This is a genomic window from Arthrobacter sp. UYP4 (assembly GCF_057291175.1).
This window is the reverse complement of record NZ_JBXAVU010000002.1, coordinates 572,748-629,885: the sequence shown is the minus strand read 5'-3', so window position 1 is coordinate 629,885 and position 57,138 is coordinate 572,748. Positions and strand designations below refer to the sequence as shown.

The window sequence follows — 57,138 nt, the reverse complement described above, 5'->3', positions numbered from 1 at the left end:
GAGCGCGGGCGTCGTCGTCGGACCCGGAACGCCGAGCTCGGCCAGTTCGGCGATGTGCGCCTGCACCTCGTCCTGCTCGCGTCCCGCATAGCCCGCATTGAGCAGCCGGGTCACCTCGACGTCCTGCAGGGTGCCGTCCGGCAGCTCGAAAGAGAGGGTGGTCATGGTGGTTCCTTCCGTCGGGGCGAACAAGCTTTTACATTCCGGAAACCGAAGTGGTCGCTAATCTACAACATGTATGCGTAATGTATACATCTATCGCCGGTGTGGCGGGCATCACCTCTAGTCTGGAGAATCTCGATGGCACACAGTCCTGGATCGGCAGGCGCAGGCGCGCCCGACGCCGGTACGTCCCCTCGTCCGCCCGGCCTCTACAAGGCCTTCGCCGCCAGCCTCACCGGCACCGCCCTGGAGTGGTACGACTTCGCCGTCTACTCGGCAGCGGCAGCAGTGGTCTTCCCGATCATCTTCTTCCCGGCCTCCGATCCGCTGACCGGAACCATCCTCGCGTTCTCCACATACGCCGTCGGCTACATCTCGCGGCCGGTGGGCGGGATCGTCTTCGGACGGCTCGGCGACAGGATCGGACGCAAGAAGATCCTGGTCATCACCCTCATGATCATCGGCATAGCGACGGTCCTGATCGGCGTCCTGCCGGGATATGCCAGCATCGGCATCGCAGCTCCGATCATCCTGGTGCTCCTCCGCTTCGCGCAGGGCGTCGGCGTCGGCGGCGAATGGGGCGGTGCGGTGCTGCTGTCCAGTGAGTACGGGGATCCGAAGAAGCGCGGCTTCTGGGCCTCCGCCGCCCAGGTCGGTCCGCCGGCCGGCAACCTGCTCGCCAATGGCGCCCTCGCACTCCTGACGGTGCTGCTCTCGGAGGAGCAGTTCCTCGACTTCGGCTGGCGCATCGCCTTCCTCGCGTCCGCACTCCTCGTCGGGTTCGGCCTGTGGATCCGGTTGAGGCTGGAGGACACCCCGATCTTCAAGGCCATCGAGGCGCACGGCGAACGGCCTGCCGCGCCCATCAAGGAGGTCTTCGCCAACGAACTCCGCCCACTGATCGCAGCGATCCTCTCCCGGGTGGGGCCGGACGTGCTCTACGCGCTGTTCACCGTGTTCACCCTTACCTACGGCATCCAGGTGCTCGGATTCGAACGCAACGAGGTGCTCACCGCGGTGCTCATCGGCTCGGGCTTCCAGCTCTTCCTAATCCCACTGGCCGGCGCGGTGTCCGACCGCATCAACCGGCGCGTGGTGTACGGGATCGCAGCCATCCTCGGGGCGCTGTGGACCTTCACGTTCTTCGCGCTGCTGGACGGCGACAACCAGCTGCTGCTCATCATCGGGATCGTCCTGGGTCTCGCCTGCCACTCGTTCATGTACGGTCCGCAGGCGGCATTCATCGTCGAGCAGTTCTCGCCCCGCCTCCGCGCGACGGGCAGCTCCCTCGCCTACACCTTCGCCGGCGTGATCGGCGGCGCCATCGCACCCCTGATGTTCACGGTGCTGCTGAGCAACTTCGACAGCTGGGTGCCGGTCGCCGTCTACGTCGCGGTCGCGGGGATCGTCACGCTGATCGGCCTGTCGCTCGGACGCAATCCGCACGCCACCGAGGACGACGAGTACCGCCTGCTGCTCGAGGGCTCGAAGGTCTGACGTGCGTACCGCTCCGCGCCGACGCGCGGAGCGGCGCACCCGGACAGTCCTAGGTGCGCAGCAGGATGTTGCGCGTCACGGCGAGGTGGTCGTGGATGGCGGCCTCGGCGTCCCCCTCCGCGAGGGCGTCGATGATGCGCTGGTGCTCGTCGCAGACCTGCCGGCGCCGGCCGTCCACCTTGATCAGAGCTTCGACGCCGACGAGGACCTGGCGGACCTGCAGCTTCCGGTAGGTCTGCGACATGAGCTCGTTCCCCACGGCGTCCACGAGGTGCTGATGGAACAGGGCGTCGAGCCGGATGAACTCCTTCACCGATGCGCCGGTGAGCGGTTCGGGAAGGGCGGCCTGCTGGCCGAGGATGTCCTGCATGCCTGCGACGGGTGGGGAGCCGGTCCCGATCGTCACCCGCGCGGCGTGACTCTCGAGGACGCCGCGGAGGTCCATCAGGTCCGAGATCTGTCGGGCCGTCACGATGGGGATGTAGGCTCCGCGCTGCGGGATGAGCTCGACGAGGCCATCGGCGACCAGGAGGAGGAATGCCTCCCGGACGGGGGTGCGCGAGACCCCGATCCGCTCCGCCAGCTCCTGCTCGTTCAGGAACCGGCCCTGCATCGATCCGTCCGTGAGGACGTTCTCCCGCAGGTACGAATACGCCCTGTCGCGACCCGAGACCGCTGCGCCGACTGTTCTTCCCATACATTAGGTATACAACGAAAAGGAGCTCCCCATGCGCGTAGCCGTCGCACAGATGACCAGTGGATCCGATCCGGTGGCGAACCTCGCACTCGTCGAGCAACTCGCCGGCGAGGCAGCGGAGGGCGGAGCCGACCTCGTGGTCTTCCCCGAAGCGACCATGTGCGCCTTCGGCAACGACCTCTCCGCCGTCGTCGAGCCCCTGGACGGGCCGTGGGCGTCGCAGGTCCGGACGATCGCCGAGCGCCTGAAGATCGTGGTGGTCGCCGGGATGTTCACGCCCGGCAGCGAGGGACGTGTCCGCAACACGCTGCTCGCCGTCGGGCCCGGCGTCGACACCAGCTACGACAAGGTGCACCTGTTCGACGCCTTCGGGTACCGGGAATCGGAGAGTGTGGAGCCGGGCACCCGGCCGGTGGTCTTCACGCTCGACGACGTCACGGTGGGCCTCGCGACCTGCTACGACATCCGCTTCCCCGCTCTGTTCACCGCGACGGCGGCGGAAGGCGCCCGGGTGAACATCGTGTGCGCCTCCTGGGGAGCCGGGGAGGGCAAGGTCGACCAGTGGTCGCTGCTGGCCCGGGCACGAGCCCTGGACAGCACCACCTTCGTGGTGGCGTGCGGCCAGGCCGACCCCGCCAGCAGCGGTGTGCCGCTGACCGGGACGGCCCCGACGGGAGTGGGGCACAGCGCCGTGGTCTCCCCGCTCGGCCGCGTCCTCGTGGAGTTCGGCCCCGAGCCGGCACTCGAGTTCGTCGACATCGACCCGGCGGAGGTCGACGACGCCCGCGGCAAGCTGCCCGTCCTCGCCAACGCGCGTCGCTTCTAGGTCCAGACCGCGCGGGGCGTCGCGGCGCCTGCCGACGGGCAGGCGCCGTCGTGCGCCCTAGGCGCCCGCCGACGTCGTCCCCGGGGCGTCGCCCGCCCGCCACACGAACTCCGGCACCGTCCCGTTGATCTCCCAGTCGCCGACGATGCGCGACTTGTAGATCACGGGGTTGTGCGACGAGATGGTGCGGGCGTTGCGCCAGTGCCGGTCGAGCTGGAGGCCCCTGCGGGTCGACGATGCGCCGAGAGCATTGAAGATCGTCGACGCGGCACGCTGGACCTGCTCGGTCACCACGATCTGCGCCTGCGAGGACGCGAATTCCACCGCTACTGCGGCGGCGTCCGCCTCGTCGCGCGAAAGGTCGAGGTGGGCCTCGTAGGCCTCCTGCACCAGCTCGGCCACCCGGAGTGCAGCAGCCTCCGACGCGAAGGCGAGCGCCGACACCTCACCGACCACCTGCTGCACCTGGATGTCCTCGCTGGGTCTCGTGCCGTTCCCGTGGCTGAAGGTGCGGGTCCTCCCGCGCACCTCCGCAGCGACGTCCCGGACGGCCGCGCGGGCGATTCCCGCGAGCGTCGCGACATGGATGAGCTGGTAGACCCCCGTGTCGTACGGCGGGTGGTCCGCCTCGACGAGAACGTCCTCGGCCGGCACGAGGACGTTCCGGAACACGGATGTGCCGCTCGCGGTCAGGCGCTGGCCGAACCCGTCCCAGTCGTCGACCACCTCGACGCCGGTCGCATCCCGCCGCACGAGGGCGATCACGTCCACGCCGTCGTCCGTGCGCGCACCCGTCTGGATCCAGTCGGCGTAGAGGCTGCCTGTCGTGTAGTACTTCGTGCCGTCCACGCGGTAGTCGTCGCCGTCGCGCGTGATGGTGGTGCTGACACCGCCGACGGCGACGGGTCCCGTCTCGGTCCACGCGTTGCCCAGCACCGCTCCTTCGGCGACGCGACGCAGCCAGACGGTGTCGTTCGCGTAGAGCCGGTCCTCGACGAACGCGATGTGGGACCGGAGGGCCTGCGCGAGATTGGACTCCGCGGCGGCGAGCTCGATGAGCAGCCGGAAGAACTGCGGGGCGCTGATGCCGCCACCGCCGAGCTCGACGGGTACGCGCAGCGCGGTGAAGCCGGCATCGGCGAGCTGGCGCACCTGGCGGTGCAGCAGGATCCGCTCGTCCTCGCGCTCGGCGGCGCCGGCGGCGATCTCCTCGAACAGCGGACGGAAACGTTGTGCGAGCCCTCCGTAGGTGACGGGTGCGGTGACGGTCTCGGCGGTCATCGGTCGGCTCCTGCCGGGTTGTGTGCGGACGGGGTGGCACCGGGGACGACGGCGGGCCGGCGCTCGGGCATGTCCGGCACGGCGTCGAGCAGCGCCCGCGTGTAGCCCGTGGTCGGAGCGGTGAAGATCGCCTCGGCACTGCCCGACTCGATCACGCGGCCGTCCTTGAGGACCAGGACGTCGTCGCTGACGTGGTGGATGACGCCGAGGTCGTGGCTGATGAACAGATAGCTCAGCCCGAGCTGCTCCTGGAGGTCCGCGAGGAGGTCGAGGACCTGCGCCTGGATCGAGACGTCGAGAGCTGAGACGGGCTCGTCGAGCAGCAGGACACGGGGCTGGAGCGCGAGGGCACGGGCGATCGCGACGCGCTGGCGCTGCCCGCCCGAGAGGGTGAGCGGCCGCCGCTCGAGAAGGTCGAGCGGCAGGCCCACCTGACCGAGGAGTTCCGCTGCACGGTCCCGCCGCTCGCCCGGCGCGCCGACGGAGCCGGCGTCCAGGGCGTCGGTGATGACCCGGCCGACGCTGAAACGGGGATCGAAGGAACTCAGCGGATCCTGGTTGACGAGCTGGATGTCGGGCCGGTGCGGACGGCGGAGATCCTCCGTGACGGCGGTCGGACCGCCGGTGCCGGTCGCGCCGCGTCGGCGGAAGCCGGAGCGGCCGCGGCCGGAACCACCGTGGTCGGCGGATTCCGCCTCCGTGAGCGCGGTCCTCGAGGTGCCGGTCCCGGCCCCGTATCGCTCGCCCTCGGACCGCCCGGCGGCGGGCGCCGCACCTCCTACCCAGGGCAGCCCCCCGAGGGTGACCGTCCCGGCGTCGGGCTCGGTGAGGCCGAGTGCGATGCGCGCCGTCGTCGACTTCCCCGATCCCGATTCGCCGACGATGCCGAGCGTCTTTCCTGCCGCGAGCGTGAAGGAGACGTCGTCGACCACCGTGCGGCGCGTGCCGTCCGGGGAGGCGTAGGTCTTCACGAGGTTGCGGGCCGCCAGCGCCGGCGCGTCCTCGGAGAAGGCCGAGAGCCGCGTGGGCCGCGAGGTCACGGAGACCCGCGGGACGGCCGAGAGCCGGGTGCCCTTGCCCGCCGCGGAGGGCACGGCGTCGATCAGCTGGCGCGTGTACTCGTGGCGCGGGTTACCGAGGACCTCGTCGGCCCGCCCGGATTCGACGATGCGCCCGTGCTGCATGACGGCGATCTCGTCGGCGAGGTGGCTGACGACGGCGAGGTCGTGCGAGATGAAGATGAGCCCGCGGCCCTGCTCCTTCAGGCCGGCCAGCAGCTCGAGGATCTGGGCCTGCACCGTGGCGTCGAGGGCCGTGGTGGGCTCGTCGGCGATCACGAGCTGCGGATCGAGCACAGTGGCCTGGGCGATCAGCGCACGCTGGCGGAGGCCGCCGGACAGTTCGCCGGAGCGCTGCCGTGCACGGACTTCGGGATCGGGGATCCCGGCGTCGCGCAGGGCGGCGTACACCCGCTCCTGCCGCTCCGCCCGGCCGCGGATACCGTGGGCGCGGAGGGCCTCGTCGATCTCCTGGCCGACGGTGCGCAGGGGGTCGAGGGACACGAGCGCGTCCTGCAGCACGTAGCCGATGTCCTTGCCGCGCAGTCTCCGCCACTGCCGTTCCGACAGGCGGGTCGCGTCGTTGCCGAGGACGTCGAGGCGGCCGGCGGACACCCGGGCGTTGGCGGCGTTGAGGCCCACGAGCGTGCGGGCCGTGACGGTCTTGCCGGAGCCGGATTCACCCACCAGGGCGAGCGCCTTGCCGGGTGCGAGGGCCAGCGAGACGTCGCGGACGACGTCGACGACGCCGCGCGGGGTGCTGAAGGAGACGTTGAGGTTGTCGATGGCGAGCAGGGGCTGCTGCACGGGGTTGGTTCCGGTGGTGTTCGTCATGGTCAGACCTCTGCTTCGAGTCGGCGCTGCAGGTGGTGGCCCACCACGGTGGTGGTCAGCGCGGCGAGGGTGATGAAGATGCCGGGGAAGGCCGCGATCCACCAGGCGACCTGGAGGTAGTTGCGTCCGTCGGCGAGCATGGCGCCCCACTCGGCGGCGGGCGGCTGGGCGCCGAGGCCGAGGAAACTCAGCGACGAGGCCCAGACGATGGCCTGGCCGATCCCGAGCGTCACGAGCACGAAGAGGGGCCGTGCGACGTTGGGGACGATCGTGTGCCAGAGGATGTGCGACTTCGAGCGGCCGAGCGCGAGGGCTGTTTCCACATACGGGGCCGCGACCACCTGCACGGTCTGGGTGCGGAGCATCCTTGCATAACCAGGGGCCGAACCGACCCCGACGGCGATGGCGGCGGTGACGACGCCGGTGCCGGACACCGCGATGACGATCAGGGCGAGGAGCAGGCCCGGGAAGGCGAACAGGATCTCGACGAAACGGCAGATCGCCGAGTCCAGCCACCTGCCGGACACACCGGCGGTGATGCCGAGGGCGCCGCCGAGGATCAGCCCGATGGCGGTGGCGGCGAGGCCGAGCAGCAGGGACTGGCCCGTGCCCGCGATCACGCGGGAGAAGACATCACGGCCGTTCTGGTCCGTGCCGAACAGATGGAGGCCATCGGGTGACTGGAAGGCGTTGGCGGGGTCGATCTCGAAGGGGTCCTGCCGCAGGAAGACCGACGGCGCGATGGCAGCGAGCACCAGGAAGGCGAGGAGCGCGGCGGCGATCCAGACGCCGATGGGCGTGTTGCGGACGAGGCGTCCGGCACGGGAGGGAGCAGGGGCCGGTGACGAGGGAGCTGCGCTGCCGCCCTCCGCCGTCGTGGTGGGGTCGAGGGTGAGGCTCATGCTGCTGATCCCTTCGGGTTCGTGCGGGGGTCGACCACGCGGTAGAGGACGTCCACCACGAGGTTCACGAGGATGTAGACCGCGGCGATGAGAAACACCACGGCGAGGGTGATGGGCAGGTCGCGGTTCACGATGGCGTCCACGAGGGACCGGCCGAGGCCCGGTCGGGCGAAGATGATCTCGGCGACGACGGCCGAGCTGACGAGCGAGCCGACGGCCCAGGCGGAGAGCGTGAGGCCGGGGAGGATCGCGTGGCGCAGGGCGTGGGTGATCCGGACGGCGGTGTCGCTGAGGCCGCGGGCACGGGCGCTCAGGACGAAGGGCTGGGCGAGGGCGTCCTCGAAGGAGGACCGCGTGACCTGGGCGATGAACCCGGCGAGCGGGACCGCCAGCGAGAGCGCCGGCAGGACGAGCGACCGGAAGCCGTCGTTGCCCGCGACCGGGAACCAGCCGAGGGTCACCGCGAAGACCACGGCCAGCATGATGCCCACCCAGAACTGAGGGAGGGAGGCGAAGAACACCTCGACAGCACGCCCGGCGCCGTCGAGCACACGCCCGCGGCCCACCGTCAGGAGGGTGAACGCCAGGGCGATCACCCAGGCGAACACGAGGGCGAGCCCGGCCAGCTGCAGGGTGGGCAGGATCTGTGGGCCGATGATCTCCAGGACGGGGACCTTGAAGATGTAGGACACCCCGAAATCGCCGGTGAGGAGGTTGCCGAGGTAGGAGAGGTACTGGACGAGGACGGGCTGGTCGAGCCCGTACTCTGCCCGCACGGCGGCGACCGTTTCTGGTGACGGCGAGGATCCCGCCCCGCCGAGGATCGCGGTGATCGGGTCACCGGGCGTGAGGCGGAGGACGAAGAACGTGAGGGTCACGGCCGCCCAGAGGACGAAGAGGCTGCCGGCCGCACGCTTCGCGATGACCTTGCCGGCGGTACCGGCCGTCGCCGTCGTGCGGGGTGCTGCGCTGAGGGAATCGAGGGAAGAGGTGCTCATTCTGAATCCACCGCCGTGACGTCGTAGAGGTAGGGGAGGGACAGGCTCGGTTCGAGGGTGAGATTGCCGTAGCGGTCGCTCCGCAGCGCCACCTGGCTGGCCTGGTTGTAGAGCGGCAGCTGGAGGGCGTTGTCGCTCACGATCTGCTGCGCCTCGTAGTAGAGGCGCTCACGCTCGGCGGGATCGTCCGTGGCCAGGGCGTCGTTGAGGATGCCGTCGAGCTCGGGGTTGCGGAAGCCCGAACCGTTCGGCACGAAGCCCGCCGATTCGGTGTACTCCGAGGAGAAGACGATCCGCAGCACGTCCGCGGTGTTGGTGTTCCAGTAGTCGGCGCGGAGGTCGTACGCGAAGTTGTTGCCGAGCTCGCTGACGGTCGCGCCGTCGCCGTTCTCGATCAGCACCTCGAAGCCGGCCTTCTTCGCCGTCGCCTGGATCTGCGTGACGAGCGCCTGGTGCGCGGTGGGCCACGCGCCGGGCGTGTAGGGGAAGTGCACGGTCAGGCGCTCGCCGTCCTTCACGCGGTAGCCCTCGTCGTCGCGCTCGGTCCAGCCCGCCTCATCGAGCAGGCGGGCCGCCTCGTCGGGGTCCGGGTCGTAGACGTGCTCGAAGTCGGGGGAGTAGAAGCCCGTGGTGGAGCTCAGCGGGCCGCCGGCCCGGGTCACGGTGCCGAAGTACACGCTGTTGATGCCCGCATCGACGTAGGCGCTGTGCAGGAAGGCCTTGCGGATGTCCACGTCGTCGAACGGTGCCCGGGTGGTGTTGAGGATCAGGTTGGTCGGGTTGCCGGGCCGGTCCTGCAGGATCAGTTCGACGTTCGGGTCCGCCTCGGCCTCGCCGAAGTGCACCGACGGCATGAGGTCGAGGGCGTCCACCTGGCCCGCCCGCAGGAGGCCGTAGCGGGTGGAGTCCTCGGGGACGATGCGCCACTCGATCTTCTCGATGTGCGCCGGCCCCTCGTGCTGCGCATACGGCGGAGCGGAGTTGTAGTCCTCGTTGCGCACCAGGCTGACCTTGGACTGCGGCACGTAGTCGACGATCTTGTATGGCCCGGTACCCACGGGTGCGTTGCAGTTCTCGGCCTGCGGCCGTTTGAGCGCCTCGGGCGATTCGATGCCGAGGAACGGCTGGGCGAGCACCTCGAGGAACGCGGCGTAGGGGCGGTTGAGGGTGACGACGGCGGTGGTCTCGTCCACGACCTCGGTGCCCACGTAGGGCTTGAGGTAGCCGCCGGCCGTGCCGGACTGCGTGTCGGGGTCGATCATGTGGTCGAGGTTGGCCTTGACCGCCTCCGCGGTGAGCTTGGTCCCGTCGGTGAACCAGACGTCGTCGCGCACCGTGAAGGTGTAGGTGAGGCCGTCGTCGGACACGGACCAGTCCGTGGCGAGCCACGGGTGGATGGCCCCTTCGCTGTCCTGGGACACGAGGGAGTCGAGGTAGTTCGCCGCGATGGACGCCTGCGGCATGTCCCCGTTGACGTGGGGGTCGAGGCAGGAGATGTCCTTGCCGGTGGCGAAGACGAAGGTGTCGTCCTCGCTCGCGGCTGCTGATCCTCCGCAGCCGCTCGTGGTGAGCACCAGGCCCGCCGCGACGGCGAGCAGGGCGAGGGTGCGGGGTGGACGGGGAGTGCTGGGGCTTGCTGTTCTCACGCGTGGCTCCTGAATCATCGCCCGATGGAGGGTGATACAGGTCAGCCAGCAGTCGCCCCGGGCGTGCCGGAGCACGGAAGGGCAGACCAACGAAAGCGTGTAGCTTCTCCATCGGTCCTGGCAGTAGCACCGTTCCCCGTTGCTACACGGGGAGGGTTGCTGCGGCGTCGTCGATCCAGGTCTCTCGGCCGCTCGGGATGGTTATGGCTACAGCTAAGCGCACCGGAGGGCGGGGGCGCCAGTGGTGCCCGTCATATTCGGTCACGCGGTGCTCCGGGACGGCTTCCCCCGACGCCCGACAGCTGCACCAGGAGTTCCACCTTGCGGCCGAGCGCGAAGCCGCTGAGGTCCGGCAGCCGCACCAGGTACTCGTCCTCGACCAGCAGGTTCAGGAGCCGGTAGGTGGTCGCCTTCGGCAGCCCGAGGTTGCGGCTCACCTCCAGCCCGGTGACCCCGGGTCCGCACCGCGCAACCTCCTCGAGCACAGCGAGGGCGCTCCGCACCGCTTTGGGCTGGCGGGCCCGCAGGCCGACGTCGTCGGGCCGGTCCGTGGTCATGGGGCATCGCCCGCGGCAGTGTTCCGACCACCTCCGAGCACGGCGTCCTGCGTGGGCACGTCGTAGAGCCCGAGGACGGGGTCGGCCGACCGGTGACGGCGGTGCCACAGGAACCAGAGCAGCGCGGTGGCCAGCAGGATGCAGAAGATCCAGCCGCTCGCACTCCGGCCCGCACCCGCGAGGGTGATCCGATAGGCGACGAGGGCACCCGCGAGTGCCACCGAAGTGATCCCGGCCGCGAGCGCCGGCCGGAGGGTCAGCTCGCCGATGCGCCGCAGGAAGACCGGCACTGCACAGCACGCCAGCAGATAGGCGGTGACGTAGGCGGTGGCTGCGGTGCCGAGGAGCTTGTTCATCGCCTCGCCCGTTCCGAGGCCGAGCAGGATCAGCGTCGCCGGAACGACCGTAACCACGGGCATGGCAGCCAGGACGGCATGGACGGGCGTCCGGAACCGGAGGTGGGCGTGCCCGAGCCAGGCGGGTAGGACATCCTCCCGGCCCATGGTCAGCAGCACCCGGGCCAGTGCGGTGGCGCACGCGAGCGTGCACGCGAAGAAGGACAGCGCGGCGCCGGCGTCGAGCAGGGGGACCAGCCACGGGAGGCCCGCAGCCCGCATCGCGGGACCGAAGACCTGCGACCCGTCGTCGTCCAGCGGGGGCACGGATTGCAGCAGGACCCGTTGGGCCAGGGCTGCCACGACGTACAGCACACCCCCGCCGGCGGCACTCCAGAGCAGCACTCGGGGAATGTTCCGCAGCGGCCTGCGCGTCTCGGCGCCCAGGACGGTGGCGCTCTCGAAGCCCACGAAGGCCATCAGGGCCAGGACGGCGCCCGTCGCCAGGCCGCTGAAGCCCGGGTCCGGCACGGCGGCCCGGACGTCGACGTCGGGCAGGGCCTCGCGTGGGACCGCGAGGAACACGAGGACGATCGGCACCACGAGGACCAGGAGCGCCGCTCCTTCGGCCATGAGCATGGCGAGGGAGGACAGGCGGAGACCCCGGATGAGCAGCCACGTGCAGGTCCCGCCGACCGTGAGGATGACGCCCGCCATCACCGGATCGGCGAATTGCGGCCGGCCGAACGACGCGATGAGGTCCGAGGCGTGCAGCGCGAAGCCGATCAGCGCGAACATCGCGACGCAGGCGTAACCGATGATCAGCGAGCAGCCCGTCGCGAGGGCGACCAGGGGTCGCCACGTGCCCGTGCTGCCCAGGGCCTGGGCCACGTAGCTGTACAGCGAGCCGGCAGCTCCCATGCGCCGCGCGTACTGGCCGAGCGTGTAGCCGATCAGCAGGACCAGGACCGTCGCGCAGAGGATCGACGTAACCGCGTGGCGGCCTGCGGCGGCGGTGACCATCGCGGGCATGGTCACGGCCGCGGCAACCGGTGCCATCGCGGAGACCGACTGCGCGAGGGCATCCACGGGGCCGAGGCTCCGCCGGGCCAGGCCGTGGAGCGGAGAGATGTCCGCCAGTCCCGTCACGCGAGGAGGGCTGGCGACGGCGTCCTGCAGTGGCTTCATGATCTGCCTTTCCCCCGCGAACAGTAGGTGCGCCGTGTTGCCCTGATGTTTCACGACGCCTGTATGACGCAGCAGGCGCGACGACGTCGCAGGTGGGGCTCCGGGCACGCCGTGCGGGAGTCTCATTTGGAACGACGGCAGCTTTTACCGGGCGATGATCGGGCGGAAACGGTCCGTTGGAAGCATCGCTGCATGGCTATCTCCCCCACAGGCACGGCGTCCGCATCCGCCGTCGGCCCCCAGCGCCTCACCGGCACCCTGGGCGCCGGATCCATCGTGTTCATGGTCGTCGCGGCGGCATCGCCGCTGACCGTCATCGGCGGCGCCGCGCCGCTCGGAATCCTGCTGGGCAACGGGCCGGGGTATCCCAGCATGTACGCCGTCGCAGGGCTCATCCTCCTCCTGTTCTCCGTGGGCCTGAGCGCGATGAGCCGGGTGGTACCGAGGCCCGGGGCGTTCTTCACCTACGTGGGCTACGGGCTCGGCAGGAAGCAGGGTCTGGGAGCTGCGTTCCTCGCCCTCCTCACCTACACGACCATCCAGGTCGCGGTGTACGGCTACCTCGGCTTCAGCCTGAACCTCGCACTGACCAACCTCGGACTGCCGGAGCTGCCGTGGTGGCTCTACGCGCTCGCCATGATCGCGTTCGTCGGCGTCCTCGGCTACCGGCACATCGAACTGAGCTCGAAGGTGCTCGGTGTCCTGCTGGTCGCCGAGATCGGCATCGTCCTGGTGCTCGCAGCGGTCGTCATGGCCACCGGCGGCGCGGAGGGCCTCTCCGCGGCTCCCTTCACGCCGGTCAACATCTTCTCGGGCGCTCCGGGCGTGGGCCTCATGATGGCGATCGCCGGATTCATCGGCTTCGAGGCCACCGCGATCTTCCGCGACGAGGCCAAGGACCCCGAGAAGACCATCCCGCGCGCCACCTATGCCGCCGTCCTCCTCATCGGCCTGTTCTACACGTTCGGTGGCTGGGCCCTGGTCATGGCCTGGGGTCCGTCCCAGGTGGTGCAGGCCGCAGCGGAGGATCCGGGAGCGATGATCGTGGTCACCGCCGCCAACTACCTCGGCAGCGCGGGCGCCATCGCCATCAACGTGCTACTCCTGACGAGCCTGTTCGCCTGCGTGCTGTCCTTCCACAACGTCATCACCCGCTACCAGCACTCGATGGCCGCCGCCGGCACCATGCCCCAGCTCCTGGCCGACGTGCACCCCCGCCACCTCTCGCCCCACAAGTCGTCGCTCGCGCAGACGATCACCGCCACCGTCCTCATCGTGGCGTTCGCCCTGCTGCGCATGGATCCCGTGCTGCAGGTCTTCACCTGGCTCTCGGGCATCGCCACCCTCGCGATCGTGGTGCTCATGGCCCAGACATGCCTGGCGGTCGTGGCCTACTTCGGCCGCCACTCCGAGCTCACCGGGGGTCCCTGGCGGACACGGATCGCGCCGGTCCTGGCCCTGGTCGGCCTCCTCGCCGCAGGCGCCGTGATCGTCGCGTACTTCCCGATGCTCGTGGGCGGCGGTTGGGGCCTGAGCCTGGCCCTGATGGCCACCATCCCGCTCACCATGGCGGCCGGCCTGCTGCGCGGCCGCTACCTCGAACGCCAGGACGGCGCCGCCTACGCACGCATCACGGACGCCATCGCCGGCTAGGACCGGACGACGGCGCGACCCGCCACGGCCACGGCGCAGCCCGCACACCACCGACCCTCCTGTTATCCCACCGTAAGGACCCGAAGACATGACAGTTGTAGATGACACCACCGCACCGGCTCCCGTCGCCACGGAGGCCCTCGGGCGCGTCGACGTCCTGGCCGGACTCGACGGCGCCGAGATCACGAGGGTCCAGGCCCTCGTCCACGCGGCGGGCGGTACCGACGCGGACACCCGCTTCGTCTACGTGGGACTCGTCGAACCCGCGAAGTCCGAGGTACTCGCCTACGAGGACGGCACCGGACCCCTGCCCGAGCGCATCGCCCGCGTGATGCTGCTCAACCTGGGCAGCGGAGAGGCACGCGACCTGCGTGTCTCCCTGACGTCCGACGTCGTCCTCCGGACCACGATCGTGGACGGATCGACCGGCCAGCTGCCGATCCTGGAAGCCGAGTTCGAGATCATCGACCCCATCCTGCAGGCCGACACAGCGTGGCGCGACGCCATCGAGGCCCGCGGACTCGACCCGATGAAGGTCATCTCGGCCCCGCTCTCACCCGGCTACTACGAGAACGAGGGGGAGAGCGGGCACCGGATCATCCGCTGCTTCGGCTTCTACCGCGAGAACGTGGAGGACAACATCTGGGCCCGCCCCATCGACGGCCTCTGCGCCTACGTCGACCCGATCGCCCGGACCGTGCTCGACGTCGTCGACTACAAGACGTTCGACCTGCCACCCGAGGTCGGCAACTTCCACCTGGCGGACTACCGCGGCCCCGAGCTCACCACCCTGAAGCCGATCGAGATCACGCAGCCCGAGGGCCCGTCCTTCAGCGTGGACGGCTCGAGGATCGAGTGGGCCAACTGGAAGCTCGGCGTGAGCTTCGATGCCCGCGAAGGGCTCATCCTGCGCCAGCTGAGCTTCCAGGACCAGGACGTGGACCGCCCGGTGATGTACCGCGGGTCGATCGCGGAGATGGTGGTCCCCTACGCCGATCCGTCGCCCACGCGCTACTGGCAGAACTACTTCGACACCGGGGAGTACCTGTTCGGCCGTTTCGCGAACGAACTGCAGCTGGGCTGCGACTGCCTCGGCGAGATCCACTACTTCGACGCGACCATCGCCGACGAGTCGGGGAGCCCCAAGACCATCAAGAACGCGATCTGCATGCACGAGGAGGACTACGGCACCCTCTGGAAGCACAACGACCTGTTCACCGGATCCTCCGACGTCCGCCGCCAGCGCCGGCTCGTCATCAGCTTCTTCACCACCGTGGGCAACTACGACTACGGCTTCTACTGGTACCTCTACCTCGACGGCACCATCGAGTGCGAGGCCAAGCTGACCGGGATCCTCTTCCCGTCCGCCTACCCCGGCGGCGACTATCCCTACGCCTCCGAGGTGGCCCCCGGGGTCGGTGCGCCGTACCACCAGCACCTGTTCTCCGCGCGTCTGGACATGACGGTCGACGGCGTGAACAACACTGTGGTGGAGGTCGACGCGCAGCGCCTCCCGATGGGACCCGGAAACCCGTACGGTAACGCCTTCACCAACAAGGCCACGCCCATCACGTCCGAGGCCGACGGCGGCCGCATCGCCGATGCGAGTGTCGGCCGGACCTGGCACATCACCAATCCCGGGAAGAAGAACCGGCTGGGGAAGCCCACCGGATACGTGCTCTACCCGGAGCAGACGCCCACGCTTCTCGCCGATCCAGCCGCAGGCATCACGTCCCGTGCCTCGTACACCACCAAGCACCTCTGGGTCTCCGCCTACGACCAGGAGGAGCGCTATCCGGCGGGGGACCTCGTGAACCAGAACCCGGGCGGGGACGGGCTGCCCCGGTACATGGCCGCGGACCGGAACCTCGAGAACACCGACGTCGTGCTGTGGCACACCTTCGGGCTCACCCACTTCCCGCGACCGGAGGACTGGCCCGTCATGCCCGTGGACTACGCCAAATTCACCCTGAAGCCGCACGGCTTCTTCGGCGGCAACCCGGTGCTCAACGTCCCGGCCGGCACCAGTGGTCACTGCGCCATGGGCACGGATGACGGTGGCGCCACCGGGTCCTGCCATTGACCCGGCTTGCCTGACCCGGCTTGCCTGATCCGATTCGCCTGATCCGGCTTGCCTGATCCCCATCTGCCGTCCCCGTCCGCCGTCCCCAGGAGCAGTCGGATGAACACCTCGCTCAGCGCGATCATGCTGCTGTCAGCAGCAGCGGGATTCGCTGTCTGCGTCAGGGGACTGGTTCCCCGGGGGCGGCGTCGGCTGGTCGGATCCATGGCTGGGCCGGTCGGCGGCAGGACCCCGGGACTCCGCGACGGATGGTCGCCCGGGGAACCTGCCGATGTCGGGCGTACCCCCGGAAGCGCCGTCGTCGGCATGGCCGTCATGCTCGTCGCCATGGCGGATATGGCCTTCGACGCCGTGTACCTGCTGCCCGGCGTCGTCTGGGGTGTGGTGCTGCTGCTGGCCGGGCCCCTCCTGCTGGTGGGCGGACGCAGCACGGCCGGGCCGGCGCCCTGCGGTTTCGGCATGCACCGCTCACTGTCCATGATCGCGATGGCTGCCCTGACGATCACCGGAGGGCACGCGGACGATGCAGGCCCCGGTGTCACCACCCATGCCGGGCACGCGCACGGTGGCCCGACCCTCCTGCCGGTCCTGCTGGCGGCGGGCGTCGCAGCCCTTCTCGCCTACACGGTGGTGCTGGTCGTGGCACACCGCCGTACACATCGGGACGATGCACGAAGGGGCTCAAGGTTCCTGCCGAGAGCAGGCGTGGAATCCTGCCTGGCAGCCGTCAGCGTTGCCGCGATGGCGGCGTCGATGGTCGCGTGAGCGCGTGAGCGGGTGAGCGGAGTTCGGCCTCGCTGACCGGCACTCGGACCGTCCTGGCTCGACAGCCGGATCGACGTGTGCGGTCGAAACTCGACCGGCGTGCTTCAATAACCGGGCCATCGCGGTCCCGTCGGTACCCGACCGAGGTGGCTTGACAGCCGGATCGACACGGCGGTCGAAACTCGACCGGCGTGTTTCAAGAGCCGGGCCATCGCGGTTCGGCCGGTACCCGACTGGGCGGGGGATCGTAGAACCGCACGTGCCGGCCCCCGCAAAGGTCAGGAGCAGGTTGGAGCCGCGGCTACAGGCCGTCGGCCGCGTGGAAGGTGCGCAGCGCCTCGACCACGAGCTTGTGGTCCTCCAGCTGCGGCAGGCCGGACACCGTCACGGTGGCCACAGGACCCACACCCCTGATGTATAGCGGGAAGGAACCGCCGTGGGCGGCGTGGGTCGACGTGTCGAACATCGGGTTGTCCTCGGCGCGGCCGCCGTTGCGCCGGGCACGCAGGCCGACGAGCAGGGACGGTACGAGGTAACGGGCGGCCGTGCGGCTCTTCGCATCGAGCCAGTAGTCGTTGTCTGGGGTGGCGCCGTCGAGCGCGGCCCGGAACAGGATGTGGTTCGGCTTGCAGATACTGACCGCGATCGGCAGGTTGCGGCCCACGCCCAGCTGGACGAGCAGCTGCCCGAGCGCCACGGCGTCGTCGTTCGTGAAGCGCGTGAACTGGAGCTCGGCGACCTCGGTCTCGATCTTCGCGATGAGTGCCTCGAGGGCTTCGGCAGGCTGGTCGTTCCCGCCGTCGGGATCGAACGGGCGGAGGACTGTCGAGGCAGCATCATTGCTCATTGGATAAATCTACGGGGCGGTGATGGTCGCACGGAAACTACTTCGACGATTTAGTCAGTTGCTCTTGACACACTCGAGCGGTCCTCGCGATCCGCCCTAGAGTTCTGGCACGCACGGGCCGGTGCCGAGGAGTGCGAGACCGGCGCGGTCACCCTCGCCGAACGAGATCGAGCCGACGTTCTTCTCGTACAGGAGCTCGTTGGGATCGTCGACGTGGTCGAGGCCGACGACGTGCGCGAGTTCGTGCATGATGGTCGCCTTCAGGTAGGCGCGGCCGCCCGGGTAGAGGAGGGTGTCGGCGGCATCGGGGGCGTCGAGCTGCACCTGTCCGCCCACGTACACGAGCGGGTGCCCCGGCGTCTGCGCGTAGTCGCTGCCACCGAGTCCGGCGACATCGCCCGCGAGACCCGGCACCTCGGCAGCGCTCGACCAGGTGACCAGCACCGGGACCCAGGTCTTCCCGTACAGCTCCGGCTGGTACAGGTCGCGCTTTTCCGACGGCGCCTCCGTGGTGATGCCGTCGTCGACGAACTGCAGTCCCGTCGCGGCGGAGACCTCGGCGACGGCCTCCTGGACCAGGCCCTCCGATCCCGCCGGTGCGTTGTCGGGCCGGACCACGTAGTGCACGGGCCGGCAGGGATCGTAGGCCACCCATTCCTGATCCTCCACAGGTGACTCGAGCAGTGTGTACGCCGTCGACGCCGGGGCGGGCGGCGGCATACCGAGCGGGACGTCGTTGGCCTCGACGCCGCGCGGCGGCACATCGGCGCCGGGCAGGTACGGGAGGGCGGCGGGCAGCACGAAGCGGTCGAACAACGACGGCGTCAGGTACAGGAACGCGACGAGTGCTAGCACACCGGCGGTCCCGAGCCGCAGCCGGACGGCTGATCTGCTCCGCCTGCGTCTCGTCCTCGCCGGCGCGGCACGCCAGGGCGGGGGAGCGGACGGGCGTCCGACGGCTTCGTCTAGCGCCCACTGCGGGACCCTTCCCGACGGCGACCGCCGCACGCCATCTGCCGTGGTTCGCCGCTCGTGGTACCACTCGCGATCAATCGCCCCCATGCGCCCTGCTCTTCCCCCTGCGGATGTTCCTCATTCATCCTGCTGCACGAGCGGAGGCGGGTTGCCCGGTTCGGGTGGTCCTTGGGCAATGCTGCGCGAAGGCTGATGTCGGGTGGGATTCAGGCGCAGCTACGGGCGGGATCAGGCCGGGAACGACGACGGCCCCGCCCGGTGCCGGGGAGCGGCAGCAGGCGGGGCCGGAAGGAGGTCGAGGGCTACGAGGTCTCGATGTCCTTGGTGTCGTAGTCGAAGCGGAACGTCACGGTGGTGTCCGAGAGCAGGTGCAGCTCGTGGTTCTCGCCGTCGCGCACGCCGAACCGGCCGTAGTTCTCGTCCCAGGAGCCGTTGACGAGGATCTTGAACTGGTAGTTGCCGGCAGGGAGCTGCAGGGACAGCTTCCAGGTGTTCTCCGTCGGCTCCCAGGCGAACTGCAGTTCACGGAGGTCCGTACTCCAGTGCCCGGCCTCACCGAACAGCGGGTCGAAGTCGCCGGAGAGGGCGACCGACTGCGGCTGGTCCTGCCACGCCTCGTCGGCGGGGGTGTCGGTCGGCGCGTGCTCGGGCGCGGTGTCGGTCACCTCGAGGGTCACCGGAACCTCCGGGGGAGTGGGATCCTCGGCGGCAGGGGACTCGACCAGCTTCGCCATCGACTCGTCCGGGTCGGAATCGTCGGCCGGCGCGGCCTGCGCCTCCTCGCCGAGCTGTTCGGGCGCCTGCGGCGCGTGCGAGGGTGCTACGGGAGCCCGGTCGGGCACGGGCGCGCCGCTGAGCATGGCGTTCGCGAACTGTTCAGCGTCGCTGAATACCTCGACGGCGCGGACGCCCTCGTCGGTCGCGGTCCAGCCGCTGCGGCCCTTGACGAGCCAGCCGGCCTTCACGAGCTTGGAGGTCGCGGTCGTCAACGCCTTGTAGCCGCGGGGTACGCCGCCGGCGAGGAGCTCGGCTTCCTTCTCGTCGAAGGGGACCTCGGCCACGGCCTGGGACATCAGCTCGCTGGGCGCGACGATCGTCCCTGACTTCTGGCGGTCGGCCAGCAGGGCGAGGGTGGTGCGGAGTCGGACGTTGGTGCTGTTCCGGGGGGCGATGGCGGTCTCCTTCGTGGACGTCGGACGGCGTTCGCCGTCCATCATGATCGAGCTATCAGGGACTTGGGAAGTATTCTCCGGGACACGGATTCCTACCCAGGCGGGGTTTCACGGTGCTAGGGCTGCGGACGACAGCACCCTGATTTTATCGGAGGGCACGCCGTTCCGGTGCCAGGCTTCGCCGCATGACGAAGCCGGAATGGGGGCGGATCAGCGGGCGGATCGGCGGTCACGACCGGAAGGGTGCTCGCGGTAGCAGCAGGTGCCGCGGCGGCACGCGCGGTGCACACGCAGCCGCGATCACAAACTTCTTCATGGCTGTCTCCCCATTTCACTGACGGCTGCCCGTCGTGGCCACCGCGCGAGGACGGTTCCCTGCAACAGTAGGAGAGGTGGAGGGAATCCATTCTGCAGCCGGGTACCCGTTTTTCCCCGCCCATTACCTGTTCATTGAGGATCTGCGCGGGAACGACTGGGGTGACGTCTCTCGCCGGACTTCTTCGGAACCACCTGCCGCGGTCCGACCCGGGTCCGTCATACGATCGGTGGGATGACCTTCTTGGCAGCCAGTTCGTCGAAGAGCTCGAGGAACCTGTCCTCGGTGTCGAGGCAGTCGGCGAACCCGTGCTGCCGGGCCTTGATGGTGGACGTGACGTTGTCGAACTCCGAGCGGAAGAGGAAGTCGCCGAAGGACCAGCCGGCCAGGTCCTCGTAGGGGGTCGGGACGAGGCCGTACTTCGTCACCATCCGCTGCCAGAGGTCCTGGTGCTGGGGCATCGCCTCGGCGAGCGGGACGGGCTGCGGCTCGGCATAGTCCATCCGGAAGTGGCGGGCGAACACCGGCCACAGGTGGCGCCACCGGATCTGGTCCCCGTTCGTGATGTTGTAGACCTCCCCGCCGGCGCGTGGTTCCGTGCCTGCCCAGACCGTGGCGCGGGCCAGCAGGGACGCGTCGGTCACCTGGTAGAGCGCATCGTAGGCGGCGTGCGTACCCGGGAAGCGCAACGGCTGGCCCAGCTCGCGGCAGATGCTCGCGTAGACGGCGATGACCATCAGGATGTTCATCGGATTGCCGACTGCGTACCCCACCACACCTTCCGGGCGCAGCATCGTGGCCTGGAACCCGTGCCTCGCCGCGGCCGCGCGGAGGATGTCCTCCTGGTCGTAGTAGAAGTTGGGCTGGATCAGCCGCGGATCGCGTTCCTTCGCGGGGGTGTTGAAGTACCCGAGATGCGCTCCGTATGCCTTCCCGCCCTGATAGAGGGTGACATGGCGAAGAGGCGCACCGGCGTCGTCGAGGCCCTGCAGGGCATGGGTCAGCAGGGCGGAGTTGACCTCGATCTGTTCCTCGGTCGTGGGCCGCTCGATGTAGGCGCCGAACACCAGGTGGGTGGTGTCGCGGGCGCCGTCCAGCCCGGTGCGGGCCGCTTCCCGGTCGAGCAGGTCCACGGGCAGGTGCTCCCAGCGCGCTCCGGTGACAGGCCGGCGGCTCAGCCCGCGGACCGGCGTCCCGCGACGAAGGTATTCGTCCGCCACATGCCGGCCGATGACCCCGCCCGCGCCGGCAACCAGGACGACCTGCGGCTCCTCGCCTGCCCCTGGAGGCGCTGCAGGGGTCGGTTCTCTGCCGTCATCGGTCACACTGGGCTCCTGGCGCGTCGGGGATCGGTGCCGAGGTCAGCGACTGCCTGAGCCCGGCCTTTGTGGTCGACGTCAACGATAGCCAGAGGCGGTCGTTCAGTGGAGCGTGCAGCGCCATCTGGAGGAGGAGTGCCATCCGCAGGAATGGTGGTGTATCGCACCCGTCGGGACGGGCCCTGCTCCCGATGGTCCATGCCTCCGTGGCGAGGAAGGACAGAGTGCGACGGCGGCTACTGCGCTCCGGCGATCGGGTGGAGGTCCGTCGCGTCGAGCATCAGAGACTCGATGCTCGCCGTCAGGGCGCCGTCCGCCTCGGAGGCCGCCTTCGCATCGATCCACCGCTGGTCTGCGCCGAACGCCGCCCAGTTCGCCTTCGGATCGCCCTCGTGGCGCAGCAGGTAGACCAGGACATCCGGGACCCCGACCGGCGTCCAGTAGCCGAGGCTCGTCATGTTGTGTTCGACGAAGAGGTCGATGGTGCTGTCCCGGAAACGTGCCATCAGGGCGTCCAGCTTGCCGGGGGTGGCGGTGTAGGTGCGCAGTTCGTAGGTCATGGTTCTCCTTGTGCTGGCGACGGCGGTTGTCGGTCCCAGCCTAGGCGTGCGGGCAGGGTCATCGTCCGCAGGTGTGCTGCTGTACCGGTCCGACCAGGCAGCCCCCGGGCGCCGACGCTCATCCTCTGACGGGGAGCCAGGCGGAGAGCTACGCGAAGAGCTCCGGACGCCGGCAGGTCATGTAGGTGTTGAGCTCCCGGGCGCGGAGCACCTCCGCGTGGTTGACCTCGGCGACCAGCAGTTCCTCCCCGTCGCCCGCGAGCCCGAGGAACGTCCCGTACGGGCTCGCGATGCTGCTCAGCCCGGTGAAGTCGGGCGCGGTGTGGTTGGCATAGGCGATGTAGACGCCGTTCTCGAGGGCGCGGGCGGGCACCAGCAGGGTCGAGATGCGCTCCGCGTTGTAGGTGTGCTCCGGTGCGCGGTTCCCGACGTCGCCCGTCGCCGGCACGGCCGTCGGGATGAGGAGCAGGTCCGCGCCCCGCTGCGCCGCACTGCGCGCGAACTCCGGGAACTCGATGTCGTAGCAGATGCCGAGTGCCACGGTCAGGCCCAGAAGCGGGACCAGTTCCGGAAGGTCGTTCCCCGGCAGGAAGACCGATTGCTCCTCCGGTCCGAACAGGTGCGACTTCCGGTACCGGGTCAGCTCCGTGCCCCGGCTGTCGAACAGCGAGGCGCTGATGTGCCGCCCGGTGGGCGTGGCCTCGACGGTGGATCCGACGAGCACGATGCCGTGGCGCCGGGCGATACCCCCGAGTTCGGCGCGGATGCCCTGCCCGTCCGAATCGGCCACGCGTGTGGGCGCATAGCCCGTGGCGAACAGCTCCGGGCTCACCAGGATGTCGGCGCCCTGCTCGGCGACGCGAGCCGCATACGTGTCGAGCCGGCGGAGGTTCTCGTCGACAGCGCCGACCACCCCCGCGGCCTGGAGTACCGCCAATCCGGCCATGCCTATCCCTCCCCGAACGGTTCTGCCACCGTCTTCCCGTGCTGACAGGGCCAACGTAAACCCGTTGACAGAGCCCATGCTAGGCCCAATCATTGACCCAAACCGAATGACATTCGATTAGCGGAGGCGGAAACGATGGATGCAGCAGACAGCGCGACAGCAGAAGCGTTGCAACGGAGATTGACGGAGATCTCGGCGCACGAGCAGGGCGATTCCTCGCGTGCCGCCCTCTCGGGTCGGGACCTCGGCCTGTTCACCCTGGTGACCCTCGGGATCACCGTGCTGGGTTTCCTGGTGCTGGCGCTGTGAGCGGGAACAAGCAGGGCAACGCCACCCCCGCCGTCGGCGAGACCAGCGGATCGCTCGGTTCACTGCCGCTGCTCCGCACCGAACGGATCTGGAACGGCGCCGACTTCACCGGCGTCAACATCAGCCTTGCCATCGCCACCTGGGCGTTCCTCGTCGGAGGCTCGACGGCGCTGCTCGTCGGCTTCCAGCAGGGCATCGCCGCCATGGTGATCGGCAACGCCATCGGGCTCGGGTTCATGATCCTCGCCAGCGTCGTCGCCAGCCAGCGCTACGGCGTCGAGCAGTACACCATCCTCCGGCCCGTCTTCGGGCTGGTCGGCGTGGGCATCCTCGTCTTCACCGTCATCCTGATCACCGAGATGGGCTGGTCGTCGCTGCTGGCGATCATGGTCGGCAGGGCGGTCACGCAGGTGTCCAATTCGACGTTCGGCACCGACTTCGGGCCGGAAAGCCTCATGGTGACGTTCTTCGCGCTCGTCGCGATCGCCGTCTCCTGGTGGATCCTCTCCCGCGGACCCGTCACCATCGGACGGTTCAACAAGTTCATCGCGCCGGGCCTGATCATCGTGACCGTCTTCCTGATGGTCTTCCTCGTGATCAACACCTCCTGGGACACGCTGCTCAGCGCCGCGCCGCTCGCCCCGTTCGAGGACGACCGCCTCAACTTCGCGCTCGCCGTCGAGTTCAATGCCGGTGTGGGCGTCTCCTGGTACCCGGTCATGGGGTCACTCGCCCGGCTGACGAAGACACCGCGGGCCGCCCTCTGGCCCTCGTACGGAGGGCTGCTCGGCGCCACCCTGATCGCACAGATCGTCGGAATGGCGGCCGCCCTGACCCTCGGGGACTCGGACCCGACCGTCTGGATGCTGCCGTTCGGCGGCCCGATCCTCGGCGCCTTCATCCTTCTGTTCATCGCCTTCGCCAATATCACCAGCACGTCCTCCATCGTCTACTCGACGGTGCTGGCGATCCGTCAGGCCAGCGGCAACCTGCTCTCGCGGATCCGGTGGGCCTGGCTCTGCGCGGGGTTCTTCGTGCTGCCGGCCATCCTCGCGTTCTTCCCGGGCTTCATGTACCTGCGGTTCATGACGTTCGTGACCCTCAGCGGGGCCTTCCTCGCCCCGATGTGCGGGGCGATCATCGCCGACTACTTCCTGCTGCGCCGCCAGCGCGTGGCACTCGAGGAGCTGTACCGGCACCGGGAGGAGAGCGCCTACCACTTCTCCGGTGGGATCAACTGGGCCGGACTCGGCGCCGTCGCTGCCGGGGCCGTCTTCTACCTCGTGATCTACAACCCGGTCACGCTCACCACCCAGCCCGTCTTCAGCTACATCACGGCATCGTTCCCCTCCGCCGTCGTCGGGGCGATCGTGTACTACGTGCTCGCCCGGGTGCTCTACGTCCGCCGCGGCGTCGGCGGCTATGCCCCGGCGGAGAAGGCCGGGAGGAACGTATGAGCCGCCCCGCACAGGCCGCGGTCCACCGCAGCGGTTCCCGGGACCTCGAACTGACCACGGTCGACGTCGCCGATCCCGGCCCGGGCACCGTCCTCGTCCGGATGGGCGCCTCGGGTGTCTGCGGATCCGACCGCCACGTGCTCGACGGCGACTGGACGCTGCCCTCACCCACGGTCATGGGCCATGAGGGCGCCGGTACCGTCGAGGCGATCGGCGACGGCGTCACCGACGTCGCGGTGGGGGACCACGTCATCCTGTCCTGGTTCTACCCCTGCCGGCGCTGCACCGCCTGCCTCTCCGGCAAGTCGTACGTATGCACGGGCAGCCGGTCCGAGGAATGCCTGCTGCCCGACGGCAGCACCCCGCTCTCGCTCGACGGCGACCGGGTGTTCCCGTACCTGACCGTCGGGTCGATGAGCGAGTACGCCGTCGTACCCGAGACCGGTGCCATCCGCATCCCCCGGGAGGTCCCGTTCGACGTCGCGAGCCTCATCGGCTGCTCGGTCGCGACGGGGTTCGGAGCCGTGGTGAACGACGCCGGCGTGGAGGCGGGCACGTCCGCCGTCGTCGTCGGCACCGGTGGTGTGGGGCTCTCGATCATCATGGCCCTGCGACTCGTCGGTGCAAATCCGATCATCGCGGTGGACCTGAGCGAGGAGAAGCTCGCCGTGGCAAGGGACTTCGGCGCCACCCACACGCTGACGCCGTCCGCGGGGCTCGCGGAGGAGATCCAGGGCCTGACCGGGGGAGGCGCGGCCTATGCCTTCGAGGCGATCGGGCGGGTCCAGACCATCGAGTCCCTTCCCTCCCTCATCGCGCCCGGCGGCAAGGCCGTCATCGTGGGTCTGCCGCCCGAGGACAGCCCGGTCTCCATCGACGCGTTGCTGCTCGCCGAGAGCGGCAAGTCGCTCATTGGCTCCAACTACGGGTCCACCGTGCCGGGTCGGGACTTCCCGCGGCTCGCGGAGCTGTACCTCGCCGGTCGATTGCCCGTCGACCGGCTCATCTCGCACCGGATCGGCCTCCAGGAGGTCAACGAGGCCTTCGACGCGATGCGCAGGGGGGAGCGAGCCCGTAGCGTGATCGTGTTCTAGTCATTTGATGGCGACGGCGACGGCGACGACGACGACGGCGATGGCGACGGCGACGGCGGGGGGCGGAGCCGTAGGCGGGCACAGTCGTCAGCGGGCCGGAGCCGTCTTCGGGCACAGTCGTCAGCGGATACAGCAGTGCGGCGATGCCGCCGAGTCAGGGGGAACATGGGGCGGCCACGCCAGGCGATCCTGTCGCCGGAGAAGATCTATCGGGCGGCTCTCGAGCTGGTCGACGAGTTCGGAGACTTCACGCTGCCGGGACTCGCGAAGCGGCTCTCGGTCAGTCCGTCGTCGATCTACCACCATGTGCAGGGACGGCCGGAGATCATCAACGGGATCCGGTCCGTCATCGGAGCCGACGCCCTGGCGGCCGGGGACTTCTTCACGGCCGGCCCCGCGTGGCAGGACCGGGCCGCGGCATGGGCCCGCAGTTACCGCAGCGCGCTGGGCCAGCACGCGAAGTGCATCCCGCTGCTCGTGGGTGAGGCGGCGACGGACCGGGCGACACTCGAGATCTACGAGCACCTCGCCGCACTGTTCGTCGAGCAGGGCTTCGCGGCCGACGACGTGGTGGTGGCGGTGACCGTGCTCGACAGTTTCATGCTGGGCTCTGCCCTCGACGTGGCGGCGCCCGAGTCGGCCTGGCTCGCGGATGCCGAGGCCCAGCCCGCGCTCCACGGAGCGTTTGCGCAGGCATCCCTGGCAGGACCGCGCGCCGACATCAGCTTCGAGGTGGGGGTGACGGCGATCGTCGCGTACCTGCAGACGCTGGCCCGGAATTGAGGGCGACGGCGATGCTCGCGCCGGCAGCTCGGAGATCCTGCGCAGCTGACAAGAACTTCTAGCGGCTCAGTGCAGCTTGGATCGTCGTAGCGTCCGCCTACCCTCTGGGTATGACGACGATCTCGAAGGGGTCCAGCCGGACGACGCCGTGTCCTCGATGCGGCCACGAGGCCTGGCCGATCGCCTACGGCATGGTCCCGCCCTCCGTGCAGGAGGAGAACCCGCGCGTGGTGTACGCGGGCTGCGTGATGAGCGAGGAATGGCGTCCCGATCCTGCAACCGGTGAGCCCCGGTACGGGACGCCCGAGTGGGAGTGCCAGAAGTCCGGGTGCCGTCACCGCTGGTGGTGAGGGAGCCTGCGGCGTAGATCGAGCGACGCCGGATCGGGCGACGCCGGAGCGATCTGGATCGCGTCACGCCGGATCGAGCAACCCGGATCGCGTCACGCCGTACCAGCGCCGCGTCTCGAGCGGCGCCGGATCGAGCGACCCGGATCGCGTCACGCCGGATCGAGCGACGCGTCTTGAGCGGCACCGGATCAGCGACGCAGATCGAGCGACGCGGGTCGCGTTACGCCCGGTCAGAGACGCGGGTCGCGTTACGGCGTGCCGTCCTCGCCGGCCCAGGCCCGGGCGTAGAACTCCGGGGACAGGGCGTCCAGCAGTTCACCGTAGGCGCCGGCCTCCATCGCCTGCGCCGAAGTCTCCGGGACCGACGGCGCGAAGGCGGACACACCCAGCCCGGCCTCACGGCCCTGCAGCGTCAGGCCCGCCGCCTCCAGGATCGTGGGGTACAGGTTCAGCTGGTCCACACGGGGGCGCAACGTGCTGTCGCCGTCCGCGCCCGGTATCCAGATCCGGTTGAAGATGGTGCGGTTGCTGTGGTTGTCGAGCTGCTCGTGGAAAGCGTCGCCTGCACTCATGTGCTTGAGGTGGTCGCCCATGATCACCACGGCGGTGTCGTCGAGGTAGCCCTTCTCCTCCATGTAGTCCACGAAGCCGGCCATGAGGGTCATCGAGCAGGAGAACACGGAGGTGACCTCGCTGTCCGTGTCCACGTCGCAGTAGTCGTAGACGTGCACCGGCTCGTGGGTGTCCAGCGTCAGCAGGGAGAGGTTGAAGGGCTGACCGGTCCGCTCCGCGTCCGCGTGCAGTTGATCGATCTCGTCCTTCGCGTGCTCCAGGAGTCGTTCGTCGCTCAGTCCCCAGTCGCTGCGGAAGTTCTTCACCGGTTCACCCGCGGCCCGCCAGTCGGCAAGGCCCTTCACCTCGGAGTAGCCGTGGCTGCCCAGGAACGTGTCCTTCGCGGCGAACGAGGAGTTGGCGCCGCCCAGGAAGACGTTGGTGTAGCCGTGGTCGCCCAGGACATCGCCCAGGCAGGTGATGCCGCCCAGGTAGGTGTCGACGTCGTCACCGTCCGTCGAGGAGGAGCTGCTGTCTCCTGCGGTGCCCAGGCCCTTCAACGGGACGCCGCACTGCGTCGAGGTGATGCCCGCCATGGTCCAGCCCCCACCCCGATACTGCTGGAGGTCGTCCACGCTCTGCCAACCGTCGGACGCCCTGGTCGCTTCCTTGAGGGAAGCGAAGGCGTCCTTCTCGAAGAGCTGGTCGTCCGCGAGGGTGGCTTCACCGGATTCGAGGTAGATCAGCACCAGGTTGCGCTTGTCCTCGTCGCCGGTGACGGTCGGTTCCACGTAGTAGTCGCCGAGGTCGTACTCGGAGTTCGCAGCTGCGATGTAGTCCTTCACCCCGACCGAGCTGGCGAAGGCCGTGGTGCCTCCGACGACGACGGCTGCCACCAGGGCGGTGGAGAGGGAGCGCATGACCCACCGGCGGCGAGGGCGAATTGCGTCGCCCAGGTTGCGGCGCTTGCGGCGACGGCGGGACTGCCAGAGGGCGATTCCGAGCGTGAGCAGCAGGGGTACGACGCCGATGCCGAAGACACCGATCCAGACGAGGCCGCCACCGCCGTCGGTCTCCACGGAGACGAGGTTCAGGAGCATCTGCCCCACCGAGATCTCGCCCCAGTAGTAACGGATACCTGCGGCGGCGATGAGCAGCGCGAGCCCAGCCCAGATCAGGACGTAGACCAGGACGCGTCCGAGGACGACGCCGACCCGTCGGGTCACGTGCAGAATCCGGCCGAGCATGGCAACACCTCGCGTTCGGGATGCCCGCGTGGTCGCCGCACACCCTTGACATTCGCCCCGTTCTCGGGCGGAAAGATTTTAGTACCGTCAGGCTACCTGTTCAACCTGAGTTCACCCCTACTTCACCCGCTGCATCGTGCGGCATGCGACCATTCCGGTGGTCGATCCGGTGCCGGAACCTTCTCAGCAGTGAGCGCTCCCACCGGCCGCTCGTGGGACCAGGAGGGCTGCGGGTTCTCGTGGTCGGCCCCAGCGCCATCGATGACTGCTCCGCGCCATGCCCGAGGAGCGGGCGGCCCTTGCGTCGCCCTACTGCCCGATGTCCTCACCGGCCCAGGCTCTCTCGTAGAACAGTGGGGACAGTGAGTCCAGCAGTTCACCATAGGCGACCGACTCCATCGTCTGCGCCGACCCCTCCGGGACGAATGGCGCGAAGGCGGACACCCCCACCCCCGCCTCGCCATCCTGCAGCGTCAGGCCGGCCGCCTCCAAGATTGTGGGGTACATGTTCATCTGGTCCACGCGGGGGCGCAACGTGGTGGTGCTGTAGTCGTCGCCCGGTATCCAGAACCGATTGAAGATGGTGCGGTCGGCATCGTCCAGCTGCTCGTGGAACGGGTCATCCGCGCCCATGCGCTTGAGGTGGTCACCCATGATCACCACAGCGGTGTCGTCCAGGTAACCCTTCTCTGCCAGGTAGTCCACGAATCCTGCCACCAGGGTCATGGAGCAGGAGTACACGGAGGTGACCTCGTTCTCCGTGCCCACATCGCAGTAGTCGAAGAGGTGTGCGGGCTCGTGGGTGTCCAGCGTCAGCAGCGTGAGATTGAAGGGTCGACTGGTCTTCTCCGCCTCGGCATGCAGTTCATCGACCTCCTCCCGGGCGTAGGCCAGAAGGCGTTGGTCGCTCAGGCCCCAGTCGCTGCGGAAGTTCTCCTCCGGCTCACCGGCGGCACGCCAGTCGAAAAGGCCCTTCTGCTCCGAGTAGCCGTGGGTGCGCAAGAAGGTGTCCTTTGCGCCGAAGGCGGCATTCGCGCCGCCCAGGAAGACGTTGGTGTACCCGTGCTGGTCCAGGACATCGCCCAGGCACGTCACCCCGCCCAGATAGGTACTCGCATCGCCACCGAGGGCATTGGTCTGAGGGCCCCCGCCAGGGGAGGCCATGCCCTTCAACGGGATGCCGCACTGCGTCGCGGTGAGGCCGCCCATGGTCCAGCCTCCGCTCTTGTACTGCTGGAGATCCTCCACGCTCTGCCAACCGTCGACCGCCTTGGTGGCCTCCTTCAAGGCAGCGAAAGCGTCCTTCTCGAAGAGCTGGTCGTCTGCGAGGGTGGCTTCACCGGATTCGAGGTAGATCAGCACCAGGTTGCGTTTGTTCGCGTCGCCGGTGACGGTCGGCTCCACGTAGTAGTCGCCGAGGTCGTACCGGGAGTTGGCCGCCGCGATGTAGTCCCTCATACCGACGGTGGTGTCGAAGGCCGTGGTGCCGCCCAGCACCACCGCGGCCACCAAGGTCGTTGAGATGGTGCGCGATTTCCACTGCGAGCGACGAGGGTGCTTGCGGCGTTGGACGTACTGCCAGAGAGCGATCCCGACGGTGATGAGCAGGGGAGCGACGCCGATTCCCAGGATGGCCACCCAGACGATGGCTCCGCCCCCGCCGTCGGTCTCTACGGAGACCAGGTTCATGAGCATCTGGCTCACGGTGATCTTGCCCCAGTAGTAGCGGATGCCGGCGGCGGCAATGAGCAGCGCGAGGCCGGCCCAGATCAGGACGTAGACCAGGGTGCGTCCCGCGACGACGCCGACCCGTCGAGCGACCTGCAGTGCTTCGTCAGCCAAGGCAACACCTCGCGTTCGCAGATGCCCGCGTAGTCGCCGTAGACCCTTGACATCCGGCCCGTCCTCGGTCAGAAGAATTTTAATACCGTCAGGCTACCTGTTCAACCAGAGTTCACTCGTTGTTCACGATTGGTACCCGCGGCACGTCGTGAGCTGTACCCTGCTGCGCTCCGCCAGCGGTGCCCCGCGAACTCTCAAGCAGAGTTGCTACGGGCAGTAGATTGCGCGGCTTCGGCGTCGAGTAGTTGCTCGTGGACCGCCTCCTCCACCTGCCAGTACCTGTTTCTTCGCGGAGTCCGACCCGGATCGACGTACGTCGGCGGAGTGAACCAGGGGATGCCGTGCTTCGATTCGACCGTCCACTTCCCTTCGTGCACCACGTGATGATGACGTGAGCACAGGAGGACTCCCTGGCTGATACTTGTCGTTCCTCCTGTGGCCCAGGGCGCAATGTGGTGGGCTTCGCACCAGGTTGCCGGGATCGAGCAGTCGGGGAAGGCGCAACCCTTGTCCCTCGCAACGAGGCCGCGGCGCAGATGTGGAGGGAAGAGCCGCTGTGCCCGTCCGATGTCGAGGATCTGGCCCTTGCCGCCGAGGACCAGCGGGATGATGTCGGCATCACAGGCCAGCTTCCGGATGCTTCGTGCGCTGATCTGCTGCCCGAACACAGCGTGACCGGCCCGCTCCATCTCGCCCACGAGGTCCGAGTAGCTGATGGTCACCATGACCTGGGGTCGGTGTCCGCCTGATGCGGACAGCCCGTCCGTCGACAGGGCGATCCTGCACGCAGACACCAATCCGTCGAGGAGGCTCTGGGGGCGCGTCGGCCGGGCGTCGTCGCCGGCGTCACGTGAACCTGAGTCGTCCCCTCCTGTGGAGCTCCAGCCTGCGTCGCTTCCACCGGTACCGCTCCAGCCTGCGTCGCTCCCGCCGGCGCCACCCTTGCCTATGCCACCCCAGCCTGAGTTCTTCTCGCCGCTTCCACCCTCGCCTGTGCCGCTCCAGCCTGAGTTCTTAACGCCGGCGCCACCCTTGCCTATGCCACCCCAGCCTGAGTTCTTCTCGCCGCTTCCACCGTCGCCAGTGCCGCCCCCGCCGGTATCGCCCCATCCACTCTCACCGGCAACCCCGTCGGTTCTGATCCCACACGCCGGGTCTCCGGTGGCCTCAAGGGCGCCGGACTTTCCCCTCGGATTCGTCGCAGTGTTCATGGCGGTCACCAGATGCTCGAACTGCTCGTCAGTGGCGCCGATCTCCAGAAAATGCAAGCCGTTCCGTCTGCCCTTGAGGAAGACACCCTGTCGTGCCCGCAGCACCTTCTCCGTAGGCTCCTGCCCGTCCTGGTCGAGTACACCTTCCCAGCGTCGCGCCAGAACGCGCAGGAGGTCCTCGTCCGATTCCATCGCCTGCAGCGTGAGGTGGCGCTCCATCGACTCGAGTTGCCGTGGAGTTGCGACGGTACGTACCCGCTGAACCGCGTCATGGACGATCAAGACCGCGCGTCCACTGACCTCGCCCGCGTTCGCTGCGGTGCCGAGGATGGGCATCGGAGCGGGAGTGGAGCAGCCGCTCGCAGCGACGCCGGGCAGGACGCCTGCCGCAAGTCTCAACCGGCGGTTCGCCTCGAATCGGCTGATGCCGAGTCGGGCTCGCAGGAAGTCGGCACAGGTCCTGAATTCGGGATGTCGGGTCTTCTTGTCCCGCTGATCGGCATCTGCTGAAGGAGTGCCGGCGATGTCCGCGGAGCCTTCGCCGTCGACCTTCGACAGGCTGAGCTCCGCCCGCGCGATGAGCGATCCGGAAGCGTCCTGCTCGCCGGTGCCCACAACGTCGTGGTCCTGAGCGGCTCGAGCGGCCACGATTTGCAGATGATCGACGATCTTCGAGATCTCCTCGATGGTGACGAGCGCTTCCACGACGTCACTCTTGGGGAGGAGGAGGTGGTGCTCTGCCAGGTCCTGACCGAAAGCGAGCAGCTCGGACCGAATGAACTCCAGTGGAGTATCGGGATGCTCGAGCGGTGCAACGGCCATGACTCATTTTATCGAACGTACGTACTAATCCCGCTTCCTCCGACCCATTGTGGAGGAGAAGTCAGGCACCTCTCCTCCACAGCCTTCGAGGACGCCCGTCGTCGGCCGCTGGTGCCGCAGCACCGACGAGGTGGCGGGCAACGCCGCAGCACCGCCGAGGTGGCGGGCAACGCCACAGCAACGCCGAGGTGGCGGGCAACGCCACAGCAACGCCGAGGTGGCGGGCAACGCCACAGCAACGCCGAGGTGGCGGGCAGCACCACAGCAACGTCGAGGTCGCGTCGAGTGCCGCAGCAACGCCGAGGTGGCGAGCAACGCCATCGCAGTGCCGAGGTGGCGATTAACGCCACCGCAGTGCCAAGGTCGCGCTCACTAACGCAGCCACGCCAAGGCCGCGGGCATCGACACCAAAGCCGGGATGAACGGCACAGTCGAGGTTCAGCCCCTCACGCCTCGGGGCGGGCCCGTCGGCGGAAGGGGTCACCCCCTGAGCGCAGCTAGCCCGCCCGAACGGTCAGGCCGGGACGGTGAGCCCCTGCAGCCAGGCCTGCCACGCCGGCTCCTCGCGCTGCACGTAGTCCGCCGCGTCGGCCGAGAACAGATACGCCCGTACGCCCACGGTCGCTGTACTCTCGCCCTCGCCGTGAGCGAAGACGCTGAGCATCCCGGGAACCGGTGCGGTGATCCGGATCAGTACCTGTCGCTCACCGACACGCTCCACCGTGCCGGTGGTGCCGCGGACCTCGACCGCTGCGCCCTCATCGCCCAGGCCGAGCGCGCCGTGCAGGGTGGCCCAGAGCGTCTGCGCATCTCCGGGGTGGGAGGCGGAGGCCTCGAGCTGAGTGACCTCCTGGCCGGGGAAGTGCGTCAGGTACAGGCGCAGGTTGTCGAAGAACGGCATCCAGCTGGTGCCCATGTCATCCCAGAACTCCGACTCCCAGGCATCGCCGGTCCCGAAGCCGCTGCTGGTGACGTGCACGATACAGGTGCCGCCCGAGCGCGCCTCGACGAGGAATTCCGACGTCAGCGGGCTGAGCGCCTCCGGGTCCTTGCCCATGAGGGCGGCCCAGTCCTCCTCGTACTCGATGCGGCGCGGCGGGTCCCAGCGGGTGACCTGACCGTCCGAGCCCATCTCGGGACCCATGGCGAAATGAAGGGAACCGCCTTCGCGCTCCTCCATCTCGGTCGGCAGGAACCAGGCGCTCATGCCCTTGGCGGTGGCGATGGCCTGCCAGACCTGTTCCGGGGTCCCCGGGACCTCGACGCTGAATTCCAGGCGGTACGGGACGTTCGGTGTCGTGCTCATGACTTCTCCTCGGGAAGGGGGTGGGCGGCGACGACGAGCCGGTGGGGGAGCCCGTCGTCGTGGTGGTAGCGAGCGGCCAAGTCGAGCACCGCGGCGGTCAGATCGTTCGCGAAGGCAGCCCTGTCAGCGGCAGATCGGAAACCGATCTGCGTGTCGATGGTCAGCGTCGGCAGGCGCTGACCGGATGCGCCTGCCCGGCGCGCCAGGGCGCCGACCTCGCGCATCAGCCGGCCGGCCAGCGCGACGAGGTAACCCGCCGACAGGTGATCATCGTTGGCGTCCGGATCTGCCGCGGACCCGCTGACCGCCGCAGGTGACACGACGTAGGACGCAGCCGACGCCTGCAGCACCCGCTCGGTGATGCCCCCGTGCCGGCGCTCCTCGAACAGTTCCACGAGGCCGTGCGTCTCGAGCGTCCTGAGGTGGTAGTTGATCTTCTGGCGTGCGATACCGACCCGGGCGGCGAGCCCGGCGGCGGAGGCTGGAACGGCAAGCTCGCCGAGCAGCCTGGCTCGGACCGGATCCAGCACAGCGGCGGCTGCCTCAGCGCTTTCGATGACTTCGACGTCGTACATGCCATCATCGTGCGCTCGACAAGAAAAGTTGTCAATGGGTCTATTCCGCGGGCGGAAGACAGAAGGTGCCGAGAAGCAGCTTCGGGACCAGTCGAGGAACAGGCGAAACCCCGATGACCGGCAGCTCACCCGAGGAGAGCGCGCAGAGGCCTATGTGCTCACGCCGTATCGACCCGATCGGGTCAGATCAAGGAAGGAACTGGCCACCGAGGAACGATGCCGGGGGTCGCCGGGAGCGCGGAGCGGACGGCGGGTACCACCGTCATCAGGAACTGTTGCGCGACAGATCGTCGGCGAGGCGGAGCAGATCGGCTCCCAGACGGCGGGCGCGATCGGCGACCGCGTCGGCAGTGTCACCAGCCGACGACGGCGAGAGGCCGCCTGTCACGGCCGGCGCCGGAGGCTCATTCTGGATGTCGATGTCGAACACCACATGGTCGGGGTGGTGCCAGGTCGAGAAGACCTCCACGGGCCGGCCGTCCTGGTCGAAGCTCGTCCCCTCGAGGAGGAGGACGGGCGACGACGCCTCCAGCCTCAGCAGTCGCAGCAGGTCTCCGTCGCCCGGTACCGCCCGGATCTGCCGCTTGCCGGACGTGATCCGTACGCCGAACTTCTCACCGAGTACTGCATGGAGTGATGCGTCCCGCAGGGACTCGGCGTCCAATGTGGAGAAGACAGGTGCCGGCAGCCACGTGTGGATGACGGCGATGGGCACACCGTCGGCCGTCCGCAGCCGCTCGAGCGCGAGAACCTGCGGAGTCCCGAGGACCACCGTCGACGCATCGGCGTCCTGCACGGTCAGCGACAGCACCTCCGTACCGACGCTCGCCCCGGTGCTGCCCAGCTGCGCCGAGAGCCCGGACGTGCGGTGCACCAGCCGGTGGTGCTCGCGGCGTGGAGCGACGGTGCTGCCGCGCCCGCGGCCCCGCTCGATCAACCCTTCATCGGTGAGCGCGCCGAGGGCCTGGCGCACCACGGACCGGGACACCCCGTACCGCACCTGCAGCTGCGCCTCACTGGGCAGCGACGTGCCCGGCGGCAGTGAGTGGTTCAGGATCTGCGCCCGCAGGTGGCCGCGCAGCTGCAGGTGCAGCGGCTCGCTGCTCCCCGCATCCAGCGGACGCTCCTGTGGATCGTCTGGTCCGGTCATGAGAGGCTCCGGTTCACGATGGTTGTTGAAGACCTACGCGTCAGCGCTGTCGGAGGACGACGAGGCGTCGTCGTCGTGCTCCTCGAGGATCTTGCCGTCGTGGACCCGCTTGAGCTCGATCCCCTCGAGGTAGCTGGGGACGGGTGGGTCGAGGTCTTCGTCGCTCGTCATGATTCCGATCCTAGGCGTCGGGAGAGGGCAAGCGGCGACGGCGTCGGCAGCGTGCCCCCTCCCGGTCATCAGACTGTACGAACCCCTACTTCTTCTGCGCGGTCCGCCAGACGTGGTCCCAGCCCGGCGCCAGTGCGGCAGCCCGCCGAAGAGACAGCACCAGGCTCGCCTCGCGGGCGATGCCCTGGCCGGCGATGTCGAACGCCGTGCCGTGGTCCACCGAGACGCGGACGACGGGCAGGCCGACGGTGATGTTCACGCCGTCGTCGCCGTAGACCGCCTTGAAGGGTGCGTGGCCCTGGTCGTGGTAGCAGGCGATGACCATGTTCCACTTGCCCTTGACCGCGGCGGGGATGAGCGCGTCCGCGGGGATGGGCCCGTGCACGTTGATGCCGTTCTCGCGGGCGGCGGCGACGGCGGGGGCGAGGATGTCGGCGTCCTCGTCGCCGAATAGCCGGTTCTCGCCGGCGTGCGGGTTCAGCCCGGCGAGGCCGATCGGCTCGTCGGGATTGCCGAGCGCCTTGGTGAAGGCGCTGACGAGCTCGATGACGTTGCCGGTGCGTTCCGGCGTGACGTCCTCGATGGCCTGCCGCAGGGAGACGTGGGTGGTGAGGTGGAAGAAGTAGAGGTCGCCCGCGGAGAGGACGAGGCTGAAGTTCTCCACCCCGAACTCGTGCGCGAGCAGCTCCGTGTGGCCGGGCCACTTGTGCCCGCCGGCGTGCATCGCGGCCTTGTTGAGCGGCGCGGTGACGATGCCCTGGACCTTGCCCTCGCGAGCGAGGCGGCAGGCCTCGACGACGAAGCGGTAGGAGCCGTCGCCCGCGGCGGGGCTGAGCTCGCCGAGCTTCACGTCGGCCAGGGACGGTCCGGTCTGCAGGAGTTCGATGATGCCGGGTTCGTTGGTCGCGTCCTCGATCGAGGACAGCACGCGGACCTTGTCCGGGTCGCCGCCCACGTTGCTGACGCCCTGGCGCATGGCGGCCTCGTCGCCGATGACGACGGGCCTGCATTCCTGCCGGACGTCGTCGTGCCCGAGGAGGGACTTCGCGGTGATCTCCGGTCCGATGCCGGCGACGTCGCCGAGGGTGACGGCGAGGGTGGGGATGCTCATGAGGATGCCTCCGTTGAGTGGGCGAGGGTGGTGGTCAGTGTCCGGGTGAGTTCGGTGACGGTGGCGAGCAGGGCGGTGACCGGCCCGAAGCCGCCGGCTTTCGTGACAACAATCTTTCCAGCCGCGGTGCCGCCTTCGACGACGCCGACCGGGATGCCCTCCTGGATGGCGCCGGTGATGCGCAGCGCCTGAGCGCGGGTGGCGTCGAGGACGGCGCGGGCTCCGTCGCCGCCGACGAGCACGAGGGCGCCGACGGTCGCACGGGCCAGGGTCTGCTGCACCACCGACGCGAGACTGTTCGCGATGGCGGTACCGCTGAGGGTCTCGGAGCCGCCGACCGCCTCGGGGGAGGTGATGACGACGACCCGCGGCAGGGATTCCGGGACCTCGAGCTCTGTGGCGGCCCACTGCGCGAGCCGGTTCGGCTGGTCGAGCAGGGACTCGTCGGGCTGCAGGATGCGGAGGTCGGCGGAGTCGAGCTGGGATTGCAGGTGGTCGGTCTGGGCACGGGCGACGTCGTGCAGCGAACTGACGACGACGACGATCCGCTGCCCCTGCGCTGCGGGTACCGGTTCGGACGCGGCGTGTACTGCTCCGGCGTCGGCCCAGGCGGCTGCCATCGCTGCGGCCAGACCGGCGGACCCGGCGGGAATCGCCGTCGGACCGGCGACGACGAGCGCGGCCGCGAGGGTGCGGAGGTCGTCATCGGACGCTGCGTTGACGACCACGACGCCGCTACCCGCCGCGCCCCGAAGGGCCTGCGCATCCCGGTCGGCCGAGCCGCTGAGGCTGATCGTCGTCGTGCCGGGCAGGAGCTGCGAGAACTCGCTGGTGGGGACCGGCGTGACCGGGTCGCGGCCCGCGGGGGAGTCCTCGACCGGTCCGCCGTGGACGCGCAGCAGACCGTCCTCGATCGTCCGCCCCATGGCCGGGTAGGCCGGGCATACGACGGCGAAGCAGCCGGGGTGCTGCTCCTGCCACGCGTCGAGCGCTCCGGCCACCTGCGCCGGGACGCTGCCGCGCATCGTGGAGTCGATCTTCAGGTACAGGCGGTCGGCCCCCGCGGTGGCGAGGTTCCTGATGGCGCTCGCCGTGGCCTGACGGGCGGTGGCGGAGTCCAGAGCGCGGGCGTCGGTGTTCACGGCAAGGGCGCTGCCCGGAAGTACCGAGTCCGGAAGCAGCTCGCCCAGCAGCAGGCGGGAGGACCAGCCGGTGCGGGAGAACTGGACCACGGAGTCGGTGGCGCCGGTGACGTCGTCGGCCGCGATGCCGACGATGGGTGCTGTGGATGCCACGGTCAGCCGTTCTCCTCGGTCCGACGGGGCCGGTCGGTGGGTGCGGACGGGTCGCCCGCGGGTGGAAGCTCGGAGGCGGAGGTGGGGAGGACCTGCGCGGCGTCATCCGTGTCCAGGCCGCCCTGGCGCTTGAGCACCCAGGTGGCCAGGAGCGGCGCGAAGATCGCGGTGACCAGCACGGCCGAGGCGACCTGCGCCGTCGCCACCTCCACGAACGGGGAGAAGCTGGGGTCCGCGGCGGCGACGATCGCCGGGGTCGCGATCGAGTTGCCCGCCGTCGTCGCCGACGCGATGCCGATGCCGGACTTGGCGCCGCGGCGCAGGACGAAGCGGTAGCCGATGTAGACGAGGGTGCCGGTGATGAGGGTGGCGGCGATGCCGACGAAGATGCCGCTGATGCCGCCGGCGATGACGTTGCGGAGGTCGATGCCGGTGCCGAGGGCGAAGGCGAAGAACGGGATGACGATGTTCGGAACGGGCCGCATGACCTCGGTCCACTTCGCGTCGAGGTTGCCGACGATGAAGCCGAGGATCAGGGGGATGACGGCCGCGAGGAGGGTCAGGAGCGGGATGTTGCCGAGGCCCGACATGCCGAGGAAGAGCAGGGTGAAGAAGGGGCCGTCGTTGATGGCCGAGGCCATGTAGGCGCCGCGGTCGCGGTAGTCGCCGTAGCGGCCGGTGAAGGCGAGCCAGAGGCCGCCGTTGCTGTTGTCGAAGGATGCCAGGAGGGCGAGGATCGAGATGCCCAGGAAGCCCTCGACGCCGACGACCAGGCCGAGGCCCGCGACGAGGGCGGCGGGGATGATCGTCTTGAAGAGCAGGACCACGCCGGTGGTCGCGAGGACGGGGCCGGAGGCCTTGGCGGTGATCTGCATGCCCGTGGCGAAGATCAGGACGGCGATCAACGGCAGGGCGGAGTCGGCGAACAGGGCGGTGGTGAAGCTGCCCAGTTCCAGGAAGCCGGGGGCGAAGGTGCCGACGATCGAGCCGAGGATCAGGGGGATGAGCATGAGCCCGCCGGGGATGCGGTTCATGCCGTCGAACAGGGGGACGCGGGACTTGGGAAGCGATTCGGCTGCCATGGCGAATCTTCTCTCTGTACGGGAGGTGTCTATGCGGACGGAGGAGTGCGGATGGAGGGGTACGTACAACTAGTACGGACACGATGTATCTACTGTAAGCCGCGTGGGGCATGTCACACAAGAAGTGGCTGGGATGGCCAATCTTTCCGCTGGGTCGAGCAGAAGACTGTATGTACTTCGCTGCCGTGGCGCACGTCCACCTGACCCGACGGGAACCGATGTTGATCATCAGCTTGAACGGCAACCGCGGGGGCCGCGCCGCCCGCGCCGAGCCGTGACCCCCTCGACGACCGCCGCGACGGCACTGGTGGTCATCCCCGCGTTCGGCTCACCGGAGCTGACCGATGCGGTGGTGCGTGACCTGGTTCGCGACGGGAGCGACCTCGACCCGGCCCTGCGCATCGTCGTGGTCGACAACGCCGGTGACTACGTGTTGCCCGAGGGGCGCATCGAGGTCCACCGCCCGGGGCGCAACCTGCGGTGGATCGGCGCCGCCAACTGGGCCCTGCAGACGGCGTCGCGCGATGGCCATGCGGTCTGCGTGGTGCTGAACAACGACATCCGGCTGTCGCCCGGCTTCCTCGACGGATTGCTCGCGCCCTTCTCGACAGCGGACGACATCGCGCTCGCGGCGGCCTGCTACGACGATTTCTGGCTCCACCAGCGGGCCTCTGCCATCCCTGGTACTGCCGCGGAGTACGTCCCGCGCGACGTGCTGCGCGACGTCGATTTCTGTGACGGCACCGCCATAGCGTTCGCGGTGCCCCCCGTCGTCGAGCTGGGGGGTCTGGACGAGGTCACCTTCCCGCGGCACGGTTACGGCGCGGACATCGACTTGGCAATCCGCGTGCGGGCGGCCGGCCTACGGTGCGTGGTCACGGAGGGCGCCTACGTCTCGCACCTGCGGCGGCAGACGATGAACCGGACCGGTCAGAGCTCCGAGGGCAACCGGGCGGAGATCCTCCACGGTCTGGACGCCAAGTGGGGCGACGGGTGGCGGGCGGACGTCGGGCTCGGCCCGGACTCGTTCCCCGCCCACAACACCGGGAGCGGCGCCTCCTGGTACCTGACGGCTCCGGCATGGTGAGCACTCCCGGACGGTCCCCGGGCCGGATCGTCTACGCGGGCTTCGCGACGCGCCACCACAGCGGCGGCGTGCACGTGATGACCCAGCACATCCGGCTGCTGCGCGAGCGCGGCCACGAGGCCTGGTTGTGGCTGCCCGACGCGGACGACCGCACCGACTGGATCCCCGACGACGTGCCGATGCTGTTCGGCGCCACCACCGCGATCAGCGCCGACGACCTCCTGGTGCTGCCGGAGACACCGACCGTCCAGGGCCGCGATCCGGCACCCGGAGCGCGCAAGGTCATCTTCAACCAGAACCACTTCTACACCTTCGCCGCCGGCGCCCCCGGCGAGGATTTCCCCGGCTGGACGCCGGCGCCCGCGCTCTGGGTGGTGTCCGAGGAGAGCCGCGACGTGCTGTCCGCCGCGCTGCCCGGCCTGCCGGTGAGCGTGGTGCCCAACCCGGTCGACGGCGAACTGTTCGCCCCCGGCGCCGCCGGGCCGCTCCGGGTGAGCTGGTTCCCCAAGAAGCGGCCGCGGGAGGCCTCGCTGCTGAAGCGGCTGCTGGCCGACGAGCCACGGCTCTCGGGGGTGGAGCTGGTGGAACTGGTCCAGGCCCCGCGGGCGGAGGTGGCCGCCACCCTGGCGGGCTCGGCGGTCTTCGTCGCCCTCGGACACACCGAGAGCTACGGTCTGCCGGTCGCCGAGGCGCTGGCCTCGGGCTGCCTCGTGGTCGGATACGACGGCGGCGGCGGGCACGAGCTGTTCGAGGCACCCGGTGCCTGGCGGGTCCCGGACCAGCGACCGCTGCTGATCCGCGACCGGGTGGCGGACCTGATCCAGGACCTCGACGCCCTGGCGCCGGTCCGTGCGGCGAACCGCCGCTGGGTACTCGACCGCTATCCGTTCGCCCGGACCGGCAAGGCGCTGGAGGAGGCGGTCGCGGCCGCATGGGACCGGCCCGGCTCCGACGCCGTGGCCGTGCATCCGGCCGCCTGGCTCGACACCCTCGGTCCGAACTTCACAGCGTATGCGTGAGGTCTCAGTGGGCTCCCTTCACCACGTTGACGAGGTCTTCGCCTGCCACGTAGCGGCGCACCTGCGCGTTGACCAGCGCGAAGGCTCGTGGGCCGGACTGCGCGATCGAGCCGGCGGCGTGCGGGGTGATGATCAGGTTCGGCGCGTTCCACAGCGGGTGGTCGGCAGGCAGGGGCTCCGGCTCCATCACGTCCAGGGCGGCGCGCAGCCGCCCGGACGTCAGTTCTGCGAGCAGTGCCGGGGTGTCCACCACCTTGCCGCGCGCCACGTTGACCAGCAGGGCGCCGTCGGGCATCCGGGACAGGAACTCCGCGTCGACGAGACCGGTCGTATCCGCGGTGAGCGGAACGGTCAGCACCACCACGTCGGCGTCGGGCAGCAGGTCCGGCAGTTCCGAGGTGGCGTGGATGCCATCGCGTGCCGTGTGCGCCACGAGCACGGGAACGGCGTCGAAGCTCCGCAGGCGGCGCGCGGTCTGCTCTCCGAGGTCACCGGCGCCGATGATCAGCACGCGCTTGTCGCGCAGGTCGTCGCCCTCCATCGGGTCCCACCGGCCCTGTCGCTGCGCCTCACCGAAGTGGGGCAGCCGGCGCAGCGTGGCCAGGACGACGGCCAGGACCAGTTCGGCGACGGCCGAGCCGTGCACGCCACGCGCGCTGCACAGGGTCACACCGTCCGGGACGTGCTCGAGGATGTCCTCGACGCCGGCGCTCGTCAGCTGGGTGACCTCGAGCTTCGGCATGGCGGCGAACTTCCCGGGGAGGTTGGTGGAGTCCTCGACCTGCGGCACCCAGAAGACGGTGTCCGCCAGGCGCTCGGGCTTCTCGCCCTCGCCGTTCCAGACGATCACCTCGACCCCGTCGGGAAGGGCTCCGAGGAGATCGCGGGCATTCGGATCGGGTATGCATACGACAGTCATTTTGTCAGTGTAAACATTCCCTTGACGAGGCAGGGCTATGGTGTCAGCAGGACTTCTACAGAACTGAGAAATTCATCCACGGTGGCCGGAAACACCCGTGCCCGATGGATCAGCCGCGCCCGTCGGTGCGGCTTCGAAGGCAGAACCGAACTTCTACAGGAGACGCGTCATGGCCATCACACAGCTCACCTACCCCCACCAGGAGCCGGAGCTCACCGGCGAGGACATCCGGCTCCGTAACTGGGCTAGGAACTCCAGGCTGGGCCTGCCCGGCTCGGTCGTCGCGCCGGCCACCGAGGCGGAGCTGTGCGACTTCCTGTCCACCAGTGACGGCCGGGTCCGGATGATCGGGAGTCGGATGTCGCCCGGCAGGATGATCAAGGTCGCGGACGGAGCCGGCACGCTCCTGGACCTGAGCAGGCTGAGCGGCCTGATCTCCAGCACCGATGACACCGCGACTTTCGCCGGTTCGACCTCCCTGGCCGAGGTGTACGCGTTCCTCACTGCGCGAGGGCAGATGCTGGACGCCTCACCCGGGGTGATCGCCGAGCAGACGCTGGCCGGCGCCCTGTCCACCGGTACCCACGGTCAGGGCCTGCAGCAGAGCTCGATCGCCGGCGCCGCGGTGGCCATCCGCATGGTGCTGGCCGACGGCACGGTCGCGGAGTTCGACCGTGACCACCCGGACTTCCCCGCCGTCCAGCTCGGCCTCGGCTCACTGGGCGTGATCACCGCCGTGACGCTGCGTGCGCGGGAATCGATGATCTACACCTGCGTGAAGAAGGCCGTCGACGCCGGCACGCTCGAGACGGACCTCGAGACCTGGAATCGGGAGAACATCCTGGTCAAGGCGTGGTGGTTCCCCCAGGAGAACCAGGTCCAGGTCTGGACCGCCAACGAGGCGTCCGACGACGAGGTGTCCCGCTACCGGGCCGGCGGCAGTCAGCTCGTGGAGTACGCGACGACCGATACCTCCATGAACAGCACGATCGAGGCAACGCTGCAGCACCTCCGCGACGACAGCAAGGGCGTCGCCGACAACGGCAAGTCGCTCCGCACGGTGTCGCGCTTCCGGGACTTCACCGACGTCACGGGTGACATCTACCAGGTGTTCTGCAAGGGGATCGCGACCCCCCAGATCAACGTGGAGATCGGCATCCCGCTCGCGCAGGCCGGAGCGGTCATCAGGAAGATCAAGGACTGGCACGCAGAGACCCGCCCCCGCATGCACTACCCGGTGATCCTCCGCTGCACCGGCGCGTCCGAGGGATGGCTGAGCCCGTCCAACGGCCAGGACACCTGCTACTTCGGCTTCGTGGTCTACTACGCGGCCGACGGTTCGCTGTCCGAGGAGGGGAACAGCTTCCTCCGGGCCGTGGAGCGGGCCCTGGCCGAGGAGGGTGGCAGGCCCCACTGGGGCAAGTACTTCGACGAGTCCCTCTACGACTGGCCGGCGCTCTACCCCCAGTGGGAAGCCTTCCGCCGGGTGCGCGAGACGCTGGACCCGGAGCACAGGTTCGCGAATGCGTTCACCGATGCGCTCCTCGACTGACCCGACCCGCCCACTAGGACAGGAACACCACCGATGAACGCCTGGGTGACCTTGCTGACTCAACCCGACTACCTGATCGGGGTCCGGACGCTGCGGGCGTCGCTGGCGGCCTCCGGCAGCACCAGCCCCCTCGTGGTCATGGTGACCGAGGGGATCGACGAGCAGGCCCGGGGCCTCCTGCAGGACGACGGGTGCCTCCTGCGCGACGTGGCACCGTTGCGGCCGGCCGGGGGATCGGCGGACAGCTACGCCAACGCCCGATTCGCGGAGGTGTGGACCAAGCTGGCCGTCTGGGGCCTGACGGAGTTCGAGCGTGTCGTCTTCCTGGACGCCGACATGCTGGTGACCCGCAACATGGACGAACTGTTCTCGCTGGACCTGCCCGACGGCGCCATCGCCGCCTGCCACGCCTGCCGGTGCAACCCCAACCGGATCGCGAGCTATCCGCCGAGCTGGACACCCGAGACCTGCTTCTACACGCACTGCCGGGGCGGGGACCACGTCACCGAACCGGACGCGACGGACAACTACCTGAACGGCGGCTTCCTCGTACTGTCGCCCGACGACGCCGTCCTCGCCGAGATGGAGGGGCGGCTGGCAGGCGTGGACGATCTGTCGCACTACCCGTTCGCCGAGCAGGACTTCCTCAACGAGTACTACCGCGACCGCTGGCAGCCGCTGCCCTACATCTACAACGCGCTGAAGACCCTGCCGCACCAGCACCCGTCGGTGTGGGATCCGGCGTCGGTGAAGAACATCCACTACATCATCGACAAGCCGTGGGCGAAGCCGCTCGACCCCACTGACCGGTACGTCGAAGTGAACCGGCTCTGGTGGGAGATAGCCGACACCCTGGGCGCACCCGTCGGCTCCTGACCCTGCAGACGAAGGTGCTCGGTTGTCCCTCTGCTGCCGCTCAGCTAGGGAGGAAGGCTGCGGATGGTCTTGCTAGGGTGCTCCCGCGGCTATGCGCGACGACTGATTCTTCATCAGACACACAGCATCCAATCTTCGAGTGCGCTGAGGAGAGTAAATACTTCGTACTGTTTACAGCAGTCAAGTTCATCTGGGTGCCACCACTCGGGCCCGCCCGAACCGGATGGATGACCCTTGATGCCGCTCGGCTACGACCGCGCTGCGCAACTAAGTCTGCATGTTCCTCGGCTGAACCCTCGTTGTGGATTGCGGCTTATCGCCACCTAGGTGCCGTAACTCTGGCCCTATCCATCGCGAGCTGCGCTGCGCTCTTCGCTTCCTTCACGCCGATGGACACGGGATGGGCGAGGCGTCCAATCTCGTCTGAGCGGTGAGGGCGTCACAAGCACCCACTCGGACCTCCATATACTGCACATATGAGTATGAGGGATGACTGGGGCCAGGGAGTTAAGCACTTCCTGGTCGCTCTCCCGGTCCTCGCCACCGTAGTGGCCGCTTATTGGGCCGCCTGGAGCCTAGACATCCTATGGGCGTTTTGGTTGTTTATCCCGCTGAGTATTGCCTATGCAGTTGTCAGAGTGAAGTTTCCTCGGGTGAAGTCACAATGGACTCGGCTGCAGGCACGGTTGAAGCGCGGGGATGACTACGAGAAGTTGCTGACGGAAAAAGAAAACTTGCTTAAGGTTGCAGGGGAGGCGCAGGCCGACGCCGAGGGGCTTAGGGATCAGTTAAGAAGGGCGTTAACTGGTTCCTCTGTTCACTATCAGCGCGGTATCGCCTCTGGAAGAGACCGGGTTGTTGGAGAGATTCTAGCGGACCAGTCTAAGGCCACCTTGAAACCGCTGGCAATGGGCAGGGTAGATGAGAAGTTGATCATCGCAGCTCTCGTAGTTCCTCCATCAGTTATGCCTTCGATTGGATCAATGTGGCTGCTTCGTGTGCGTGGTCTCGACACACTACAGGCAATATTGAGGGTAACCGGCCAATCTGATGAAGCAGTTCAACTGAGCGTTGAGCAGGACTGGAACGCCGAGTTTATGGAGGAGTTGACGAAGCAAGCCGCTATCCAAAGCGACCTTCCTGGCGCGTTAGAGATTGTCTTTCGTCCATTTCAATCAATTGATGAGCTAAGAAAGGATTATTCAGGATGAAAGAATTAGAGGCCAAAGTGGCGGAGGTATTAGATTCTGCCAGGATCGCACTCAACGTTGGGGCATCTCTAGGAGTCGAGGTGGGGCACGATGTCACTTTGTGGCGCCTCGTTGAGGTTAAAGATCCTGATTCTGGCAAAGTATTGGGAGCTGCACGTTTGGATAAACTTACCATGATTGTTGAAAGCTCCTATGACAAGTTTTGCATCGCATCAATTCGACGGCAGTCGAATCTTGCTGGAACCATCATGTTCGGCGCCACTAAGAAGATCCGCACTGGCTCGGGCGCGGCTGACGATCAGACTGTCAGTGTGGCTGTTGGAGATGAAGCCACCGTATACATTGGCGACTGAGATTGGATGGCACGCCTAGTGCGGTATTACGTAGACGCAAAAACTGCGGAGCGTCCCTCTCAACTTGTTTTTCTTTTCTTAGCAGTCAGTTAGGAATTGGTGGCGAGGGCCCCAATGCTCGGAGGACGGCTAGGCATTGAAGGATGAACGGTGACGTGGAAGGCGTTCATTCCTAGTAGTTCATGCAGCAATCCCCGAGCTGCGAACGTGCTCAAGTGTGGGAGTTTGGTGGCGCTGCAGTAATGCCGTTGAGTTCGCTATCTGTGTGCGCATCGTCGGCACTACCGGCACTTCTATCCCATGAGGTGAAGGAACCCTTCGTGACGTACTCCCACAACTTGATCGCTGGTAGTTGACCGCTCCGCACAACAGCCTCGAGGGCCATGAGGTCCTGGTTGCCAGGGTCAAGCTCAACGGCCGTAGCGACGGAATTAATTGCCCCCGCGCTATCACCGGCTGCCCACCTGGCAATGGCGAGATCCAAATGTAACGCAGCGTCCATGGTGCGTGGTAGCTCCAGCGTGACTCGGCGACGACTGAGTTCGATCGTGCGGGCCTGAATAAGGTCGACGAGCTGTTCCGTTGTCCACGGGTGCTTCCGGTTAAGCAGAATGCCAAGCGCTAGTGCGGGTATGGACGGCTTTTCGAGGTCGCTAATGTACTTATCAATAAACTTTTCAGCGTTGGGACGATGCATATGTTCCGGTGTGATGTGGTTGTAGAGAACGTATGTTGCGATCAACGGGATCCGCGATGTTTGCTTTGCTTGACCGGGCAAGAGCCGTTCGATGCGTGTCAGCGGGAGTGTCATGTCTACGATCTGCCCTTTCTCCCGCGCTGCGGAGCAGATCATCCCAAGAGCGGTACCGAATAGCTTCGGCCCATCCGATGCAGTGAAATCGTCGTACTTGTGGAGCCACATCCGGGAATCGAGCTTTACCTGAACTATCCCGGGCAGCGCCCGCTGCCAGTTGAAGGTAATGTCCTTGTCCGTTGAAGCACGGTTGATGAAGCACCGGATGACGTGCCGACTGAGTCGGTTAAGTCCCTCGACGGTGAGGACGGGCTGCTCATCAATGTAGGTGCTGTCGTCGACGGCTGTAACGGCCCACAGTTCCGGCTCTAGATTCCGCATCTCGTGGAGAGAGATCGATCGAATCCGATATGCGGAATCTAAGGCTCGAGGCAGGTCCACCGCCCGCATAGGACGATCCGCAGGTACCGCTTCTGCCCGGTAGTACGACGGCTCAACGTGATCGAGCACGAACGCTTGAAACTTTCGGCGCAATGAGAGCTGGTCAATATTCAGCACGGCACCGCGGATACGGTTAACCCGGTCTTCGGGCAGCCCTACAACGGCTGCATCAACGACCTGTCGGCGGCTCTTGTGGTAGTCGTCCCACGCCGGAGCGGGCACCTCGGTGTCGGCAGAGAGGGACTCAAGTGGGGCGACATACAAGCTGTATGCAAGCGTGACGTCCGTATGAGCCAAGGACGCCGCATCTACGACGCGGCGTATCGCGCGCATCGCTTGCTCAAAGTACGGGCGCCGTAGTGCTAGCAGTGTGGTGAATAATGCCACTAAATCAGCCACGTCGTCATCTGTAACGGCTGTTATCATAAACGTTTTTCGCAGACGAAGTTCCCGCTCCGAGCCTCCACGAGACCGAATCAGCTGCTGAGCTAGATCGTGGTTATCGAGGACGAGTGCGTCAAGACCGAAGGCGACGACATCGGCCACATCAGCTAGTAGTTCCGCACCGTCGGTCGCAACGTGGAACGAGTCAGACCCATCCGGGTTCTTCATAGGTAGCCGGTCCACGGCACTGACTGTGACCGCATTCCCCGTCGAAGCGAAGTGCAGTGTCCCGACCGGCAAGGTGAGGTCGTCCGCGCTGTGTCGGCGCAGATTGGTATAGAACACACGCCGGTGCCGAGTTTCCCACACTGCCTCATTGTCAAAGTACATTCCGGTCGAGATCTGCAGCATCGCCCACTCCTCACTCGTTCCCACCGGACTTCCGGCAACTCCTACGGGCGCAGGGAAGCGGTGACGTCTTGGTCTAACTTGATACACACTCGATTATTGCGTCGTATGTAGAGATGTTGGTTCAATCGCTGAACTTGGTTCGCGCCTTTTAGCTCACCCATTCTGACGTACCTTTCGTGTACGCCGCGCTGACGCTCTCTGGCTACGGTGCCGTCAGTCGGCGGTCGAGCAAAGTACATTGTGAGAAACCTCTGGTGCCGACGCCTGAGGTCTGCAGCGCGCTATCGCAAGGTGTTAGCTGGGGATGTACGAAGCACAGGAGCAGGTCTTGACAGTTACAGCCACACACCGGGATCTCAACGTCGCACCCGGTTCGGTGGTCCGTGTCCGTGACGAGGACTGGCTCGTCACCAGCGTGGAGAAATCCGTCGACGGCACTCTCATCAGGGTCCAGGGCCTCAGTGAGCTCGTCAGGGACACCACCGCGGCCTTCTACTCCGCGCTGGACACCATCGAAGTGGTGGACCCGTCCAAGTCCAAGGTCGTGGCCGATGACACCTCGAACTACCGCCGCGCCCGCCTTTTTCTGGAGACCACCCTCCGCAAGACGCCGACACCACAGTCGGCGGAGTACCTGACCGTCTCCACCCGCATGCTGTCCCGGAACCTCAAGTACCAACAGATCGCCGTCGCGAAGGCCCTCGACACCAAAAACATTCGTCCACGTATCCTGATCGCCGACGCTGTGGGCCTCGGCAAGACCCTCGAGATCGGCATGATCCTCAGCGAGCTGGTGAAACGCGGCCGTGGCGAACGCATCCTCATCGTCACCCCGCGCCACGTGTTGGAGCAGATGCAGCACGAGCTCTGGTGCCGCTTCGCCCTGCCGTTCGTTCGCCTCGATTCCGCTGGCATCCAGAAGATTCGGCAGAGGCTTCCGGCAACGCGCAACCCCTTCACCTATTACAAACGCGCCATCATCTCCATGGATACGCTCAAGAGCCCCCGCTACCGGGCGCAGCTTGGGAAGCTGCACTGGGATGCGGTGGTCATTGACGAGGCCCACAACGTTACCAACACCCAGGCCATGAACAACGAGCTCGCCCGGGTGCTCGCGCCGAATACGGAGGCCCTCATCCTGGCCTCGGCCACTCCCCACAACGGGCGCAACGAGTCGTTCGCGGAGATTCTGCGCCTGTTGGACCCCACCGCCGTCCGTCCGGACGGCACGTTCGACCCCAAGCACGTAGAAAACCTCATCATCCGCCGGCACCGGCACAGCCCGGAAGTCGCCCAGGAGGTTGGCGCGGACTGGGCCGAGCGCGAAGAGCCGGACAACAGGCTTGTCTCCGCCTCCGCGGCAGAGAACGCCATCGCCGAGGAGCTCTCGAACGTCTGGCTGTACCCCGAAGGCAAACCCGCGCCGTATTCGGGGCAGAACGGCGCGCTGTTCTCCTGGATCCTTGCCAAGGCATTCCTCTCCAGCCCTGCTGCGCTGCTCGAAACGGTCACCGAGCGTCTCAGGAAGCTCGACGCCGATTCCCCCTCCGAGGCCAAGGAAGCCGATTCCCCCTCCGAGGCCAAGGAAGTCGACGCCCTCAAGCGGCTCAACACGCTCGCCGAAGCCGCCAACACCGGTGACTCCGCCAAGTACACCGAGCTTGTTAGCTATCTGAAAAAGATCGGGGTCGGAAAGGGCTCGTCCATGCGGGCGGTGGTCTTCGCCGAGCGCGTCGCCACCCTAAAATGGCTGCAGGAGTCGCTGCCCAAGGCCCTCGGCCTCAAGCCGGAGAACGTGGGCCTCCTGCACGGTGGCCTCAGTGACGTCGAACAGCAGAGCATCGTGGACCAGTTCAAGCGCGGCAACAGCCCGCTGCGGGTTCTGGTAACCGGCGACGTCGCATCGGAAGGAGTGAATCTACACGCCGAATGCCACCACCTGATCCACTTCGACATCCCCTGGAGCCTCATCCGGATCGAATAACGCAACGGCCGCATCGACCGGTTCGGCCAGCGCCACAAACCGCAGATCACCACCTTGCTCCTGAACCCGCACAACACCCGATTCTCCGGCGACATTAAGGTGCTCACGCGGCTGATGGAACGCGAGCACGAGGCTCACACGGTCCTCAACGACGTCGCCTCCCTCATGGGGCAGTACAGCGTCAAGCAGGAGGAAGACGCCATCCGCGACGTCCTGCTCGGCAAGAAGAACTTCGACGCCGTAGTCAGCGATCCTGACGCGGATACGGACTCAGGTGACCTCTGGGACTTCCTCGACTTCGGGGCACTGCAGGGCAATGGGGAATTCGAGGCCGTCCCGGTGGAGAAGCCGCTCGGTCTCTACTCCACGGACCTGGACTTCCTCGATGAAGCCCTTAAAGAGGCCTTCGGCGATCCGAGCAAGGTCCTCGGCTGGACCGTCCATGCTGGCCACGGCCTCGCCGAGCTTAACCCGCCTTCCGACCTGCAGCACCGTCTGGGCTATCTTCCGCAAGAATACCTGTCCGAGCGGCGCGTCACCGAGCGCCTCAAGCTCGCCACGACCGTCGACGCGGGTACACGGGAACTGAACAGCGCCCGCGAGTCCGACGACATGAGCTGGCCCGAAGCCCACTACCTCGGCCCGCTCCACCCCGTCCTGGAGTGGGCAAGCGACCGGGCCCTGTCGTCGATGTCCCGCAGCGAAGTCCTGGTGGTCCGTGGCGATGTTGAAGCTACCCAGGTCCTGCTCATGGGAACGCTGATGAACCGCCGCGGCCAGGTGGTCTCCAAAGCCTTCCTCGCGGTGGACTTCCCCGCCCCAGACAACCCCACGTTCTGCCTCACCGAACCCCTCGAGGATCTGGGCGAGCATCTGGGCAGCATCGGCTTCGATGCCAAGGCGACCAACCCTGGACCGGTCACAGTGGACGGGCTGCAAGCCATGCTCCCACAGGCGGTGGAAAGCGCTCGTCAGACCATGCAGCTCACATTCGAGGCGGCCGAAGCTTCGGCCAACGAGCGCCTGCAGGCGTGGAAGGACCGGGCCACGGGCTGGACCCAGCTATCCTTCGATTTCGCCCAGCGGGCGGAAGTGAAGAAGCAACGCGAGCGTGTAAACGAGGAGCAGCGCATCGCGGAGTCGCTCGCCCCGGCGCAACGCCTGGTCCGCCCTCTCCTGATTGTCGTTCCCCGAGCCACCCCTGTCGCTGCCCCGGAAGGTGCTGACCAGTAATGCCGTCCTTTGATTCGATCGTTGTAGGCGAAGACTGGGTCAGCGAACACTTCTTCACCACGGATTCCACCAAGGAATCCTTCCAAGCCGAGGTCGTCAAACTCCGGAAGACCTGGGACGAGGCAGCCAAGAACGGCTACTCCACCACCCCGACCCGCTTCGCCGAGATCCGAGGACGACTCCAGGTCCTCCTCGCCGGACTATCGGAAGACCCGGCGGGCGCGTCCGAAGCCTACGCCCTGCTGCGCGGCGCCCTTGGTTTCAAAGGCACCACGACGACAGTCACCTTTGAGCGCAGTGGCACCGAAACGCTCGTCCCCGGCATATGGGCGACGGAGAACTCCGAGGTCATGTTTATCGAGGCCGCCCCGGCGGACGGGCTGGAAGACATACTGTCCACGATCCTGCCGCTCGGGCGGGTCCTGGTGGACGGCAAAGAGCCGTCCCCCGCGCTGACGATTGCGAAGGCCGTGTCCGAGGCTTACCTGTCGGACACGGCTCCGAAGTTCGTTGTCATCATGGCTGGCCGCTGGCTGGTGCTGACCGAACAGGAACGTTGGGCCGAGGGCCGCTACCTCGCCGCTGACGTGCTCCTGGTCGCGGACCGCAACGACACCAAGAAGAACGCCGAGACGGACAGGTTCCTGGCGATGTTCGGGCGCGACTCCCTCATGCCGTCACCGGACGGCTCCATTTGGTGGGACGGCATCCTTGAGGCCTCCGTCAAACACACCGTCGGCGTCTCCCAGGACCTGCGAGAAGGCATCCGCCGCTCTATCGAGATCATTGCCAACGATGTGCTGGATCGTCGCCGTTCAGCAGGTCTGGGCGTCGAGGAAATTGACGGGCAGATCCTGGCGCGCCAGTCCCTGCGGTTCCTTTACCGGATTCTCTTCCTGCTCTACGCGGAAGCCTCCCCGGAAATGGGGGTGCTCCCCGTAGGGGCCAGCGAATACAACGAGGGTTACGGCCTTGACCGGCTGCGGGAGCTGACACTAGTCAACATTCAGTCCCCGGAATCCCGTCGCGGCACTCACATCTACGAATCACTCGCGAGGCTCTTCCACTTGGTGGACAATGGCCACGCTCCGGCAGGTGCAACTGCCTCCGATGATCCCTCGGGCGAGAACGAAGGCCTGCTCTTTCAACCGCTGAAGGCCGACCTGTTCCATGATGCCGCAACCTCGCTGATCAATGACTCCAAGCTCAGCAACGCCGAACTGCAGCGCGTCCTGCAGCACCTGCTGCTGAGCAAGGAGGTTCGAGGCAAAGACCGGGGCTTCATTTCCTACGCCGAACTGGGCATCAATCAGCTCGGGGCTGTCTACGAGGGCCTCATGTCCTATACCGGTTTCATTGCCGCTGTGCCCCTGCACGAGGTGGCCAAGGACGGGAACTCAGAAAAGGGATCTTGGGTGGTGCCGGTAGACCGGTCCGAGTCCATTGAGGCCAAGCATTTCGTGGTGGAGGAGGACGAACGGACGGGGGAGCGGCGCCCAGTACTTCACCCTGCGGGCTCTTTCGTTTTCCGGCTTGCTGGCCGCGAGCGCCAGCAATCAGCCTCCTATTACACCCCAGAGGTGCTGACCAAGTTCGTGGTGTCCCAGGCGCTCGACGAACTGCTGGACCAGAACGGACAGAGAACCTCCGCCGACGACATCTTGGACCTGACGGTCTGCGAGCCTGCCCTAGGTTCCGGCGCGTTCGCCCTGGAAGCTGTCCGCCAGCTCGCCGACGAGTACCTCAAGCGCAAGCAGGATGAGCTCGACGAGCGTATTCCAGCGGACGAGTACCCGCAGGAACTCCAGAAGGTCAAAGCCCAGATCGCCCTGCACCAGGTCCACGGCGTGGACTTGAACTCGACAGCGGTGGAACTCGCCGAAGTCTCCCTCTGGCTCGACACCATGGTGAAGGATCTACAGGCGCCGTGGTTCGGGCTGAGACTGCGTCGCGGCAACTCGCTGATCGGCGCTCGACGGGCTACCTACTCCCGGCAGACAGTGAATGACAAGTCATGGTTGAACAGCGCCCCGCAGGATGCGCCACTCACCGGGCTGGTCGAGGCCATGACTGATGAAAAGGACGATCCAGATGTGGTAGGTCGCATCCACCACTTCTTGCTCCCAGCGGAAGGCTGGGGTGCTGCCGCCGACGCGAAGGAAGTCAAGGACCTGGCAGGGGAGGCCCAGCAGCAGCTGAAGGCCTGGCGTACCAAGATCAGGTCCAAACCCAGCAAGACCCAGGTAGACCGGATGGCGAGCCTCGGGCGCAGGGTTGAATCGCTCTGGAAGCTCACACTCCGCAGACTGCAGGTCGCCGAGGCCGAGGCGCGCCGAGACATTGACTACTTCGGCAAGCGTCCCTCACCTGCTGAGACGGACGATGCAAGCAATGCGGTCCAAGCCGTCACGCGGGAACAGATCGAGGAGAGGCTCAACAATCCTAACGGCGCTTACCAGCGTCTTCGCAGAGTCATGGATGCGTGGAATGCACTGTGGTTCTGGCCGTTGACCGAGCGGGCGACCGGCGGGGCAACACCACCAACTTTGGAGGAATGGCTCGCTGGGCTGGAAACGATTCTTGGATTACAGGGAAAAGAGTCGAAAATGGCGGGACAGCAGGCTTTCGGTGCTGCATCGACTTGGGAAGAACTGAACGACGCCGAGCGGGCTGACCTCGAGTTTGCTCTGGTGTCCGACATCGAGAGCGCCAAGCAGCAGCATGTCTGGTTGCAGGTGTGCGAGAATATCGCCGCCGAGCAGGGGTTCTTCCACTGGGAGCTGGATTTCGCTTCGGTGTTTGGCCGCGGCGGATTTGATCTTCAAGTGGGGAACCCGCCCTGGGTTCGGCCGGATTGGGACGAGAATTCTGTCTATGCGGAGTTTGATCCGTGGTGGCAGCTGAACGACAAACAGACGCAAGCGCAGAAGGTCGAAAAGCAGCTAGAGGCGAAGGTGGATCTTACTCAAATTGAGTTCATGTGTTCCCAAGCTGCCGGGATCGTGGCGGTGCGGGAGTTCCTGACATCACCCGCGTCCTACCCAATCGTGGTTGGCCTCCGTCCCGACTTATACCGGTCGTTCATGGAACGCACATGGCGTTCGATGTCGCTGGCAGGCATTGTGGCAATGGTGCACCCAGAATCTCATTTCACCGAGCAAAAGGCCGCTAACTTACGCGCCGAAACGTATCGCCGTCTGCGTCGACATTGGCAGTTCGTGAACGAGTTATCGCTCTTCGAGATCCATCACCGCGTAACATACGGTGTGCACATTTACGGTGTCCGTCGACACAGTCCACTGTTTCGCATGGCAGCTGCCCTATTTCACCCTGACACTGTGACTCGTTCTGAGGTCCATGACGGGTCCGGAGACGTGCCGGGCATCAAAGACGAGAAAGGCAAATGGGACACTCGCCCTCACTCCGAGCGCATCATCTTTGTGGATGAGACCGCGTTGGCAGTTTGGGCGGACATCTTGGACGAGCCTGGAACGCCTGCAATCCATGCGCGGATGGTTTACCCGGTCAACCGGGCCAGCTCGCGGGTATTGGAAAAGCTAAGCAAGGCACCAAGAGTGCGCGCGCTAGGGCTGCGGTATTCTTCCGGCTGGAATGAGACGAACGACCGAAAGAAGGGCTACTTCGAAGTCGGGTCCGCCGTTCCTGATTCCTGGGACGGCGTCATCATTCAAGGACCACATTTCACCGTGGCTAATCCCTTTTCCAAGCAGCCCAATCCAACAATGAGGAATAATCTCGATTGGAGCGAGATTGACCTCGAGGCGATGGCACCGGACTTTGTCCCACGAACCAGCTACCAGTTGAAGGCAAGCCGGCTGGACTACGATCAGGCGTATCCGGAAGCTGCGGTTGACGGACGAAAAAGAAGTCAGTTTCGTTTGGCGTGGAGGCGTATGGCAGCCGTGACTGGGCAGCGAACTCTTTATCCAACCGTGCTACCGCCCGGGGCGACTCATCTCAACACGACGAGATCCGTGACAACGGTAGCTGAGGATCTCTCCGCAACTGCGCAGATGACCGGATTCTTTGCGTCCCTTCCTGTGGATTTCTTAGTCAAGTCTGCGGGTGTGGCGGACCTGACGGAAACGTTTATCGAATGCCTGCCGATGGAGTTGGATCACGAACTCTCAGGGGAGCTTGTGGAGCGAGTGGCAGCGCTGGTTTGTCTGACTGCCGATTACGCACCGCTCTGGACCACTGTAATCGGGACTCCGTGGTCTGTAGATAAGGGCTTGCGCAGGGCCGAGCACCGAAGGCGCGCCTTGATCGAAATAGATGCGTTAGTCGCCGTCATTCTTGGAATTACTGCGGACGAGCTGTCAATCGTCTATCGAACGCAATTCCCGGTCCTCCGTGGGTATGAACAGAGCGACTTATACGACGGGAACGGGCGCAAAATCCCCGGCGACATGAATCGGCTCTATCGCAAGGTCGGTGAGAACCTGACCCTGGAAGAACGAACCTGGACGCACCCGCAGAGCGGCGTCGAGTATGTCTTCGACTTCCCGTTCAAAAGCTTCGACCGCGAGGAAGACATGCGTAAGGCCTATGCGCACTTCTCGAACATGCTGAAGGAAGATGCCTGATGTCAGAGCTTCTGCCCACAACTCGAGCCGGGGACCTGCGCCGCGGATTGTCCGACTACCTCGCGACCACGTTCGCACTAACGGACGGGAACGCGCAGTCCGCCATCAAGGACTTCCTCGCCGACCCGGAGCGAGGGCTGTTTAAGGGCGCTTACGTCCGGTTGCGACTGCCCTTCGAAACCGCCGAGCAGGGCTGGCGCGACTGCTTGGACTGGTACGAGGGCTTCGAACCCTACGGCCACCAAGCCAAGGCCTTTCAACGTCTCAGTAGTAAGGGCATAGGTGGTGCATGCCGTCGCCCTGAACCAACCCTGGTCACCACCGGCACCGGTTCAGGAAAAACCGAGGCATTTCTCTACCCGATCCTGGATCACGTGCTGCGCGCCAAGCGCGACGGCATTACCGGCATCAAGGCACTCATCCTCTACCCGATGAACGCACTCGCCAACGACCAGGCCAAACGCCTGGCCGAGCTCCTGACCACCTACCCCGAGCTTTCCGGCGTCACCGCCGGTATCTACACCGGTCAGAAGGACACCAACCGCACCCGAGTCGCCCGGGACGGCCTGATCAACGACCGCGACGTTTTCCACCAGGATCCGCCGGACATCCTGCTGACGAACTACAAGATGCTGGACATGCTCCTGCTCCGCCACACGGACGCGCCCCTCTGGGAGAAATCAGCGACCAGCCTGCAGTACGTGGTCCTAGACGAACTCCACACCTACGACGGCGCGCAGGGCACCGATGTCGCCATGCTGCTGCGCCGGCTCGGCCTGACGCTCAAGAACTACTGGCCGAATGACCTCACCGACCGTCCCTACGGGCTTAGCGAGGAAGACGTGGCCCGGCCCCTCGGCCGGGCCACGCCCGTCGCCACATCCGCAACCCTGGGCAGCAAAGGCGACCCGGACGCGATGCTCCACTTCGCCGAGACCGTCTTCGGCGAAGTGTTCCCGCTCGACTCCGTCGTCACCGAGTCAAGGCTCACCCAGGAGACCTGGACAGAGCTTGGCACCGGAACGGTACCGGGCCGAGACTTGAACGCCATCGCCCTCGATATCACCACTACCAACGACACTGTTGCCCAACTGCGTGAGGCTGGTGGCGCCCCCGACGCCGTCCTCGGGCCCGTCGTGAAGACGCTCTTCGGCGAACGCCCCACTGACCTTCTGGACGCGATGCGGACGCATCCACTGACCGCCGCCCTACTGAAGCACGCGAGTACCGCCGTCGGGCTTTCGGACCTCTCGGATGCCATTTTCCCGTCCTATTCACTGCCCACCGACGTCCGGCCGGACGCCGCGGAAGAATTCATCTCCCACGTCATCGC

At 67.1% G+C, this 57,138-nt stretch carries 47 protein-coding genes and 1 riboswitch (2 of these 48 running past the window's edge); of the genes, 20 read left to right on the top strand and 27 right to left on the bottom strand.

The features are described from left to right. Positions 1-165: the beginning of a DUF2848 domain-containing protein gene (locus tag AC0Z9V_RS11555; RefSeq protein WP_208739225.1), read on the bottom strand. It extends 519 nt beyond the left edge of the window; 165 of the gene's 684 nt are visible here — the first part of the coding sequence; it begins with the start codon at positions 163-165; its stop codon lies beyond the left edge, outside the window. 135 nt (positions 166-300) lie between these two features. On the opposite strand from AC0Z9V_RS11555, the gene AC0Z9V_RS11550 reads away from it, so the two are divergent. Further along, a complete protein-coding gene (locus AC0Z9V_RS11550; RefSeq protein WP_485141595.1) occupies positions 301-1,659 on the top strand; it encodes an MFS transporter in 1,359 nt (452 codons plus the stop codon). Between the two features lie 49 nt (positions 1,660-1,708). Here the strand turns inward: AC0Z9V_RS11550 and AC0Z9V_RS11545 are convergent, their stop codons facing one another. Then, positions 1,709-2,356 carry a GntR family transcriptional regulator gene (locus AC0Z9V_RS11545; protein WP_133082827.1) on the bottom strand — a complete coding sequence of 216 codons (648 nt, stop codon included), beginning with the start codon at positions 2,354-2,356 and terminating at the stop codon, positions 1,709-1,711. Positions 2,357-2,387: 31 nt separating this feature from the next. Here AC0Z9V_RS11545 and AC0Z9V_RS11540 point away from each other — a divergent pair, with 31 nt between their 5' ends. Beyond that, positions 2,388-3,182 (top strand): carbon-nitrogen hydrolase family protein, encoded by a 795-nt coding sequence (locus tag AC0Z9V_RS11540; protein ID WP_485141594.1) that lies wholly within the window; start codon positions 2,388-2,390, stop codon positions 3,180-3,182. A gap of 57 nt (positions 3,183-3,239) precedes the next feature. Here AC0Z9V_RS11540 and AC0Z9V_RS11535 read toward each other — a convergent pair whose 3' ends face one another. The 7 genes from AC0Z9V_RS11535 to AC0Z9V_RS11505 form a co-directional block, all read right to left on the bottom strand. Next, on the bottom strand, positions 3,240-4,463 hold the full coding sequence (locus tag AC0Z9V_RS11535; RefSeq protein ID WP_485141593.1) for an acyl-CoA dehydrogenase family protein: 1,224 nt from the start codon (positions 4,461-4,463) through the stop codon (positions 3,240-3,242). Continuing rightward, positions 4,460-6,355, bottom strand: a complete 1,896-nt coding sequence (locus AC0Z9V_RS11530; protein ID WP_485141592.1) for a dipeptide ABC transporter ATP-binding protein — start codon at positions 6,353-6,355, stop codon at positions 4,460-4,462. The genes AC0Z9V_RS11535 and AC0Z9V_RS11530 overlap by 4 nt, the downstream gene beginning before the upstream one ends. 2 nt (positions 6,356-6,357) lie before the next feature. After that, positions 6,358-7,257 (bottom strand): ABC transporter permease, encoded by a 900-nt coding sequence (locus AC0Z9V_RS11525; protein WP_485141591.1) that lies wholly within the window; start codon positions 7,255-7,257, stop codon positions 6,358-6,360. Further along, positions 7,254-8,255 carry an ABC transporter permease gene (locus AC0Z9V_RS11520; protein WP_133082819.1) on the bottom strand — a complete coding sequence of 334 codons (1,002 nt, stop codon included), beginning with the start codon at positions 8,253-8,255 and terminating at the stop codon, positions 7,254-7,256. The genes AC0Z9V_RS11525 and AC0Z9V_RS11520 overlap by 4 nt, the downstream gene beginning before the upstream one ends. Then, positions 8,252-9,901 carry an ABC transporter substrate-binding protein gene (locus AC0Z9V_RS11515; protein ID WP_485141590.1) on the bottom strand — a complete coding sequence of 550 codons (1,650 nt, stop codon included), beginning with the start codon at positions 9,899-9,901 and terminating at the stop codon, positions 8,252-8,254. Before AC0Z9V_RS11515 ends, AC0Z9V_RS11520 begins: the two co-directional genes overlap by 4 nt. 105 nt (positions 9,902-10,006) lie before the next feature. Further along, positions 10,007-10,105: riboswitch (SAM riboswitch) on the bottom strand. A gap of 47 nt (positions 10,106-10,152) precedes the next feature. Continuing rightward, complete coding sequence (locus tag AC0Z9V_RS11510; RefSeq protein WP_133082817.1) at positions 10,153-10,458, bottom strand: helix-turn-helix domain-containing protein; 306 nt, start codon at positions 10,456-10,458, stop codon at positions 10,153-10,155. Continuing rightward, positions 10,455-11,981 (bottom strand): APC family permease, encoded by a 1,527-nt coding sequence (locus AC0Z9V_RS11505; RefSeq protein ID WP_485141589.1) that lies wholly within the window; start codon positions 11,979-11,981, stop codon positions 10,455-10,457. The genes AC0Z9V_RS11510 and AC0Z9V_RS11505 overlap by 4 nt, the downstream gene beginning before the upstream one ends. A 192-nt stretch (positions 11,982-12,173) precedes the next feature. Here AC0Z9V_RS11505 and AC0Z9V_RS11500 point away from each other — a divergent pair, with 192 nt between their 5' ends. The 3 genes from AC0Z9V_RS11500 to AC0Z9V_RS11490 all read left to right on the top strand — a co-directional run bounded on the left by AC0Z9V_RS11500 (position 12,174) and on the right by AC0Z9V_RS11490 (position 16,482). Next, positions 12,174-13,634: an APC family permease gene (locus AC0Z9V_RS11500; RefSeq protein WP_485141588.1), complete on the top strand. Its 1,461-nt coding sequence runs from the start codon at positions 12,174-12,176 to the stop codon at positions 13,632-13,634. A gap of 88 nt (positions 13,635-13,722) precedes the next feature. Continuing rightward, positions 13,723-15,717, top strand: a complete 1,995-nt coding sequence (locus AC0Z9V_RS11495) for a primary-amine oxidase (RefSeq protein ID WP_485141587.1) — start codon at positions 13,723-13,725, stop codon at positions 15,715-15,717. Positions 15,718-15,816: 99 nt separating this feature from the next. Next, positions 15,817-16,482 carry a hypothetical protein gene (locus tag AC0Z9V_RS11490; protein ID WP_485141586.1) on the top strand — a complete coding sequence of 222 codons (666 nt, stop codon included), beginning with the start codon at positions 15,817-15,819 and terminating at the stop codon, positions 16,480-16,482. 301 nt (positions 16,483-16,783) lie between these two features. On the opposite strand, the gene AC0Z9V_RS11485 is transcribed toward AC0Z9V_RS11490, so the two are convergent. From AC0Z9V_RS11485 to AC0Z9V_RS11460, 6 genes are all read right to left on the bottom strand, one after another. After that, positions 16,784-17,329, bottom strand: a complete 546-nt coding sequence (locus AC0Z9V_RS11485) for a heme-degrading domain-containing protein (RefSeq protein WP_133082811.1) — start codon at positions 17,327-17,329, stop codon at positions 16,784-16,786. A gap of 96 nt (positions 17,330-17,425) precedes the next feature. Continuing rightward, entirely contained in the window at positions 17,426-18,184 is a 759-nt protein-coding gene (locus AC0Z9V_RS11480; RefSeq protein ID WP_485141585.1) for a zinc metalloprotease, read from the bottom strand. 422 nt (positions 18,185-18,606) lie between these two features. Next, positions 18,607-19,521, bottom strand: a complete 915-nt coding sequence (locus tag AC0Z9V_RS11475; protein ID WP_485141584.1) for a pullulanase X25 domain-containing protein — start codon at positions 19,519-19,521, stop codon at positions 18,607-18,609. Positions 19,522-20,010: 489 nt separating this feature from the next. Next, complete coding sequence (locus AC0Z9V_RS11470; protein WP_485141583.1) at positions 20,011-21,117, bottom strand: SDR family oxidoreductase; 1,107 nt, start codon at positions 21,115-21,117, stop codon at positions 20,011-20,013. A 230-nt stretch (positions 21,118-21,347) separates the two neighbouring features. Next, a complete protein-coding gene (locus tag AC0Z9V_RS11465; protein WP_208740033.1) occupies positions 21,348-21,671 on the bottom strand; it encodes an NIPSNAP family protein in 324 nt (107 codons plus the stop codon). 148 nt (positions 21,672-21,819) lie between these two features. After that, a complete protein-coding gene (locus AC0Z9V_RS11460; protein ID WP_485141582.1) occupies positions 21,820-22,617 on the bottom strand; it encodes a nitrilase-related carbon-nitrogen hydrolase in 798 nt (265 codons plus the stop codon). Positions 22,618-22,752: 135 nt separating this feature from the next. On the opposite strand from AC0Z9V_RS11460, the gene AC0Z9V_RS11455 reads away from it, so the two are divergent. The 5 genes from AC0Z9V_RS11455 to AC0Z9V_RS11435 all read left to right on the top strand — a co-directional run bounded on the left by AC0Z9V_RS11455 (position 22,753) and on the right by AC0Z9V_RS11435 (position 26,610). Further along, positions 22,753-22,926 (top strand): hypothetical protein, encoded by a 174-nt coding sequence (locus AC0Z9V_RS11455; RefSeq protein WP_208740031.1) that lies wholly within the window; start codon positions 22,753-22,755, stop codon positions 22,924-22,926. Then, positions 22,923-24,383, top strand: coding sequence for a purine-cytosine permease family protein (locus AC0Z9V_RS11450; RefSeq protein ID WP_485141581.1), 1,461 nt, complete (start codon positions 22,923-22,925; stop codon positions 24,381-24,383). Before AC0Z9V_RS11455 ends, AC0Z9V_RS11450 begins: the two co-directional genes overlap by 4 nt. Next, positions 24,380-25,477, top strand: coding sequence for an alcohol dehydrogenase catalytic domain-containing protein (locus tag AC0Z9V_RS11445; protein WP_485141580.1), 1,098 nt, complete (start codon positions 24,380-24,382; stop codon positions 25,475-25,477). The genes AC0Z9V_RS11450 and AC0Z9V_RS11445 overlap by 4 nt, the downstream gene beginning before the upstream one ends. Positions 25,478-25,642: 165 nt before the next feature. After that, on the top strand, positions 25,643-26,260 hold the full coding sequence (locus AC0Z9V_RS11440) for a TetR/AcrR family transcriptional regulator (RefSeq protein WP_485141579.1): 618 nt from the start codon (positions 25,643-25,645) through the stop codon (positions 26,258-26,260). Between the two features lie 110 nt (positions 26,261-26,370). Beyond that, positions 26,371-26,610 carry a hypothetical protein gene (locus AC0Z9V_RS11435; protein WP_208739562.1) on the top strand — a complete coding sequence of 80 codons (240 nt, stop codon included), beginning with the start codon at positions 26,371-26,373 and terminating at the stop codon, positions 26,608-26,610. Positions 26,611-26,858: 248 nt separating this feature from the next. On the opposite strand, the gene AC0Z9V_RS11430 is transcribed toward AC0Z9V_RS11435, so the two are convergent. The 10 genes from AC0Z9V_RS11430 to AC0Z9V_RS11385 all read right to left on the bottom strand — a co-directional run bounded on the left by AC0Z9V_RS11430 (position 26,859) and on the right by AC0Z9V_RS11385 (position 38,974). Further along, positions 26,859-28,409: an LTA synthase family protein gene (locus AC0Z9V_RS11430; protein ID WP_485141578.1), complete on the bottom strand. Its 1,551-nt coding sequence runs from the start codon at positions 28,407-28,409 to the stop codon at positions 26,859-26,861. Between the two features lie 309 nt (positions 28,410-28,718). After that, the gene (locus tag AC0Z9V_RS11425) at positions 28,719-30,251 is read right to left on the bottom strand and encodes a sulfatase-like hydrolase/transferase (RefSeq protein ID WP_485141577.1); all 1,533 of its coding nucleotides are present in this window, start codon (positions 30,249-30,251) and stop codon (positions 28,719-28,721) included. Between the two features lie 194 nt (positions 30,252-30,445). Then, entirely contained in the window at positions 30,446-32,284 is a 1,839-nt protein-coding gene (locus tag AC0Z9V_RS11420) for an HNH endonuclease signature motif containing protein (protein WP_485141576.1), read from the bottom strand. A gap of 514 nt (positions 32,285-32,798) precedes the next feature. After that, the gene (locus tag AC0Z9V_RS11415; RefSeq protein ID WP_485141575.1) at positions 32,799-33,590 is read right to left on the bottom strand and encodes an SRPBCC family protein; all 792 of its coding nucleotides are present in this window, start codon (positions 33,588-33,590) and stop codon (positions 32,799-32,801) included. Then, complete coding sequence (locus AC0Z9V_RS11410; protein ID WP_485141574.1) at positions 33,587-34,165, bottom strand: ArsR/SmtB family transcription factor; 579 nt, start codon at positions 34,163-34,165, stop codon at positions 33,587-33,589. The genes AC0Z9V_RS11415 and AC0Z9V_RS11410 overlap by 4 nt, the downstream gene beginning before the upstream one ends. 265 nt (positions 34,166-34,430) lie before the next feature. Further along, positions 34,431-35,315, bottom strand: a complete 885-nt coding sequence (locus AC0Z9V_RS11405; protein ID WP_485141573.1) for a GntR family transcriptional regulator — start codon at positions 35,313-35,315, stop codon at positions 34,431-34,433. 33 nt (positions 35,316-35,348) lie between these two features. After that, positions 35,349-35,486 (bottom strand): hypothetical protein, encoded by a 138-nt coding sequence (locus AC0Z9V_RS11400; RefSeq protein ID WP_485141572.1) that lies wholly within the window; start codon positions 35,484-35,486, stop codon positions 35,349-35,351. Between the two features lie 85 nt (positions 35,487-35,571). Next, positions 35,572-36,597: a 4-hydroxythreonine-4-phosphate dehydrogenase PdxA gene (gene pdxA / locus AC0Z9V_RS11395; RefSeq protein ID WP_485141571.1), complete on the bottom strand. Its 1,026-nt coding sequence runs from the start codon at positions 36,595-36,597 to the stop codon at positions 35,572-35,574. Next, positions 36,594-37,892: a four-carbon acid sugar kinase family protein gene (locus AC0Z9V_RS11390; protein ID WP_485141570.1), complete on the bottom strand. Its 1,299-nt coding sequence runs from the start codon at positions 37,890-37,892 to the stop codon at positions 36,594-36,596. Before AC0Z9V_RS11390 ends, pdxA begins: the two co-directional genes overlap by 4 nt. Positions 37,893-37,894: 2 nt before the next feature. Continuing rightward, entirely contained in the window at positions 37,895-38,974 is a 1,080-nt protein-coding gene (locus AC0Z9V_RS11385) for a 2-keto-3-deoxygluconate permease (RefSeq protein WP_485141569.1), read from the bottom strand. A gap of 274 nt (positions 38,975-39,248) precedes the next feature. Between AC0Z9V_RS11385 and AC0Z9V_RS11380 the strand changes: the two genes are divergently transcribed. Both AC0Z9V_RS11380 and AC0Z9V_RS11375 read left to right on the top strand, forming a co-directional pair. After that, positions 39,249-40,061, top strand: coding sequence for a glycosyltransferase (locus tag AC0Z9V_RS11380; protein WP_485141568.1), 813 nt, complete (start codon positions 39,249-39,251; stop codon positions 40,059-40,061). Further along, entirely contained in the window at positions 40,055-41,080 is a 1,026-nt protein-coding gene (locus AC0Z9V_RS11375; protein WP_485141567.1) for a glycosyltransferase, read from the top strand. The genes AC0Z9V_RS11380 and AC0Z9V_RS11375 overlap by 7 nt, the downstream gene beginning before the upstream one ends. 4 nt (positions 41,081-41,084) lie before the next feature. Here AC0Z9V_RS11375 and AC0Z9V_RS11370 read toward each other — a convergent pair whose 3' ends face one another. Next, positions 41,085-41,999 carry a 2-hydroxyacid dehydrogenase gene (locus AC0Z9V_RS11370; RefSeq protein WP_485141566.1) on the bottom strand — a complete coding sequence of 305 codons (915 nt, stop codon included), beginning with the start codon at positions 41,997-41,999 and terminating at the stop codon, positions 41,085-41,087. 169 nt (positions 42,000-42,168) lie between these two features. Between AC0Z9V_RS11370 and AC0Z9V_RS11365 the strand changes: the two genes are divergently transcribed. The 4 genes from AC0Z9V_RS11365 (at position 42,169) to AC0Z9V_RS11350 (ending at position 45,991) form a co-directional block, all read left to right on the top strand. Further along, entirely contained in the window at positions 42,169-43,551 is a 1,383-nt protein-coding gene (locus AC0Z9V_RS11365; RefSeq protein WP_485141565.1) for a D-arabinono-1,4-lactone oxidase, read from the top strand. A gap of 33 nt (positions 43,552-43,584) precedes the next feature. Further along, on the top strand, positions 43,585-44,427 hold the full coding sequence (locus AC0Z9V_RS11360) for a glycosyltransferase family 8 protein (protein ID WP_485141564.1): 843 nt from the start codon (positions 43,585-43,587) through the stop codon (positions 44,425-44,427). A gap of 476 nt (positions 44,428-44,903) precedes the next feature. After that, positions 44,904-45,638 carry a hypothetical protein gene (locus AC0Z9V_RS11355; protein WP_485141563.1) on the top strand — a complete coding sequence of 245 codons (735 nt, stop codon included), beginning with the start codon at positions 44,904-44,906 and terminating at the stop codon, positions 45,636-45,638. Further along, positions 45,635-45,991 (top strand): hypothetical protein, encoded by a 357-nt coding sequence (locus AC0Z9V_RS11350; RefSeq protein ID WP_485141562.1) that lies wholly within the window; start codon positions 45,635-45,637, stop codon positions 45,989-45,991. The genes AC0Z9V_RS11355 and AC0Z9V_RS11350 overlap by 4 nt, the downstream gene beginning before the upstream one ends. Positions 45,992-46,202: 211 nt before the next feature. On the opposite strand, the gene AC0Z9V_RS11345 is transcribed toward AC0Z9V_RS11350, so the two are convergent. Further along, positions 46,203-47,981: a tetratricopeptide repeat protein gene (locus AC0Z9V_RS11345; RefSeq protein ID WP_485141561.1), complete on the bottom strand. Its 1,779-nt coding sequence runs from the start codon at positions 47,979-47,981 to the stop codon at positions 46,203-46,205. A 304-nt stretch (positions 47,982-48,285) separates the two neighbouring features. On the opposite strand from AC0Z9V_RS11345, the gene AC0Z9V_RS11340 reads away from it, so the two are divergent. The 4 genes in view from AC0Z9V_RS11340 to AC0Z9V_RS11325 are tightly spaced (at most 54 nt apart) and all read left to right on the top strand, a layout consistent with a single transcriptional unit that may run on beyond the window. Beyond that, positions 48,286-49,965 carry a DEAD/DEAH box helicase gene (locus AC0Z9V_RS11340; protein WP_485141560.1) on the top strand — a complete coding sequence of 560 codons (1,680 nt, stop codon included), beginning with the start codon at positions 48,286-48,288 and terminating at the stop codon, positions 49,963-49,965. 54 nt (positions 49,966-50,019) lie between these two features. Further along, on the top strand, positions 50,020-51,198 hold the full coding sequence (locus AC0Z9V_RS11335; RefSeq protein ID WP_485141559.1) for a hypothetical protein: 1,179 nt from the start codon (positions 50,020-50,022) through the stop codon (positions 51,196-51,198). Then, positions 51,198-55,805: an Eco57I restriction-modification methylase domain-containing protein gene (locus AC0Z9V_RS11330; protein ID WP_485141558.1), complete on the top strand. Its 4,608-nt coding sequence runs from the start codon at positions 51,198-51,200 to the stop codon at positions 55,803-55,805. Before AC0Z9V_RS11335 ends, AC0Z9V_RS11330 begins: the two co-directional genes overlap by 1 nt. Further along, positions 55,805-57,138, top strand: the 5' portion of a protein-coding gene (locus tag AC0Z9V_RS11325; protein ID WP_485141557.1) for a DEAD/DEAH box helicase. The gene runs 5,032 nt beyond the window's last position; 1,334 of the gene's 6,366 nt are visible here — the first part of the coding sequence; the start codon lies at positions 55,805-55,807; its stop codon lies off the right edge, out of view. The genes AC0Z9V_RS11330 and AC0Z9V_RS11325 overlap by 1 nt, the downstream gene beginning before the upstream one ends.

Bases quoted from the DNA above. Each gene is read 5' to 3' on its own strand.
- AC0Z9V_RS11550 (WP_485141595.1), top strand. From the start codon at position 301: ATGGCACACAGTCCTGGATCGGCAGGCGCAGGCGCGCCCGACGCCGGT.
- AC0Z9V_RS11355 (WP_485141563.1), top strand. From the start codon at position 44,904: ATGAGTATGAGGGATGACTGGGGCCAGGGAGTTAAGCACTTCCTGGTC.
- AC0Z9V_RS11445 (WP_485141580.1), top strand. From the start codon at position 24,380: ATGAGCCGCCCCGCACAGGCCGCGGTCCACCGCAGCGGTTCCCGGGAC.
- AC0Z9V_RS11410 (WP_485141574.1), bottom strand. From the start codon at position 34,165: ATGTACGACGTCGAAGTCATCGAAAGCGCTGAGGCAGCCGCCGCTGTG.
- AC0Z9V_RS11465 (WP_208740033.1), bottom strand. From the start codon at position 21,671: ATGACCTACGAACTGCGCACCTACACCGCCACCCCCGGCAAGCTGGAC.
- AC0Z9V_RS11385 (WP_485141569.1), bottom strand. From the start codon at position 38,974: ATGGCAGCCGAATCGCTTCCCAAGTCCCGCGTCCCCCTGTTCGACGGC.
- AC0Z9V_RS11545 (WP_133082827.1), bottom strand. From the start codon at position 2,356: ATGGGAAGAACAGTCGGCGCAGCGGTCTCGGGTCGCGACAGGGCGTAT.
- AC0Z9V_RS11435 (WP_208739562.1), top strand. From the start codon at position 26,371: ATGACGACGATCTCGAAGGGGTCCAGCCGGACGACGCCGTGTCCTCGA.
- AC0Z9V_RS11350 (WP_485141562.1), top strand. From the start codon at position 45,635: ATGAAAGAATTAGAGGCCAAAGTGGCGGAGGTATTAGATTCTGCCAGG.
- AC0Z9V_RS11420 (WP_485141576.1), bottom strand. From the start codon at position 32,284: ATGGCCGTTGCACCGCTCGAGCATCCCGATACTCCACTGGAGTTCATT.
- AC0Z9V_RS11360 (WP_485141564.1), top strand. From the start codon at position 43,585: ATGAACGCCTGGGTGACCTTGCTGACTCAACCCGACTACCTGATCGGG.
- AC0Z9V_RS11400 (WP_485141572.1), bottom strand. From the start codon at position 35,486: ATGACGAGCGACGAAGACCTCGACCCACCCGTCCCCAGCTACCTCGAG.
- AC0Z9V_RS11525 (WP_485141591.1), bottom strand. From the start codon at position 7,257: ATGAGCCTCACCCTCGACCCCACCACGACGGCGGAGGGCGGCAGCGCA.
- AC0Z9V_RS11365 (WP_485141565.1), top strand. From the start codon at position 42,169: ATGGCCATCACACAGCTCACCTACCCCCACCAGGAGCCGGAGCTCACC.
- AC0Z9V_RS11520 (WP_133082819.1), bottom strand. From the start codon at position 8,255: ATGAGCACCTCTTCCCTCGATTCCCTCAGCGCAGCACCCCGCACGACG.
- AC0Z9V_RS11490 (WP_485141586.1), top strand. From the start codon at position 15,817: ATGAACACCTCGCTCAGCGCGATCATGCTGCTGTCAGCAGCAGCGGGA.
- AC0Z9V_RS11540 (WP_485141594.1), top strand. From the start codon at position 2,388: ATGCGCGTAGCCGTCGCACAGATGACCAGTGGATCCGATCCGGTGGCG.
- AC0Z9V_RS11500 (WP_485141588.1), top strand. From the start codon at position 12,174: ATGGCTATCTCCCCCACAGGCACGGCGTCCGCATCCGCCGTCGGCCCC.
- AC0Z9V_RS11535 (WP_485141593.1), bottom strand. From the start codon at position 4,463: ATGACCGCCGAGACCGTCACCGCACCCGTCACCTACGGAGGGCTCGCA.
- AC0Z9V_RS11510 (WP_133082817.1), bottom strand. From the start codon at position 10,458: ATGACCACGGACCGGCCCGACGACGTCGGCCTGCGGGCCCGCCAGCCC.
- AC0Z9V_RS11440 (WP_485141579.1), top strand. From the start codon at position 25,643: ATGGGGCGGCCACGCCAGGCGATCCTGTCGCCGGAGAAGATCTATCGG.
- AC0Z9V_RS11370 (WP_485141566.1), bottom strand. From the start codon at position 41,999: ATGACTGTCGTATGCATACCCGATCCGAATGCCCGCGATCTCCTCGGA.
- AC0Z9V_RS11345 (WP_485141561.1), bottom strand. From the start codon at position 47,981: ATGCTGCAGATCTCGACCGGAATGTACTTTGACAATGAGGCAGTGTGG.
- AC0Z9V_RS11485 (WP_133082811.1), bottom strand. From the start codon at position 17,329: ATGAGCAATGATGCTGCCTCGACAGTCCTCCGCCCGTTCGATCCCGAC.
- pdxA (WP_485141571.1), bottom strand. From the start codon at position 36,597: ATGAGCATCCCCACCCTCGCCGTCACCCTCGGCGACGTCGCCGGCATC.
- AC0Z9V_RS11505 (WP_485141589.1), bottom strand. From the start codon at position 11,981: ATGAAGCCACTGCAGGACGCCGTCGCCAGCCCTCCTCGCGTGACGGGA.
- AC0Z9V_RS11455 (WP_208740031.1), top strand. From the start codon at position 22,753: ATGGATGCAGCAGACAGCGCGACAGCAGAAGCGTTGCAACGGAGATTG.
- AC0Z9V_RS11330 (WP_485141558.1), top strand. From the start codon at position 51,198: ATGCCGTCCTTTGATTCGATCGTTGTAGGCGAAGACTGGGTCAGCGAA.
- AC0Z9V_RS11415 (WP_485141575.1), bottom strand. From the start codon at position 33,590: ATGAGCACGACACCGAACGTCCCGTACCGCCTGGAATTCAGCGTCGAG.
- AC0Z9V_RS11475 (WP_485141584.1), bottom strand. From the start codon at position 19,521: ATGATGGACGGCGAACGCCGTCCGACGTCCACGAAGGAGACCGCCATC.
- AC0Z9V_RS11530 (WP_485141592.1), bottom strand. From the start codon at position 6,355: ATGACGAACACCACCGGAACCAACCCCGTGCAGCAGCCCCTGCTCGCC.
- AC0Z9V_RS11495 (WP_485141587.1), top strand. From the start codon at position 13,723: ATGACAGTTGTAGATGACACCACCGCACCGGCTCCCGTCGCCACGGAG.
- AC0Z9V_RS11430 (WP_485141578.1), bottom strand. From the start codon at position 28,409: ATGCTCGGCCGGATTCTGCACGTGACCCGACGGGTCGGCGTCGTCCTC.
- AC0Z9V_RS11340 (WP_485141560.1), top strand. From the start codon at position 48,286: ATGTACGAAGCACAGGAGCAGGTCTTGACAGTTACAGCCACACACCGG.
- AC0Z9V_RS11405 (WP_485141573.1), bottom strand. From the start codon at position 35,315: ATGACCGGACCAGACGATCCACAGGAGCGTCCGCTGGATGCGGGGAGC.
- AC0Z9V_RS11460 (WP_485141582.1), bottom strand. From the start codon at position 22,617: ATGGCCGGATTGGCGGTACTCCAGGCCGCGGGGGTGGTCGGCGCTGTC.
- AC0Z9V_RS11375 (WP_485141567.1), top strand. From the start codon at position 40,055: ATGGTGAGCACTCCCGGACGGTCCCCGGGCCGGATCGTCTACGCGGGC.